The 56,492-nt window shown below is 60.8% G+C and carries 52 protein-coding genes and 5 tRNA genes; 10 read left to right on the forward strand and 47 right to left on the reverse strand.

What is annotated here, in order from left to right; all coding sequences use genetic code 11:
• The 40 genes from RBR25_RS09705 to RBR25_RS09900 form a co-directional block, all read right to left on the reverse strand.
• The coding region (locus RBR25_RS09705) for an uL14 family ribosomal protein (protein ID WP_432819400.1) at positions 1-95 on the reverse strand (95 nt) is incomplete at its 3' end.
• A 12-nt stretch (positions 96-107) separates the two neighbouring features.
• On the reverse strand, positions 108-374 hold the full coding sequence (rpsQ, locus tag RBR25_RS09710; RefSeq protein WP_432819357.1) for a 30S ribosomal protein S17: 267 nt from the start codon (positions 372-374) through the stop codon (positions 108-110).
• A gap of 20 nt (positions 375-394) precedes the next feature.
• Positions 395-583, reverse strand: coding sequence for a 50S ribosomal protein L29 (rpmC, locus tag RBR25_RS09715; RefSeq protein WP_432819358.1), 189 nt, complete (start codon positions 581-583; stop codon positions 395-397).
• Complete coding sequence (rplP, locus tag RBR25_RS09720) at positions 573-998, reverse strand: 50S ribosomal protein L16 (protein WP_432819359.1); 426 nt, start codon at positions 996-998, stop codon at positions 573-575. The genes rpmC and rplP overlap by 11 nt, the downstream gene beginning before the upstream one ends.
• 24 nt (positions 999-1,022) lie before the next feature.
• Positions 1,023-1,661 carry a 30S ribosomal protein S3 gene (rpsC, locus tag RBR25_RS09725; protein WP_432819360.1) on the reverse strand — a complete coding sequence of 213 codons (639 nt, stop codon included), beginning with the start codon at positions 1,659-1,661 and terminating at the stop codon, positions 1,023-1,025.
• A gap of 19 nt (positions 1,662-1,680) precedes the next feature.
• Positions 1,681-2,013, reverse strand: a complete 333-nt coding sequence (gene rplV / locus RBR25_RS09730; RefSeq protein ID WP_432819361.1) for a 50S ribosomal protein L22 — start codon at positions 2,011-2,013, stop codon at positions 1,681-1,683.
• Between the two features lie 23 nt (positions 2,014-2,036).
• Positions 2,037-2,315 (reverse strand): 30S ribosomal protein S19, encoded by a 279-nt coding sequence (gene rpsS / locus RBR25_RS09735; RefSeq protein WP_092054135.1) that lies wholly within the window; start codon positions 2,313-2,315, stop codon positions 2,037-2,039.
• Positions 2,316-2,342: 27 nt separating this feature from the next.
• The gene (gene rplB / locus RBR25_RS09740; protein ID WP_432819362.1) at positions 2,343-3,167 is read right to left on the reverse strand and encodes a 50S ribosomal protein L2; all 825 of its coding nucleotides are present in this window, start codon (positions 3,165-3,167) and stop codon (positions 2,343-2,345) included.
• A gap of 32 nt (positions 3,168-3,199) precedes the next feature.
• Positions 3,200-3,487, reverse strand: coding sequence for a 50S ribosomal protein L23 (locus tag RBR25_RS09745; protein ID WP_432819363.1), 288 nt, complete (start codon positions 3,485-3,487; stop codon positions 3,200-3,202).
• Positions 3,484-4,107, reverse strand: a complete 624-nt coding sequence (gene rplD, locus RBR25_RS09750; RefSeq protein ID WP_432819364.1) for a 50S ribosomal protein L4 — start codon at positions 4,105-4,107, stop codon at positions 3,484-3,486. The genes RBR25_RS09745 and rplD overlap by 4 nt, the downstream gene beginning before the upstream one ends.
• Positions 4,108-4,139: 32 nt before the next feature.
• Positions 4,140-4,775: a 50S ribosomal protein L3 gene (rplC, locus tag RBR25_RS09755; protein WP_432819365.1), complete on the reverse strand. Its 636-nt coding sequence runs from the start codon at positions 4,773-4,775 to the stop codon at positions 4,140-4,142.
• 29 nt (positions 4,776-4,804) lie between these two features.
• Positions 4,805-5,113 carry a 30S ribosomal protein S10 gene (gene rpsJ, locus RBR25_RS09760; RefSeq protein ID WP_092054148.1) on the reverse strand — a complete coding sequence of 103 codons (309 nt, stop codon included), beginning with the start codon at positions 5,111-5,113 and terminating at the stop codon, positions 4,805-4,807.
• Positions 5,114-5,126: 13 nt separating this feature from the next.
• Positions 5,127-6,317 (reverse strand): elongation factor Tu, encoded by a 1,191-nt coding sequence (gene tuf, locus RBR25_RS09765; RefSeq protein WP_432819366.1) that lies wholly within the window; start codon positions 6,315-6,317, stop codon positions 5,127-5,129.
• Between the two features lie 12 nt (positions 6,318-6,329).
• Complete coding sequence (fusA, locus tag RBR25_RS09770; RefSeq protein ID WP_432819367.1) at positions 6,330-8,408, reverse strand: elongation factor G; 2,079 nt, start codon at positions 8,406-8,408, stop codon at positions 6,330-6,332.
• A 33-nt stretch (positions 8,409-8,441) separates the two neighbouring features.
• Positions 8,442-8,912, reverse strand: a complete 471-nt coding sequence (rpsG, locus tag RBR25_RS09775; protein WP_432819368.1) for a 30S ribosomal protein S7 — start codon at positions 8,910-8,912, stop codon at positions 8,442-8,444.
• A gap of 22 nt (positions 8,913-8,934) precedes the next feature.
• The gene (rpsL, locus tag RBR25_RS09780; protein ID WP_432819369.1) at positions 8,935-9,306 is read right to left on the reverse strand and encodes a 30S ribosomal protein S12; all 372 of its coding nucleotides are present in this window, start codon (positions 9,304-9,306) and stop codon (positions 8,935-8,937) included.
• Between the two features lie 160 nt (positions 9,307-9,466).
• Positions 9,467-13,639, reverse strand: coding sequence for a DNA-directed RNA polymerase subunit beta' (rpoC, locus tag RBR25_RS09785; RefSeq protein WP_432819370.1), 4,173 nt, complete (start codon positions 13,637-13,639; stop codon positions 9,467-9,469).
• 102 nt (positions 13,640-13,741) lie between these two features.
• Positions 13,742-17,848, reverse strand: a complete 4,107-nt coding sequence (gene rpoB, locus RBR25_RS09790) for a DNA-directed RNA polymerase subunit beta (protein WP_432819371.1) — start codon at positions 17,846-17,848, stop codon at positions 13,742-13,744.
• 84 nt (positions 17,849-17,932) lie between these two features.
• The gene (gene rplL, locus RBR25_RS09795) at positions 17,933-18,316 is read right to left on the reverse strand and encodes a 50S ribosomal protein L7/L12 (RefSeq protein WP_432819372.1); all 384 of its coding nucleotides are present in this window, start codon (positions 18,314-18,316) and stop codon (positions 17,933-17,935) included.
• Between the two features lie 41 nt (positions 18,317-18,357).
• Positions 18,358-18,876, reverse strand: coding sequence for a 50S ribosomal protein L10 (gene rplJ / locus RBR25_RS09800; RefSeq protein ID WP_432819373.1), 519 nt, complete (start codon positions 18,874-18,876; stop codon positions 18,358-18,360).
• A 235-nt stretch (positions 18,877-19,111) separates the two neighbouring features.
• Positions 19,112-19,813, reverse strand: coding sequence for a 50S ribosomal protein L1 (rplA, locus tag RBR25_RS09805; protein WP_432819374.1), 702 nt, complete (start codon positions 19,811-19,813; stop codon positions 19,112-19,114).
• Positions 19,814-19,840: 27 nt separating this feature from the next.
• Complete coding sequence (gene rplK, locus RBR25_RS09810) at positions 19,841-20,263, reverse strand: 50S ribosomal protein L11 (RefSeq protein WP_092054175.1); 423 nt, start codon at positions 20,261-20,263, stop codon at positions 19,841-19,843.
• Between the two features lie 35 nt (positions 20,264-20,298).
• Positions 20,299-20,832 (reverse strand): transcription termination/antitermination protein NusG, encoded by a 534-nt coding sequence (gene nusG / locus RBR25_RS09815; protein ID WP_432819375.1) that lies wholly within the window; start codon positions 20,830-20,832, stop codon positions 20,299-20,301.
• A gap of 20 nt (positions 20,833-20,852) precedes the next feature.
• Entirely contained in the window at positions 20,853-21,038 is a 186-nt protein-coding gene (gene secE / locus RBR25_RS09820; RefSeq protein ID WP_432819376.1) for a preprotein translocase subunit SecE, read from the reverse strand.
• Between the two features lie 40 nt (positions 21,039-21,078).
• A tRNA-Trp gene (locus RBR25_RS09825) sits at positions 21,079-21,155 on the reverse strand.
• A gap of 38 nt (positions 21,156-21,193) precedes the next feature.
• A complete protein-coding gene (gene rpmG / locus RBR25_RS09830) occupies positions 21,194-21,343 on the reverse strand; it encodes a 50S ribosomal protein L33 (RefSeq protein ID WP_092054182.1) in 150 nt (49 codons plus the stop codon).
• Between the two features lie 54 nt (positions 21,344-21,397).
• Positions 21,398-22,588, reverse strand: coding sequence for an elongation factor Tu (gene tuf, locus RBR25_RS09835; protein WP_432819366.1), 1,191 nt, complete (start codon positions 22,586-22,588; stop codon positions 21,398-21,400).
• Between the two features lie 116 nt (positions 22,589-22,704).
• Positions 22,705-22,779, reverse strand: a tRNA-Thr gene (locus RBR25_RS09840).
• A 40-nt stretch (positions 22,780-22,819) separates the two neighbouring features.
• Positions 22,820-22,896, reverse strand: a tRNA-Gly gene (locus RBR25_RS09845).
• A 118-nt stretch (positions 22,897-23,014) separates the two neighbouring features.
• Positions 23,015-23,099: transfer RNA gene (locus RBR25_RS09850), tRNA-Tyr, on the reverse strand.
• Between the two features lie 46 nt (positions 23,100-23,145).
• Positions 23,146-23,221, reverse strand: a tRNA-Thr gene (locus tag RBR25_RS09855).
• 129 nt (positions 23,222-23,350) lie between these two features.
• Entirely contained in the window at positions 23,351-24,097 is a 747-nt protein-coding gene (gene rlmB / locus RBR25_RS09860) for a 23S rRNA (guanosine(2251)-2'-O)-methyltransferase RlmB (protein WP_432819377.1), read from the reverse strand.
• Positions 24,094-24,831, reverse strand: a complete 738-nt coding sequence (pyrF, locus tag RBR25_RS09865) for an orotidine-5'-phosphate decarboxylase (protein WP_432819378.1) — start codon at positions 24,829-24,831, stop codon at positions 24,094-24,096. Before pyrF ends, rlmB begins: the two co-directional genes overlap by 4 nt.
• Positions 24,828-26,057: a DUF4388 domain-containing protein gene (locus RBR25_RS09870; protein WP_432819379.1), complete on the reverse strand. Its 1,230-nt coding sequence runs from the start codon at positions 26,055-26,057 to the stop codon at positions 24,828-24,830. Before RBR25_RS09870 ends, pyrF begins: the two co-directional genes overlap by 4 nt.
• Positions 26,058-26,076: 19 nt before the next feature.
• Positions 26,077-27,792 (reverse strand): proline--tRNA ligase, encoded by a 1,716-nt coding sequence (locus RBR25_RS09875; RefSeq protein WP_432819380.1) that lies wholly within the window; start codon positions 27,790-27,792, stop codon positions 26,077-26,079.
• A 273-nt stretch (positions 27,793-28,065) separates the two neighbouring features.
• Positions 28,066-30,720 (reverse strand): DEAD/DEAH box helicase, encoded by a 2,655-nt coding sequence (locus RBR25_RS09880; RefSeq protein WP_432819381.1) that lies wholly within the window; start codon positions 30,718-30,720, stop codon positions 28,066-28,068.
• Between the two features lie 28 nt (positions 30,721-30,748).
• Entirely contained in the window at positions 30,749-32,008 is a 1,260-nt protein-coding gene (locus RBR25_RS09885; protein ID WP_432819382.1) for a TIGR02679 family protein, read from the reverse strand.
• 27 nt (positions 32,009-32,035) lie between these two features.
• Positions 32,036-36,199 (reverse strand): TIGR02680 family protein, encoded by a 4,164-nt coding sequence (locus RBR25_RS09890; protein WP_432819383.1) that lies wholly within the window; start codon positions 36,197-36,199, stop codon positions 32,036-32,038.
• A gap of 43 nt (positions 36,200-36,242) precedes the next feature.
• On the reverse strand, positions 36,243-37,493 hold the full coding sequence (locus RBR25_RS09895) for a TIGR02678 family protein (protein ID WP_432819384.1): 1,251 nt from the start codon (positions 37,491-37,493) through the stop codon (positions 36,243-36,245).
• Positions 37,490-39,046, reverse strand: a complete 1,557-nt coding sequence (locus RBR25_RS09900) for a TIGR02677 family protein (RefSeq protein WP_432819385.1) — start codon at positions 39,044-39,046, stop codon at positions 37,490-37,492. The genes RBR25_RS09895 and RBR25_RS09900 overlap by 4 nt, the downstream gene beginning before the upstream one ends.
• 246 nt (positions 39,047-39,292) lie before the next feature.
• Here RBR25_RS09900 and RBR25_RS09905 point away from each other — a divergent pair, with 246 nt between their 5' ends.
• From RBR25_RS09905 to RBR25_RS09915, 3 genes are all read left to right on the forward strand, one after another.
• Positions 39,293-40,783, forward strand: coding sequence for an AAA family ATPase (locus tag RBR25_RS09905; protein WP_432819386.1), 1,491 nt, complete (start codon positions 39,293-39,295; stop codon positions 40,781-40,783).
• A 31-nt stretch (positions 40,784-40,814) separates the two neighbouring features.
• On the forward strand, positions 40,815-41,003 hold the full coding sequence (locus tag RBR25_RS09910; RefSeq protein WP_432819387.1) for a DUF6726 family protein: 189 nt from the start codon (positions 40,815-40,817) through the stop codon (positions 41,001-41,003).
• Positions 41,004-41,086: 83 nt separating this feature from the next.
• Positions 41,087-42,079, forward strand: coding sequence for a zinc-dependent alcohol dehydrogenase family protein (locus RBR25_RS09915; protein WP_432819401.1), 993 nt, complete (start codon positions 41,087-41,089; stop codon positions 42,077-42,079).
• 60 nt (positions 42,080-42,139) lie between these two features.
• Here the strand turns inward: RBR25_RS09915 and RBR25_RS09920 are convergent, their stop codons facing one another.
• The 3 genes from RBR25_RS09920 to ispG all read right to left on the reverse strand — a co-directional run bounded on the left by RBR25_RS09920 (position 42,140) and on the right by ispG (position 45,765).
• A complete protein-coding gene (locus RBR25_RS09920; RefSeq protein WP_432819388.1) occupies positions 42,140-43,459 on the reverse strand; it encodes a CDP-alcohol phosphatidyltransferase family protein in 1,320 nt (439 codons plus the stop codon).
• A gap of 76 nt (positions 43,460-43,535) precedes the next feature.
• Positions 43,536-44,693 (reverse strand): tRNA-queuosine alpha-mannosyltransferase domain-containing protein, encoded by a 1,158-nt coding sequence (locus tag RBR25_RS09925; RefSeq protein WP_432819389.1) that lies wholly within the window; start codon positions 44,691-44,693, stop codon positions 43,536-43,538.
• Positions 44,694-44,706: 13 nt separating this feature from the next.
• On the reverse strand, positions 44,707-45,765 hold the full coding sequence (gene ispG / locus RBR25_RS09930; protein WP_432819390.1) for a flavodoxin-dependent (E)-4-hydroxy-3-methylbut-2-enyl-diphosphate synthase: 1,059 nt from the start codon (positions 45,763-45,765) through the stop codon (positions 44,707-44,709).
• Positions 45,766-45,920: 155 nt separating this feature from the next.
• Between ispG and RBR25_RS09935 the strand changes: the two genes are divergently transcribed.
• Together RBR25_RS09935 and RBR25_RS09940 are read left to right on the forward strand one after the other, a co-directional pair.
• Complete coding sequence (locus tag RBR25_RS09935) at positions 45,921-46,127, forward strand: AbrB/MazE/SpoVT family DNA-binding domain-containing protein (RefSeq protein WP_432819391.1); 207 nt, start codon at positions 45,921-45,923, stop codon at positions 46,125-46,127.
• Positions 46,124-46,360 carry a hypothetical protein gene (locus RBR25_RS09940; RefSeq protein ID WP_432819392.1) on the forward strand — a complete coding sequence of 79 codons (237 nt, stop codon included), beginning with the start codon at positions 46,124-46,126 and terminating at the stop codon, positions 46,358-46,360. The genes RBR25_RS09935 and RBR25_RS09940 overlap by 4 nt, the downstream gene beginning before the upstream one ends.
• A 211-nt stretch (positions 46,361-46,571) precedes the next feature.
• Here RBR25_RS09940 and RBR25_RS09945 read toward each other — a convergent pair whose 3' ends face one another.
• Positions 46,572-47,264, reverse strand: coding sequence for a superoxide dismutase (locus RBR25_RS09945; RefSeq protein WP_432819393.1), 693 nt, complete (start codon positions 47,262-47,264; stop codon positions 46,572-46,574).
• 198 nt (positions 47,265-47,462) lie between these two features.
• Here RBR25_RS09945 and rlmD point away from each other — a divergent pair, with 198 nt between their 5' ends.
• Positions 47,463-48,875 carry a 23S rRNA (uracil(1939)-C(5))-methyltransferase RlmD gene (gene rlmD, locus RBR25_RS09950; RefSeq protein ID WP_432819394.1) on the forward strand — a complete coding sequence of 471 codons (1,413 nt, stop codon included), beginning with the start codon at positions 47,463-47,465 and terminating at the stop codon, positions 48,873-48,875.
• A gap of 96 nt (positions 48,876-48,971) precedes the next feature.
• Here the strand turns inward: rlmD and RBR25_RS09955 are convergent, their stop codons facing one another.
• Complete coding sequence (locus RBR25_RS09955) at positions 48,972-49,184, reverse strand: hypothetical protein (protein WP_432819395.1); 213 nt, start codon at positions 49,182-49,184, stop codon at positions 48,972-48,974.
• A gap of 129 nt (positions 49,185-49,313) precedes the next feature.
• Between RBR25_RS09955 and yedF the strand changes: the two genes are divergently transcribed.
• From yedF to selD, 4 genes are all read left to right on the forward strand, one after another.
• A complete protein-coding gene (gene yedF / locus RBR25_RS09960; protein ID WP_432819396.1) occupies positions 49,314-49,895 on the forward strand; it encodes a sulfurtransferase-like selenium metabolism protein YedF in 582 nt (193 codons plus the stop codon).
• Between the two features lie 475 nt (positions 49,896-50,370).
• A complete protein-coding gene (locus RBR25_RS09965; protein ID WP_092054214.1) occupies positions 50,371-50,571 on the forward strand; it encodes a hypothetical protein in 201 nt (66 codons plus the stop codon).
• Between the two features lie 189 nt (positions 50,572-50,760).
• Complete coding sequence (selB, locus tag RBR25_RS09970) at positions 50,761-52,686, forward strand: selenocysteine-specific translation elongation factor (protein WP_432819397.1); 1,926 nt, start codon at positions 50,761-50,763, stop codon at positions 52,684-52,686.
• 1 nt (position 52,687) lies between these two features.
• Positions 52,688-53,728 (forward strand): selenide, water dikinase SelD, encoded by a 1,041-nt coding sequence (selD, locus tag RBR25_RS09975; RefSeq protein WP_432819398.1) that lies wholly within the window; start codon positions 52,688-52,690, stop codon positions 53,726-53,728.
• 123 nt (positions 53,729-53,851) lie between these two features.
• Here the strand turns inward: selD and RBR25_RS09980 are convergent, their stop codons facing one another.
• Both RBR25_RS09980 and RBR25_RS09985 read right to left on the reverse strand, forming a co-directional pair.
• Positions 53,852-54,772 carry a diguanylate cyclase gene (locus RBR25_RS09980; RefSeq protein ID WP_432819399.1) on the reverse strand — a complete coding sequence of 307 codons (921 nt, stop codon included), beginning with the start codon at positions 54,770-54,772 and terminating at the stop codon, positions 53,852-53,854.
• Positions 54,769-56,400: a PAS domain-containing sensor histidine kinase gene (locus tag RBR25_RS09985; RefSeq protein ID WP_432819402.1), complete on the reverse strand. Its 1,632-nt coding sequence runs from the start codon at positions 56,398-56,400 to the stop codon at positions 54,769-54,771. The genes RBR25_RS09980 and RBR25_RS09985 overlap by 4 nt, the downstream gene beginning before the upstream one ends.
• Positions 56,401-56,492 lie beyond the last annotated feature (92 nt).

Raw genomic sequence — 56,492 nt, forward strand, 5'->3', positions numbered from 1 at the left:
TATTTGCGTTTGGAGCCGCCGAGCACCTTGATGCAGCAGAGCTTCCGGGCGCCGGAATTGTCCGCGACATCAAGCATGGTCTGCATCTGGATCATGGCTTGTATCTCCTAAACGGTTACATGTTTTTCGAGGATTTCGCGGACTCTCCACCGCTTGTCGCGGGACAGCGGCCTGGTCTCCACGATAAGCACCTTGTCGCCGACGGCACAGTCGTTACGCTCGTCGTGTGCTTTGCAGGTAACCTTGCGCTTGATGTATTTCTTGTAAATAGGATGTTTTACCAGCTGATCGACCTTGACCACGACGGTCTTGTCCATCTTGTCGCTGACAACAACCCCAACCCGGGTCTTTCTGTTTCCACGTTCAGTCGTCATATCCGTCCTCGTACTCCCCATTATCCCTGTTTCTGCCGCAGCACGGTGTTAACCCGGGCAATATCCTTCTTGATCTGAGGAATCCGCGCGGTATTTTCCAGGTGTCCGGTATGCAACTGGAACCGCAGATTGAACAGCTCCTGGTTGAGTTCTTCCGATTTCTTACGCAGTTCCTCAAGGCTGAGGGCCACCATTTCACTAGCCTTCATTGACAATGTCCTCCCTCATCACGAACTTGGTCTTCATCGGGAGCTTATTGGCGGAAAGGCGGAAAGCTTCACGGGCCACATCCTCGGCAACCCCCTGCATCTCATAAAGCATCACTCCGGGCTTAACCACGGCCACCCAGCTGTCCGGGGAGCCCTTACCTTTACCCATACGGGTTTCGGCAGGCTTGCGGGTCAACGGCTTATCCGGAAAGACACGGATCCAGATCTTTCCGCCACGCTTGATATAACGGGTCATAGCCCGACGGGCAGCTTCAATCTGGCGAGACGACAACCAACCGCACTCAATGGCCTGCAGACCAAAGTCACCGAAATTCAATTCGGTACCACCCTTGGCGGCGCCTTTCATGCGCCCCTTGAATGTTTTTCTATGTTTAACCTTCTTGGGCATTAACATGGCTTGCTTACTCCTATTGCGATCTTATTGCTGTTCCCGCGCGAGAACCTCGCCCTTGAAGATAAGCACCTTGACACCGATGATGCCATAAGTGGTCTTCGCTTCGGCGAATCCATAATCGATATCGGCGCGAAGAGTATGCAGGGGAACACGCCCCTCGCGGTACCACTCGGTACGGCTCATCTCAGCGCCCCCCAGTCGTCCGCTACAGGTGATCTTGATCCCCTGCCCGCCGAACTTCAACGCCATGCTGACGCTTTTTTTCATCGCGCGACGAAAAGCGACCCGGCGCTCAAGTTGCAACGCCACGTTCTCCGCCACCAGCTGGGCATCGATTTCAGGTTTGCGAACTTCCTGAATATTGATGAAAACTTCCTTGTCGGTGAGTTTGGCCAGCTCTTTTTTGAGCGCCTCAACCTCGGAACCTTTTTTGCCGATGATGATACCGGGGCGAGCGGCGTAGATATTGATCTTCACCTTGTTCGCGGCGCGCTCCAGTTCGATCTTGGAAATACCGGCATGGTAGAGCCGCTTCTTAAGGTAATTCCGAAGCTTGACGTCTTCGTGAAGCAGCGCGGCGTAATCCGCCTCCGCATACCACCTGGATTCCCAGGTTTTGATCACTCCCAACCGAAATCCTACAGGATGTACTTTCTGGCCCAAACTATCACCTCCTTACAGTCTACTTTTCGTCGAGAATTACAGTAATGTGGCTCGTCGGCTTGCGGATCTTAGTGGCACGCCCCTGTGCCCGGGGCATGAAACGCTTGAGAACCGGACCTTGATCGACGCTGATATGCTTGATCATCAGACGGTCGACATCGGAAACACCCTTCTGTTCGGCATTAGCTACAGCCGAACTGACCAGTTTGCTGACGATGGCCGCGGCCTTTTGCGGAGAAAACTTGAGGATATTCAGGGCATCCTGAACACCTTTGCCGCGCACCATATCAACCACCAAGCGGGTTTTCTGAGGAGAAAGATGCGCGTAACTCAGTTTAGCTCTGGCTTCCATGAATGAAACTCCTATGCAGGATCTTATCTTTTCTTGCTTTTCTTGTCCGCGCCATGGCCGAAGTAAGTCCGGGTCGGGGCGAACTCGCCGAGTTTGTGGCCAACCATGTTTTCGGTCACGAAAACCGGGATGAACTTCTTGCCGTTATTCACGGCGAAGGTCAGGCCAACAAATTCAGGGACGATTGTGGAGCGCCGCGACCAGGTCTTGATGACCTTTTTATTGCTGGCGCCACCTTCAGCTTCAATTTTACGCAAAAGGCTTTCCTCGACGTACGGCCCCTTCTTGATTGATCTAGCCACTGCCTTCTCCTCTATCCCTAAGAAACGTTATTTCTTGCGCCGGCGAATGATGAACTTGTCGGTACGCTTGTTGGTCCGGGTCTTATAACCCTTGGTCGGAATACCCCAGGGGGTCACCGGATGACGGCCACCCGAGCTCTTGCCTTCGCCGCCACCATGGGGATGATCGACAGGGTTCATGGCGACGCCGCGGCTTTGCGGTCTCTTGCCCAGCCAGCGGTTGCGACCAGCCTTGCCGATCTGAATATTCTCATGTTCGAGGTTACCAACCTGACCAACCGTCGCGCAGCAATCCTGCAGCACCAGACGAACTTCACCGGAAGGCAGACGCAGCTGCGCGTATTTTCCTTCCTTGGCAGCGATCATTGCGTAGGTTCCGGCGCTGCGAGCGAGTTGGCCACCCTTGCCGACACGCAATTCAACATTGTGAACCCAGGTACCCAGGGGAATGGAACGAATGGTGAGGGCATTACCGGGCTTGATATCCGCCTGCTCACTCGCAACCAAGGTATCCCCAACAGAAATCCCGAGAGGTGCGATGATATAACGTTTCTCGCCGTCGGCATAGCTCAACAGGGCGATACGGGAGGAACGATTCGGATCGTATTCGATAGAAACGACCTTGGCCGGTATGTTCTTCTTGTCCCGCTTGAAGTCGATAATTCTGTACTTGCGCTTATGACCGCCCCCCGTGTGCCGCTTGGTGATTCGACCATAATTGTTGCGGCCACCGGAACGTTTCAGGGGCGCAACAAGGGACTTCTCGGGCGTAGAAGTCGTGATCTCCTCAAAAGAGGAAGAGGTCATGTTACGACGACCCGGCGAGGTCGGTTTAAACTTTTTGATCGCCATTATAGTTACTCCGTATCGCTTGATAACAAACCTTAGACACCGAAGAAGTCGATACTGCTTCCCTCTTCCAGGGTCACGTACGCCTTTTTCCAGTTCGACCGCTTGCCAAACTGCCGGCCAACGCGCTTGACCTTGCCAGCCACCAGTGAAGTATTGACGTTCTTCACCTTCACATCGAACGCTTTCTCAACGGCCTGCTTGATCTCGATCTTGTTGGCGCCAAGAGAAACTTCGAAAGCAACGACCTGTCCTACTTCCTTCTGCAGGCTGGTTTTCTCAGTAATCAACGGCTTCCTGATAATCTGATGCAGCGGTTTCATGACGCAAGCGCTCCTTCCAGCTGAGAAACGGCCCCTTCGGTGACGATCAGATGGGGGTACTTCATTACATCGTAGACATTCACCCCTTCGGCCCGAAGCACTTTGACGTTCGGGAGGTTCCGGGCGGAAAGTTCGAGATTTTTATTATCGCCGGAAACAACAACAAGAGCCTTGTCGAGTTCGAAACGCTTGAGAACCTCGGCAAAACTTTTCGTGCTGATCTTTTCCAGTTCGATGGTATTGAGCACCGTCAGTTTCTCTGCCTGAAAGCGGGCAGAAAGCGCACTGCGCAACGCCGCCTTCTTGACCTTGCGGTTGAGTTTGAAGGTGTAATCCCGGGGAGTGGGCCCAAAGGCCGCACCGCCACCCACATAGTGAGGGGCGCGGATACAGCCCTGGCGGGCATTGCCGGTACCCTTCTGCTTATACGGTTTTTTACCGCCGCCGGAAACCTCACTGCGGGTCTTGGTATCGGCTGTTCCTTGACGACGAGCCGCCAGTTGATAGCGAACCATATCGTGAATCAGGTAGCCGCGCACAACGTCGTTGAAGACCACGTCGGACAGTTCCCGCTGAGACACCTGATTTTTATGAATATCGTAGACAATAACGCTTGCCATGGTCTGTCTCCCACACCCTCACTTACATGAGGCTATTTTTTGGCTTTAATCCCTTTGCGAATCATGACCAGGCTGTTCTTGGCGCCGGGGATGGCCCCTTTCACGAGGATCAGATTCTTCTCAGGACGAACATCGACGATCTCGAGATTTTGCGTCGTAACCCGGACGTTGCCCATCTGACCGGCCATCTTTTTCCCCTTGAAAACCCGGGAAGGCCAGGCGCTGCAACCGATCGAGCCAGGGGCACGATGAAACTTCGAGCCATGACTGGAGCGTCCGCCGGCGAAATTCCAGCGCTTGATTACGCCCTGAAAGCCCTTGCCTTTGCTCGTTCCGGTCACGTCGACGATATCCCCGGCAGCGAAAACCTCACAATTGATCTCGTCACCAACGTTGAAATCGTCCACATTCTCAACCCGAAACTCGCGCAGATAAGCGAAGGCGCCCTTGCCGGCCTTTTTGAAATGGCCCATGGCAGGACGATTGACACGGTGCGCCGCGCGGGGGGCAAAACCCACCTGAAGAGCATTGTAACCATCGCTGGCCATGGTTTTCTTCTGCACGACCACGCAGGGGCCAGCCTCGACGACCGTCACCGGGACGCGCCGACCATCGATGGCGAAAATCTGGGACATCCCCAGCTTCTTACCCAAGATTCCCTGTATCATTGCATGTACCCTTACCTTTAATAAGTTGCCTAGAGCTTGATTTCCACGTCGACGCCGGCGGACAAGTCAAGCTTCATCAGGGCATCCACGGTCTGCTGTGTCGGCTCGAGAATATCGAGAAGGCGCTTGTGCGTACGCATTTCGAACTGCTCGCGGCTCTTCTTGTCGACATGGGGGCCACGCAGCACGCAGTATTTGTTGATAATGGTCGGCAACGGCACCGGTCCGGCGACCCGGGCGCCCGTGCGCTTAGCGGTATCGACGATCTCATTTACGGAAAGATCGAGCAGCTTATGGTCATAAGCCTTCAAACGGATTCTGATCTTTTGGCTCGGCATGTGTTTTATCCTCTTAAGCTATAATCTCGCTGACAACACCGGCGCCGACGGTACGGCCGCCTTCGCGAATGGCGAAACGGAGTTCCTTGTCCATGGCAATCGGAGTGATCAGCTCGACGGTCATGGCGATGTTGTCGCCAGGCATGACCATTTCTACGCCCTCGGGCAACTCCACGATCCCGGTCACGTCCGTCGTCCGGAAATAGAACTGGGGACGGTAGCCTTTGAAAAACGGGGTGTGACGCCCGCCTTCTTCCTTGGTCAGGATGTAGGCTTCGGCCTTGAACTTGGTGTGCGGGGTGATGCTTCCGGGCTTGGCCAAAACCTGGCCGCGCTCGATATCTTCGCGCTTGATCCCGCGCAACAGGATCCCGACGTTGTCGCCGGCCTGACCCTGATCGAGCAGCTTGCGGAACATCTCGACGCCGGTGACGACGCTTTTCTGGGTCGCCTTCATCCCGACGATCTCGACCTCTTCCTGGACCTTGATCACGCCCCGCTCGACCCGGCCAGTGGCGACGGTGCCGCGTCCGGAGATGGAGAAGACGTCTTCGACCGGCATCAGGAAGGGTTTGTCAATGGCACGCTCGGGCTCGGGGATGTAGCTGTCGACGGCGGCCATCAGCTCGAGAACCTTGTTCTTGCCGATTTCGTCGTCACGCCCTTCGAGGGCGGCCAAGGCGCTGCCGGCAATGATCGGGATGTCGTCGCCGGGGAAGTCGTAGGAGGAGAGCAGCTCGCGCAGCTCCAGCTCGACCAGTTCCATCAGCTCGGCGTCGTCGACCATGTCGGCCTTGTTGAGGAAAACGACCATGGCGGGCACCCCGACCTGACGGGCAAGCAGGATGTGCTCACGGGTCTGCGGCATGGGGCCGTCGGCGGCCGAACAGACCAGGATCGCGCCGTCCATCTGCGCCGCACCGGTGATCATGTTCTTGACGTAGTCGGCGTGGCCCGGGCAGTCAACATGGGCATAGTGACGCTTGGCGGTCTCGTATTCGACGTGGGAGGTGGCGATGGTGATGCCGCGCTCGCGCTCCTCGGGAGCGTTGTCGATCTGGTCGAAGCCCTTGAACTCGGCGCCGCCCTGCTCGGCCAGAACCTTGGTGATGGCGGCGGTCAGAGTGGTCTTGCCATGGTCGACGTGACCGATGGTCCCGATGTTGACATGGGGCTTGGTTCTTTCAAATTTGGCTTTGGACATGATGTCTCTCCTTTACCCCTTGGCCTTGGCGACAATTTCCTCGGAGATCGCTTTCGGCACCTGCTCGTAATGATCAAAGACCATGGTATATGTAGCGCGGCCCTGGGTGGCGCTACGCAAATCCGTTGCATAACCGAACATATTGGCCAGAGGAACATGAGAATTGATAACCTGGGCCCCGCCCCGGGATTCCATCCCCATGATCCGGCCACGACGGCTGTTCAGGTCGCCCATAACATCCCCCATATAATCCTCGGGAACGACGACTTCGACCTTCATGATCGGCTCAAGCAGGACCGGACCAGCCTTGGCGGCACCCTCCTTGAAACCCATGGAGCCGGCAATCTTGAACGCCATCTCTGAGGAGTCGACATCATGATAGGAACCGTCGAAACAGGACACCTTGACGTCGACGATGGGGAAGCCGGCGAGCACACCCAATTCCGAGGCTTCTTCGGCCCCCTTGCCGACAGCGGGAATGTATTCCTTGGGAATAACGCCACCCTTGATCTCGTCGACGAAGGTGAAACCGGCACCGGGCTCCTGCGGCTCGATGCGCAGCCAGCAGTCGCCGTACTGACCACGACCACCAGACTGACGAACGAACTTGCCTTGAACTTCGACCTTCTTGGTGATGGTTTCTCGATAGGCGACCTGAGGAGCGCCGACGTTGCACTCAACCTTGAATTCCCGCTTCATGCGATCAATGATGATCTCGAGATGCAACTCGCCCATCCCCGAAAGGATGGTCTGACCCGTTTCTTCATCGGTACGGCAACGCAAGGAAGGGTCTTCCTGCAGCAGCTTGCCAAGCGCCACGCCCATCTTCTCCTGGTCACCCTTAGTCTTGGGCTCAACGGCGATATGGATAACCGGCTCGGGAAACTCCATGGACTCAAGCAGACATACCGACTTCTCATCACAGAGAGTATCGCCGGTAGTGGTATATTTCAGACCAACGGCGGCAGCAATATCACCGGAGTAGACCTCCTTGATCTCCTCGCGCTTGTTCGCGTGCATCTTGAGAAGACGACCGAAACGTTCCTTCTTCCCCTTGGTGGCGTTCACCACCGAAGCACCCGACTCGGCTACCCCGGAATAGACCCGAAAAAAAGTCAGCTGGCCGACAAAGGGGTCGGTCATGATCTTGAACGCCAAGGCGGAGAAAGGACCATTATCGTCGGCCGGACGGGTAATTTCTTCCTGACTGGAGGGATCTAGTCCCTTGATCGGAGGAACGTCGGTAGGAGCGGGCATATAATCGACCACCGCGTCCAGCAGATTCTGCACCCCCTTGTTCTTGAAAGCGCTGCCACAAAGAACGGGATTGATATGCAACTGCATGGTCGCACGGCGAATGCCGGCCTTGATCTCGGCAACAGTCAATTCCTCGCCGCCCAGATATTTCTCCATCAAGGCATCATCGTGGGAGCAGACCTCCTCCAGCATGGCCTCGCGAGCGGCGGCGACATCGTCGACCATTTCGGCAGGGATCTCGATTTCTTCGAAGCTCTGCCCCTGAGTCTCGTCACGCCAGACCAGAGCACGCATCTCGACCAGGTCAACGAGCCCCTTGAAATAATCTTCTTTACCAATGGGAAGCTGAAGCGGCACCGGGTTGGCGCCAAGGCGGTCCCGCATCATCTGCACACCCCGACCGAAGTCGGCGCCGATGCGGTCCATTTTATTGATGAAGGCAATACGGGGAACCCCATACTTGTCGGCCTGGCGCCATACCGTCTCGGACTGGGGCTCAACACCCCCGACCGAACAGAACACCGCCACCGCGCCGTCAAGAACACGCAAAGAACGCTCCACCTCGATAGTGAAGTCGACGTGCCCCGGGGTATCGATGATATTGACTCGGTGATCTTTCCAAAAACAGGTAGTCGCCGCGGAAGTAATTGTAATTCCACGCTCTTGCTCTTGGGCCATCCAGTCCATGGTGGCTGCGCCGTCATGAACCTCACCGAGCTTGTGAGAAATTCCGGTGTAAAACAGAATGCGTTCGGTCGTCGTCGTCTTACCGGCATCGATATGGGCCATGATGCCGATATTACGGGTTTTGGAAAGGGGTACTAAACGTGCCACAACTATCTTGCCTCCACAGGGGACTCTTTATGTTTACCAGCGGTAGTGAGCGAAAGCCTTGTTGGCTTCGGCCATCCGATGGGTATCTTCCTTCTTCTTCACCGAAGCGCCGCGATTGTTAGCCGCGTCGAGAAACTCGCCGGCCAGACGCTCCTGCATAGTTTTCTCGCCACGAGCGCCGGCATAGCCGGAGATCCAGCGAATCGCCAAGGCATTGCGACGATCGGCACGAACTTCGACCGGAACCTGATAGGTCGAGCCGCCCACCCGACGGGACTTCACTTCCAGCACCGGACGAACATTGTCGATCGCCTTCTTGAACACCTCCAGAGGATCTTCCCCGGACCGACTGGCAACGATATCAAAAGCCCCATAAACGATCCGCTCCGCCGTGCTTTTCTTGCCATCCTGCATGATGCAGTTCATGAACTTGGCAACCAGCCGGTCGTGATATTTGGGATCGGGAAGGATGACCCGCTTGGCAACTTCTCTTCTTCTCGGCATAACGTCCTCTCAGTGCTTTGCTTTATTTAGGCCGCTTGGCCCCATACTTGGAACGACTCTGCATCCGTCCCTTGACCCCGGCCAGATCGAGCGTGCCGCGAACGATATGATAACGCACACCCGGCAAGTCCTTGACACGGCCGCCGCGGATCAGCACCACGGAGTGCTCTTGGAGGTTGTGTCCGACGCCGGGGATATAGGAAGTCACGACGATTCCATTGGTCAGGCGCACACGGGCAACCTTACGCAACGCCGAGTTAGGCTTTTTGGGGGTCGTCGTATAGACACGCGTACACACGCCACGCTTCTGAGGGTTCCCCTTCAGCGCCGGCGACGCGGACTTTCTTTCCTTTTTTTCACGTCCCTTGCGGATCAACTGATTGATAGTCGGCATCTACTTACTCCCGAAATCGCATATTCTGTCGTTAAAAGAGCGTTTACAGCGGATTTTCCCATGAGGGGAAAAACCCGCAGACCTTATCAATCCGCCCGGCCGATGTCAAGGCTTTTTATTTTTTTTTCAGCCTTTCCGGCCGGGCGGTATTTGTGTGCGGTTATTTTTCGGATTTTGCCGGTTCTTCCACCAACTCTTCGTCATCGTCAATGACTTCTTCCTGGTAGGTTTCCACCACCTCGACCGGTTCCTCAATGAAGAGCTTGGCGCTGCGGTATTTGGAAACACCGGTTCCCGCCGGAATCAGACGGCCCATAATGACGTTCTCCTTGAGCCCGCGCAGGAAGTCGATCTTCCCTTCGATAGCCGCCTGGGTCAAAACCTTGGTGGTTTCCTGGAAAGAAGCCGCCGAGATGAAGGACTCGGTGGAGAGGGAGGCTTTGGTGATACCAAGCATCAGCGGTTCGCCGATGGCGGGATTTTTACCCTCGGCCAGCACCCGTTGGTTTTCTTCCTCGAACTCCCAGCGCTCCACCTGATCGTCGAGCAGGAAACGGGTATCCCCGACCTCCTTGATACGCACGCGGCGCAACATCTGGCGAACAATGGTCTCGATGTGCTTGTCGTTGATCTTGACGCCCTGCAGGCGGTAAACCTCCTGGACTTCATCAACCAGATATTTGGACAGTTCCTTCTCCCCAAGAACCCGAAGGATGTCGTGGGGGTTACTGGAGCCGTCCATGAGTGCCTCACCGGCACGCACGTGATCCCCTTCGTGGACGCTGATATGCTTGCCCTTGGCGATGAGGTATTCCTTCGGCTCGCCGACCTCCGGGGTGACGACAACCTTACGCTTGCCCTTGGAGTCCTTGCCGAAAGAAACCTCCCCGTCGATCTCAGAAATAACGGCAAACTCCTTCGGTTTACGGGCTTCAAAGAGTTCGGCGACACGCGGCAGACCACCGGTAATGTCCTTGGTTTTGGTCGTTTCCCGGGGAATCTTGGCAATAATGTCACCGGCGGTGACGATATCATCCTCGGCGACCACGATGTTCGCCCCGACCGGCAGCATATAGCGGGCGGCGGCGCCGTTGGGCAGTTTGGCGGTTTTGCCTTCCTCATCCTTCAGGGTGATGCGCGGCCGCTTATCCGCCCCCTTGGTCTCGATGATGACCTTCCGAGTCAGACCGGTAACGTCGTCGAGCTGTTCCTCCATGGTGACGTTTTCGAGGATATCACCGAACCGGACCCGGCCGCCGATTTCGGTGAGAATCGGCATGGTGTAGGGATCCCACTCGGCAAGCAGCGATCCCGCCTTGACTTCCCCTTCGGGAGCAACGCGCAAGCGGGCGCCATAGACCACACCGTAACGTTCGCGTTCACGGCCGGTCTCATCGACCACGGCAATCTCGCCGTTCCGATTCATGACGACGTGATACCCGGATTTATCGACGACGGTGTTCAAGTTGATGTAGCGCAACAGACCATCGAAGCGGGCTTCAAGGGAGGTCTGCTCGGCGCGCCGGGAAGCGGTACCGCCGATGTGGAAGGTACGCATGGTCAGCTGGGTGCCCGGCTCTCCGATGGACTGGGCGGCAATGACACCGACCGCCTCGCCGAGGTTGACCATGTGCCCTCGAGCCAGGTCGCGACCGTAGCAGGCGGCGCAGATCCCCCGTCGGCTCTGACAGGTGAGAACCGAGCGGATGCGCAGTTTTTCAATCCCGGCATTCTCAATTTTTTCCACCAAGGTCTCGTCGATCTCTTGGTTGGCTTCGACTAGGACTTCGGAGGTCACCGGATCGAGAACGTCCTCCAGCGCGGTACGCCCGAGAATCCGGTCGCCAAGATGCTCGATGACCTCCCCTCCCTCAGTGAGGGAGGAGACGAGAATGCCGTCAAAGGTGCCGCAATCCTGCTCGGTGATGATGGCATCCTGAGCCACGTCGACCAGGCGCCGGGTGAGATAACCGGAGTTGGCGGTCTTCAGAGCGGTGTCGGCCAGACCTTTGCGGGCGCCGTGGGTCGAAATGAAGTACTGGAGCACCGTCAACCCCTCGCGGAAGTTGGCGGTAATCGGCGTCTCGATAATTTCGCCGGAAGGCTTGGCCATCAGACCGCGCATCCCGGCCAACTGGCGGATCTGCTGGGCACTGCCGCGGGCCCCCGAATCGGCCATCATGTGGATGGCGTTGAAGGAGGGAACCTTGACCTGCTCTCCGGTTTCTTCATTGGTGAGCAGGTCGACGGAGAGGTTGCCAAGCATGGTCTGAGCGATATCCTCGGTACACTTTGCCCAAATATCGATGACCTTATTGTAACGCTCGCCGTCCGTGATCAGACCTTCCGTATATTGCTGCTGGATCTCCCGTACCTCATCGACGGCAGCATCGATGTACTTCTGCTTGGTGGTCGGAATGACCATGTCGTCGAGGCAGATGGAGACCCCGGCGAGGGTCGAGAAACGGTAGCCGGTCTCCTTCAGGCGATCAGCGAGGATGACCGTCTCCTTGTTGCCGGCAAGGCGGAAAGCGACGTCGATCAACTCGGCAACCTGTTTTTTACCCATGACCCGGTTGATGGAGGAGAAGGGGATGACGTCGGGGACGATCTCCCTCAGCAACACCCGACCGACCGTGGTTTCAACCAGCGTCGGAGCCCCTCCCCGCTCGACCGTCATGCGTGCCTTGATCTTGGCCTGGAGGTCAGCTTCTCCGGCATCATAGGCGATGCGCACCTCTTCCGGAGAGGCGAAGATCTTGTTCTCCCCCTTGACGAAAGCGCGATCGCGGGTCATGTAGTAAAGCCCTAGGACCATGTCCTGGGAGGGAACGATGATCGGCTTGCCGTTGGCTGGGGAGAGGATGTTGTTGGTCGACATCATCAACACCCGCGCCTCGATCTGGCTTTCGATGGAGAGGGGCAGATGCACCGCCATCTGGTCGCCGTCGAAGTCGGCGTTGAAGGCGGTACAGACCAAGGGGTGGAGCTGAATCGCCTTGCCCTCGATAAGCACCGGTTCAAAGGCCTGGATGCCGAGGCGATGCAAGGTCGGCGCACGGTTGAGCATCACCGGATGCTCCTTGATAACTTCCTCGAGCACGTCCCAGACCTCGGGCTTCTCCTTCTCCACCATCTTCTTGGCGCTCTTGATGGTAGTGCAGTAGCCCCGCTCCTCCAGCTTGTTGTAGATAAAGGGTTTGAAGAGTTCGAGAGCCATTTTCTTCGGTAGGCCGCACTGATGCAGCTTAAGCTCGGGACCAACGACAATGACTGAACGCCCCGAGTAATCGACACGCTTACCGAGCAGGTTCTGCCGGAAGCGGCCACCCTTGCCCTTGAGCATGTCGGAAAGGGACTTCAGGGGGCGTTTGTTGGGGCCGGTGATGGCCCGTCCGCGACGACCGTTGTCGAAGAGGGCGTCCACCGACTCCTGCAGCATGCGCTTTTCATTGCGAATGATGACTTCCGGTGCGCGCAGTTCCATCAGCCGCTTGAGTCGATTGTTGCGGTTGATGACCCGGCGATAGAGATCATTCAGATCCGAGGTGGCGAAACGACCGCCATCCAAGGGCACCAGCGGGCGCAGCTCGGGAGGAAGCACCGGGATGGTTTCGAGGATCATCCACTCGGGACGGTTACCACTCTGTTTGAAGGCCTCGACGACCTTGAGCCGCTTGGAGACCTTCTTGCGCTTGGCCTCGCTGGTGGCGTCTCGCATTTCGTTGCGCAACTGCTCGGAAAGCTCGTCGAGGTTGATGGCTTCGAGCAGATCGCGGATCGCCTCGGCGCCCATGCCGGCGGTGAACTGGCCGGCAAACCCGTCCATGGCTTCGCGATACTTCTCCTCGCTGAGAATCTGTCCGTTCTCCAACGGGGAATCCCCCTTGTCGAGGACGATGTAAGCCTCGAAATAGAGGATGCGCTCGACCTCTTTCAAGGTCAGGTCGAGCAGGGTCGAAATCCGCGAGGGGAGGGATTTGAGAAACCAGATATGCGCCACCGGGCAGGCCAAGTCAATGTGACCGAGACGCTCGCGTCGCACCTTGCTCGGAATGACCTCGACCCCGCACTTCTCGCAGACGATGCCGCGATGCTTCATGCGCTTGTATTTGCCGCAGTTACACTCGTAGTCCTTGGTCGGCCCGAAAATCTTGGCGCAGAACAGGCCGTCCCGTTCTGGCTTGAACGTCCGATAGTTGATCGTCTCCGGCTTCTTGACTTCGCCAAAGGAGCGTTCGCGGATCTTCTCCGGCGACGCCAGGGAGAGCCGGATCGCGTTGAAGTTGAGGGGATCCTTCGGCCGCTCGAATAGACTGAAGATATCTTCCAAAACGCATCCTCCTTGTGGGATGGTGGTTGGTTTAAGCTGAACTGCACCCGACACAATCACCGGTCCCCGCACCACGCGGCCGGGGACCGGAAAATACCGGGGTTAATCCTCTTCTTCCAGAAGCTCCACGTCCAGACAGAGCGACTGGAGTTCCTTGACCAGCACGTTGAAGGACTCGGGCAGGCCGGCTTCCAAGGTGTGTTTGCCCTTGACGATCGCCTCGTACATACGCGTGCGACCGGCAACGTCGTCCGACTTGACGGTAAGGAATTCCTGGAGGGCGTGAGCCGCGCCGTAGGCTTCCAGAGCCCAGACCTCCATCTCGCCGAGACGCTGACCGCCGAACTGGGCCTTGCCCCCCAGCGGTTGCTGGGTGACCAGGCTGTAGGGGCCGATGCTGCGGGCATGAATCTTGTCGTCGACCAGGTGATGCAGTTTGAGCATATACATGATGCCGACGGTGACCTTCTCCTTGAAGGGCACGCCGGTCTTGCCGCTATAAAGGGTCATCTGGCCGCTGGTGGGGAACCCGGCGCGGGCCATCTCGTTCGTCATCTTCTCCTCCGGTACCCCTTCGAAAACCGGAGAAGCCATGGGCACCCCATGGGAAAGGCGCTTGGCTAAGGCCAGAGTGTCCTCATCACAGAGGCCATCGATGAAGCCGTCCAACTCGGGATCGCCGTAGATGTCCTTGACCTTGGCCTTAATCGCGGCGGGATTAAACTGCTTGTCCAGAATCTCCTGGATCTGCAAGCCGAGACCACGGGCCGCCAGGCCGAGGTGGGTTTCAAGAATCTGACCGACGTTCATACGGGAGGGAACGCCCAGGGGATTGAGCACAATTTCCACCGGCGTACCATCAGCCATGTAGGGCATGTCCTCCACCGGCAGGATACGGGAAAGGACACCTTTGTTACCGTGGCGGCCAGCCATCTTGTCCCCGACCTGAAGCTTGCGCTTGATGGCGACGTAGACCTTAACCATCTTGATCACCCCCGGGGGCAGGTCGTCGCCGCGCTTAAGCTTTTCAATCTTGTCGGAGAAAACTCCCTTGATCAGCTCCTCGCGATCGGCCAGGCGGACGAAGAGATTGGCGACCTTCTCCTCGGCGTCGCCTTCCCCGGCCAGGGAGATCTCCCGCCACTGGCGGAAGGGAACCTTGGCGAGGAGTTCGGCGGTAATCTTCTTGCCCTTGGCGAGCAGAACCTGACCGGCATCGTCGCTGATCTCCACCGCCGAGGTCTGACCGACCAGCAGATTCTTCAGCTTACCCCTGGCGGAATCGCGAATGATGGCGATCTCGTCATTCTGGTCTTTGAGCAGTTTGTCGATCTCGGTCTTTTCAATGAACTCGGTGCGGCTGTCCTTGTCCGCCCCCTTGCGGGAAAAGACCCGGGCGCCGATAACCACACCCTCAACTCCCGGGGGAACCCGCAACGAGGTGTCACGAACATCACCGGCCTTCTCGCCGAAGATGGCGCGCAACAGCTTTTCCTCGGGGGAAAGCTGGGTTTCCCCTTTCGGGGTGATCTTGCCAACCAGGATATCTCCGGGCTTGACTTCAGCGCCGATGCGGATAATGCCGCTTTCGTCAAGATCGGCCAGGGCGTCCTCGCCGAGGTTGGGAATATCGTCGGTGATCTCTTCCTTGCCAAGCTTGGTGTCCCGGGCGACGCACTCGAACTCCTCGATATGGATCGAGGTGTAGCGGTCTTCCTTGACCAGCTTCTCGGAAATCAGAATCGAGTCCTCGAAGTTGTAGCCTTCCCAGGGCATGAAGGCGACCAGCACGTTCTGGCCGAGGGCCAGTTCGCCCCACTGGGTGGAAGGGCCGTCGGCGATCATTTCACCGCGCTTGACCTTGTCCCCGATCTTGACGATCGGCTTCTGGTTGAGACACGTATTCTGGTTGGAACGGGCAAACTTGATCAAGGTGTAGATATCCACGCCGGTGCCGGACTCGTCCACCTCATCCTCGTCGATCTTGACGACGATGCGGGCGGCGTCAACACTTTCCACCACGCCGTTGTGGCGGGCGACGACCGCCGCGCCCGAGTCGTGAGCGACGATGCGTTCCATGCCGGTACCGACCAGAGGGGCATCGGCGCGAAGCAGAGGCACGGCCTGGCGCTGCATGTTCGAACCCATCAGCGCCCGGTTGGCGTCGTCATTTTCGAGGAAGGGAATGAGCGCTGCCGCGACCGAGACCAGCTGCTTGGGCGAGACGTCCATCAGCTCAATATCTTCTCGGATCATGAGCATGAACTCGCCGTTCTTGCGGGCGTTGACCATCTCGTTGACGAAGGTGCCGTCCTCGTTGAGCGGCGCGTTGGCCTGGGCAATGGCGTGACCTTCCTCTTCGAGTGCGGAGAAATATTTGATCTCCTTGGTCACCACTCCATCCTTGACGAGACGATAGGGCGTTTCCACAAAACCGTGCTCGTTGATCCGCGCATAGGTCGACAGCGATGCGATCAGACCGATGTTCGGGCCCTCCGGCGTCTCGATCGGGCAGACCCGGCCATAGTGGGTGGGATGCACATCGCGGACCTCGAAACCGGCCCGCTCCCGGGTCAAACCACCGGGGCCCAGAGCGGAAAGACGACGCTTGTGGGTAATCTCCGACAGGGGATTGGTCTGATCCATGAACTGGGAGAGCTGGCTCGATCCGAAGAACTCCTTGACCACGGCGGAAACCGGCTTGGAGTTGATCAGGTCGTGGGGCATCAGGCTGTCCACTTCCTGCAGGCTCATGCGTTCCTTGATCGCCCGTTCCATGCGAACCAGGCCGACCCGGTACTGATTCTCCAACAGTTCGCCGACCGCTCGCACCCGGCGGTTACCAAGGTGGTCGATATCGTCGATGGCGCCCTTGCCGTTGCGCAGGTCAATAAGGTAACGCACCACTTCGAGGATGTCCTCGTTGGTCAGCGTGGTGTGCTCCAAGGGCGTTTCAAGACCCAGTTTGTAGTTGAGTTTGAGGCGGCCAACGGCGGAGAGATCGTAACGCTCGGCATTAAAAAAGAGGCTTTCAAAGAGCGCCTTGGCACTGCGCACCGTCGGCGGATCGCCGGGGCGCAACCGCCGGTAGATCTCGATCATCGCCTCTTCGGCGGTAGCGATCTTGTCCTGGAGCAAGGTCTCGCGCAGATAGGGACCGACATAAAGGTTATCGATGAAGAGGACCTTGAATTCGCCGATGCCGAGTTCGCGGAGCTTCTCCAGACGCTCGACGGTGATTTCCTCGTTGCATTCAATGACCACTTCGCCGGTATTGATGTCGACGATATCGGTCGAGGTGATCTTGCCGACGACATCTTCCTGAGTGACCTGAATGAACTCGATCTGCTTTTCGGTAATCTTCCTGACCGCCGCCTTGGTGAATTTGCGGTTGGCCTTGACAAGCACTTCGCCGTCGGGAGCAACCACATCGAAAGGCGCCCGCTGGCCGAGGAGCAGGGCCGGGTTGGCGCGCTTCTTGAAATTTTCGCCGTCAAGGATGATCTCCTCGACATCGTAGAAGTAGTTGAGCAGTTCCTCGGCGCTGTAACCAAGGGCCTTGAGGAGCACCGTGGCCGGCAATTTGCGTCGCCGATCGATGCGCACGTAGAGGATATCTTTATGATCAAAGTCGAAGTCGAGCCAGGATCCTCGGTAGGGAATGACCCGCGCGCTGTAGAGGATCTTGCCGCTCGAATGCGTCTTTCCTTTGTCATGGTCGAAAAAAACGCCCGGCGAACGGTGCAACTGGCTGACGATGACCCGTTCCGTCCCGTTGATAATGAAAGTGCCGTTTTCCGTCATGAGCGGGATTTCGCCGAAATAGACTTCCTGCTCCTTGATGTCGCGGATCGACTGGACCCCGGAATCCTTGTCCACGTCCCAAGAAACCAGGCGAACCCGGACCTTGACCGGTGAAGCGAAGGTCATGCCGCGCTGATGACACTCGTCGACATCATACTTGGGAACACCCAACGCGTAGGAGACATACTCGAGGGAACAGGTCTCGCTGAAATCACGAATGGGGAAAACCGAGCGGAACACGGCCTCAAGGCCGATGTTCTGCCGCGCCGAAGGAGGCAACTCCGCCTGAAGAAAACGCTTATAGGAATTTTTCTGGATATCGATCAGGTTGGGAATATCGATAATCCGCTGAACTTCAGCGAAATGTTTCCTCAGAAGCTGGTTATTCGCGATCGAATAAGCCATGGAATCTCCTTTAGGTAACGAAAGTAGAATAGCCAAGGCCGCGCGGGGCGACCTTGGCTAAGGGTGAAACTATCGTGCCGTCGCTTACTTGAGCTCCACAGTGGCGCCGGATTCTTCAAGCTGCTTCTTGAGTTCCTCGGCTTCAGCCTTGGAAACGCCTTCCTTGACGGTCTTCGGAGCACCGTCGACGAGGTCCTTGGCTTCCTTGAGGCCCAGGCCGGTAGCAGCGCGAACGACCTTGATGACGTTGATCTTCTTGTCGCCGGCGCTGGTGAGCACTACGTCAAACTCGTCCTTTTCCTCGACGGCGGGAGCAGCCGCACCGCCAGCGGGAGCCGCGGCAACGGCAACGGGAGCGGCGGCGGAGACGCCGAATTTTTCTTCCAGTTCCTTGACCAGTTCGGCCAGTTCCAGAACGGTCATTTTTTCGATAAACTCAATAACTTGCTCTTTGGTGATATCAGCCATGGACGGTCTCCTTCATACGGTATAGATAGAAAAAACTTGGTTTAAGCAGCTTTTTTGTCCTGGATCGCGGCCAGAACCTGGACCAGGGAGCGGGGAATCGCGGCCAGCACACCGACAAAATTGCTCGCCGGAGCATTGAGCGAACCCAGCATTTTCGCCAGCAACACTTCACGACTCGGCAGTTCGGCCAGAGCCTTGATCTCATCAACGCTCAGAAGCTTACCGTCAAGAGCGCCAGCTTTCAGTTCGAACTTGGGATTGGCTTTAGCGAATTCGGTGAGTACCTTAGCCGGGGCAACCGGGTCGCCTACGGCAATGGCAATCGCGGTGGGGCCTGCCAGATGGTCGTTCAAGCATTCCGCGCCGGTTCCCTTGGCAGCGAGCTTGAGCAGGGTATTCTTGGCAACCTGGTAGTCGACACCGGCGCCGCGCAGTTCACCCCGCAGCTTATTGACCTGCTCCACGTTCAATCCGCGATAATCCGCGAGGAACGAGGCCTTGGCGGAAGCCAGCTTTTGCGCCAATTCGGCGACAACCTGTTCTTTACCTGACTTGTTCAACGTCTCTCCTCCTTTCTGTTTGATCTGGGGATGCGGTCATCCCGAGCCCCTGTCAGAGGTGTAATGAAGAGACGGAAACTACCGTCGCCCCCTACGAACAGCCTCGGCAGGCGGAAAATTCCATTAAATCCTCGGCGAGGATGCCTGCTGTCTTTGACTAGGAGCGGTACTTGATACGAAGTACAACGGCCCGCGATAACGCGAGCCGCTTACCGGGCGGCCGAACGGCCAACCTTTATTTGATCAGCGCCTGCAGAGCCGGAACGTCGATAATGACACCCGGACCCATGGTGCTGGAAATACACACCTTCTTGAGGTAGGAACCCTTCGCGGTCGAAGGCTTGGCTTTAACCAGAGCATCCACCAGAGAAAGAATATTCTCCTGAAGTTTCTGCGGATCAAAGGAGACCTTGCCCACCGGAGCGTGAACAATACCGGCCTTTTCCACCCGGTATTCAATCTTGCCCGACTTTGCCTCGTTGACGGCGCGACCGATATCGAAAGTAACGGTACCGACCTTGGGGTTGGGCATCAGCCCGCGGGGTCCGAGAAGACGGCCGATCTTACCGACGGTGCCCATCATATCGGGAGTGGCGATGGCGGTATCGAATTCAAACCAGCCGCCCTGGATCTTGGCGACCAGGTCATCGGCACCGACATGATCAGCCCCGGCAGCGCTGGCTTCCTGAGCCTTCTCGCCCTTGGCGAACACCAGAACACGAACGGTTTTTCCCAGCCCATTGGGGAGGACCACGGCGCCCCGCACCATCTGGTCCGCCTTGCGGGGATCAACGCCAAGACGCACGGAGACGTCGACCGTCTCGTCGAACTTGGCATAGGCAGAATCCTTGACCAGCGCGATCGCCTCGTCGATAGGATAAGCCGTGCGCCGATCGATTTTCGCCTTGGCTGCTTTGTGCTGTTTCCCTGTTTGCATCTTTGTATACTCCAGACTCTGCCGTGATTAGACGATTTCCAAACCCATGCTGCGCGCGGTGCCCTCGATGGTCTTGACCGCAGCCTCCACATCGAAAGCATTCAGGTCGGGCATCTTGAGCTTGGCGATCTCCAGAACCTGATCCCTAGTCACCTTGCCCACCTTGTTCTTGTTGGGCACGCCGGAACCTTTGGGAATCTTGGCGGCCTTCATCAAGAGGACGGCCGCCGGCGGAGTCTTGGTGATGAAGGTGAAGGAACGATCGGCATAAACCGTGATGACCACGGGAATGATCATTCCTTCTTCACTTTGGGTCCGCGCATTGAAAGCCTTGCAGAATTCCATGATATTGACCCCGTGCTGACCGAGCGCGGGACCAACCGGCGGCGAAGGATTGGCCTTGCCGGCGGGAATCTGCAGCTTTATTTGTCCAATAACCTTCTTGGCCATGAGCTACTCCTTAAATTTTATGTCCAAGACCAGATTTAACTGGTCTTCTCAACCTGGATAAATTCAAGCTCCACAGGAGTCACCCGGCCAAAGATACTGACCATGACCTTGAGCTTGGCCTTGTCCGGCTTAACGTCTTCCACCACTCCAGTGAAATTCAGGAACGGACCATCGACCACCCGAACCGTTTCGCCGACCTCAAACTCCACTTTAGGTTTGGGTCGTTCGGCCCCCTCTTCCATACGAGTCGTGATTTTAGCCACTTCCTCATCGGGAATCGCAGGCGGTGCCGTTCCGCCACCAACAAAACCGGTCACCTTGGGAGTGTCCTTAACCACATGCCAGGTTTCGTTGTCCAACTCCATCCGAACCAGAATATAACCTGGGAAAAACTTGCGGGACGATGTCCGCCGCTCACCGTTCTTGAGTTCAACAACGGTCTCGGAGGGAATCAGGATTTCGCCGAACTTCTCTTCGACACCGTACAACCGCACCCGCTCTTCGAGATTGAGCTTTACCTTGTTTTCAAAACCTGAATAGGTATGGACTCCATACCAGCGCATTGCCATAGTGACTACCTAGCCTCCCCTCAGCCCAGCAGAGTGCGGATCGACGCCGACAAGGCGGTGTCCACCAGCCACAGGAAGACCGCTACAACCATTACGAGAACAATGACGACCAGGGTTGATGCATAGGTATCCTTCCTGGTCGGCCAGGTTACCTTTGCCAGCTCGCCCTTGACATTGGCGAGAAACTCCGTCGTTTTCCCGATCACTATCTAAACCCCTTTGGGAGGATTATTCTCAGATTTTAAATGGCAGGCCAGGAGGGACTCGAACCCCCAACACCCGGTTTTGGAGACCGGTGCTCTAGCCATTAGAGCTACTGGCCTGCATGCGAAAATCCTTAACGCCGGCGCGTCGCGCCAGCCTACTTGGTTTCCCGGTGCGGCGTGTGCTTCCTGCAAAACCGGCAGTACTTACTGAACTCCAGCTTATCGGGAGTGTTTTTCTTGTTCTTGGTCGTAGTGTAATTACGTTGCTTGCACTCGGTGCAAGCCAGGGTAACGATATCCCGCATGTCAATTCCTCATTCCCCCTCCCCGCGGGGAGGGGGAAGTATCTAAGTTGGAAATTAAGCGATGATCTCGCTGACAACACCGGCGCCGACGGTACGGCCGCCTTCGCGAATGGCGAAACGGAGTTCCTTGTCCATGGCAATCGGAGTGATTAGCTCGACGGTCATGGCGATGTTGTCGCCAGGCATGACCATTTCTACGCCCTCGGGCAACTCCACGATCCCGGTCACGTCCGTCGTCCGGAAATAGAACTGGGGACGGTAGCCTTTGAAAAACGGGGTGTGACGCCCGCCTTCTTCCTTGGTCAGGATGTAGGCTTCGGCCTTGAACTTGGTGTGCGGGGTGATGCTTCCGGGCTTGGCCAAAACCTGGCCGCGCTCGATATCTTCGCGCTTGATCCCGCGCAACAGGATCCCGACGTTGTCGCCGGCCTGACCCTGATCGAGCAGCTTGCGGAACATCTCGACGCCGGTGACGACGCTTTTCTGGGTCGCCTTCATCCCGACGATCTCGACCTCTTCCTGGACCTTGATCACGCCCCGCTCGACCCGGCCAGTGGCGACGGTGCCGCGTCCGGAGATGGAGAAGACGTCTTCGACCGGCATCAGGAAGGGTTTGTCAATGGCACGCTCGGGCTCGGGGATGTAGCTGTCGACGGCGGCCATCAGCTCGAGAACCTTGTTCTTGCCGATTTCGTCGTCACGCCCTTCGAGGGCGGCCAAGGCGCTGCCGGCAATGATCGGGATGTCGTCGCCGGGGAAGTCGTAGGAGGAGAGCAGCTCGCGCAGCTCCAGCTCGACCAGTTCCATCAGCTCGGCGTCGTCGACCATGTCGGCCTTGTTGAGGAAAACGACCATGGCGGGCACCCCGACCTGACGGGCAAGCAGGATGTGCTCACGGGTCTGCGGCATGGGGCCGTCGGCGGCCGAACAGACCAGGATCGCGCCGTCCATCTGCGCCGCACCGGTGATCATGTTCTTGACGTAGTCGGCGTGGCCCGGGCAGTCAACATGGGCATAGTGACGCTTGGCGGTCTCGTATTCGACGTGGGAGGTGGCGATGGTGATGCCGCGCTCGCGCTCCTCGGGAGCGTTGTCGATCTGGTCGAAGCCCTTGAACTCGGCGCCGCCCTGCTCGGCCAGAACCTTGGTGATGGCGGCGGTCAGAGTGGTCTTGCCATGGTCGACGTGACCGATGGTCCCGATGTTGACATGGGGCTTGGTTCTTTCAAATTTGGCTTTGGACATTACATCAACCTCCCTTTTTGTGAATTCCTAGCGCTTGAGGCGCGGCCGCCAGAAACAGATCTTTACCGGGGCCTAGTTGTCTGGATACAAACAGAAAAACTCCACAACGGAGCAGATGGAGCCCACAATCGGATTTGAACCGATGACCTCTCCCTTACCAAGGGAGTGCTCTACCTCTGAGCTATGTGGGCCTGAACCAACCGCCGCCGTCCATGGAGAGACAGGCTTAAATGGAGCGGGAAACGGGACTCGAACCCGCGACCCTCAGCTTGGAAGGCTGATGCTCTAGCCAACTGAGCTACTCCCGCCCAAAACCTGACTGCCTATGTACAGCTCTGTGGGCTCACCACCGGCGCCGGTCCCAGTTCAATCGGCCAAGCCTCCTGGGTACCGCGACTCCGGGGGATGTCCCGGCAAGTAAATAAATGGTGGAGGGGGGAGGATTCGAACCTCCGAAGTCGTCGACGGCAGATTTACAGTCTGCTCCCTTTGGCCGCTCGGGAACCCCTCCAGGGGAACACTTCTGAATTGTCCGGGGCAAAGCCCCTCTTGCTCAATGGAGCTGGCGACAGGAATTGAACCCGCAACCTGCTGATTACAAGTCAGCTGCTCTACCTATTGAGCTACGCCAGCACAGGGGCGCATTTTTACAACAGCGAAAAACAAAATGCAAGCCCTTTTTTATCTTTTTTCAGCGGCTGACGAAGCCGGATTTATAGTTGATCCGATCGGATTTGTCAACCGCTAAATGCAAACCAAACCCTACAGGGCCGTCAAGCGACGGCGGACCACCTCAAAAAGAGCGACCCCCGCCGCCACCGAGGCATTCAGGGAGGAAAGAGCGCCGCGCATGGGGATACTCAGCAGACCGTCGCAATGGCGGCGCACATTGGGGCGCAGGCCGCTCCCCTCCCCCCCCAGCACCAGCGCCAAGTCACCGGCCAGTTCGGCGCTGAACAGCGGCTGGGCACCCTCTTCGCCGGCCAGCCCGAATACCCAGCATCCCGACGCTTTCAGCTCTTCGAGGGTACGAGCGATATTAGTGACCTGGCAGAGAGGCAAATGAGCCAGGGCTCCGGCCGCCGCCCGGTCGACCACCGGTGTGATGGAGCAGGCCCGGTCCCTGGCGGTGATGACCCCATGGCAACCGGCAGCCTCGGCGCTGCGCAACACGGCACCGAAGTTGTGGGGGTCGGTCAGCCCATCGAGGACAAGGAAAAAGGCCTTTTCCCCAGAATCCCGCCAGCGGTTGAGAAGATCTTCCAGTTCGACGTAGGCGAAGGGTTCGATGCTCAGCACCAGACCCTGGTGATGGCCGTGTCCGGCCATCCGATCGAGATCCTTGCGCTCTCGGCGCCGCACCGGCACTTGGCGGCGCCCGGCCTCGGCCAGCACCTCATCGATCCGAGGGGAACGGGCATCGCGGGCGACAAAAAGCTCCAAGGGCTTGCGCCGCTCCCCGGCCAGAGCTTCACGTACCGGATTCACCCCATAGACAACGTCGTTCATGAACGGCCGCGCAACGCCTCTTCGATCTCGGCGAGAATGAGTTCAGCGGCCTCCACCGGATCGGCGGCTGCCGAGATCGGCCGGCCGATCACCAGATAGTCGGCGCCGGCGGTGATCGCGTCACCGGGCGTGGTCACCCGCTTCTGATCGTCCAGCGAGGCGAATGCCGGACGGACCCCAGGAGTGACGATGACGAACTCCGGTCCGCAAGCCGCGCGGATCAAGCCGACCTCCTGGGGGGAGGCGACCACCCCGTCCATCCCCGCCGCCTTCGCCAGATGCGCCAAGCGCGGCACCATCTCACGCACCGGCCGGTCAATCCCCACCGCCCGCAGGGTTTCTTCAGTGGAGGAGGTAAGGATCGTCACCGCCAGCAGCAGCGGACGTTCGGCCTCCCCCCGGGGGCAGAAGGCATCGGCCTTGGCTACCGTTTCGCGCATCATCTCCGGCCCGCCCAGGGCGTGGACATTGAACATCCGCACTCCGAGGCGGCAGGCCTCGACCCCGGCCATGGCCGCGGTATTGGAAATATCGTGATATTTGAGGTCGAGGAAGACCTCGCCCCCCTCCCCGCGGATCATGCGCACGACATCCGGCCCACAGCGGGTGAAGAGCTGCTTGCCGACCTTGAAAACCCCAACCTTGTCATGAAGCAGCTTGACCCATTTTTCCGCCTCCTCGAAACAATCCACGTCGAGGGCGAAAATCAGCCGCTTTTTTGCCTCACTCCTCATTCTTTCCTCCCGATAAATGATTTGACCCGTTGCGTGACCTCGCGCACCCGTTGGATCAATTCTCCCGACTCGGCTTCCGGCAGTTCCCGCCGCGCAACGCCGCAGGCCATATAGATCAGTTCGCTCAGGGCCTCGGCCAGCAACCGCTGCTTATCCCCTTCTTCAAGACCGGCAAGATTGGCGAGAATGCGTCCGCCGTCGACGGCGCCATCGTCACACAATGAGACATCCCGGAAGACGAAGGAAAAGGGCTGCGGCAAATCGCCCATAAAGGCGCGAACTTCGCCGAGAAAAGCGGGATACCTGGTCAGAACCCGACGACTGATGGCGGTCAGGGCGCCGTTGAAGATACTCAGCAAATCGCCGAGATCCCCGTCCAGAGGGAGGGCCGGGGGTTCCTCCATGACGATCAGGCCCTTTTCGATGAGTTGATAAAGCAAACGCAGACCCTCGAACTCTCCGCCGCCGGCCTTGCGCAGCAGTTCCCGCACCGGATAACGCCCCTGGGCGATCAATTCCAGCATCCGTTCGGCAGCCGGCGGCAGACCGGCCAGGGTCTTGCCGGTTCTGACCGGCAGGTTCCGGTCGGAGCCGATGCGGCGTATGAAGAGTGCCCGCTCGTCAAAACGCCGCAGCCCTTCCATGATCAGATTCTGGGTGCTCATGGAAAGGCGCACCCGCTCATCGAACTCGGGAGGGCGAGCGACGAAAAAAAAACTCCCCCGATGCAGGGAGAAGAGACTGTAGACGATGGATTCGGCCCGGTAGCGAACCGCCTGCCAGAGATCCTTGGCCGCCACCAGCCCCTTATCGACGAGCAACTGCCCCGTCGGCGGCGCATCCCCCGCCAGGACCCGCGCCCGATGCAGAGCGGAACGGTCGAGCTTGCCGAGAGCGCAAAGCAGCTCCTCCAGCTGTTCCTCGGGCAGGGAACTGGAAGCGGCGACGATCTCCCCCTGCAGAAAAGAGAGCTCCTTAACCCCGGCGGGGGAATAGAAAGTCAGCACCCCGGTCTTGCGGAACATGTTGAAGAAGGAGAGCAGATCGGCGATGGAGAGATCCCCCAGTTCGCCGGCCAGAACCAGGGACTCTCCCTCGCGGCGGCTGGTCAAAAAGAGATGCCGGGGGGAAAACGAGGAAAGCTCCAGGGTCCGCTGCCCCAATTCTCTGACCACGGGATGGGGCAGACTCAAGCGGCCGCCGCTGTCGATGATCATCTTCGCCATGAAGCCTCGCGTATCCGCTTCAGCCCGCCAGGGCGTCGCGCACCCGTTTCGCCACCGCCTCGGCGACCTTTACCAAGGGAATCATCTCCCGGGCGCCGCTCCGCCGCTCCTGAACTTCGAGCGCCCCGTCCTTGAGCCCCCGGGCGCCAACCGTCACCCGTAGCGGAATGCCGAGCAGGTCGGCATCCTTGAATTTGCTGCCGGGGCGCTCGTCGCGATCGTCGAGCAAAACCTCGATCCCCAACCCCAGCAGATCGGCATAGAGCTTTTCGGCGGCCGCGCTGACCTCGGCATCATTGGGATTGACCATGGTGACGATAACTTGGAAGGGGGCGATAGGCATCGGGAAGATGATGCCGTTTTCATCGTTGTTCTGCTCGATGGCTGCCGCCACCGTGCGCCCCACGCCAATGCCGTAGCAGCCCATGAAGGTCACCTGTTCCTGCCCCTGGGCATCGAGAAAGGTGGCGCCGAGCGCCTGCGAATATTTGGTGCCGAGCTTGAAAACGTGGCCGACTTCAATCCCCCGCCAGACTTCGAGTTTTCCGGCGCAGCGCGGGCAGAGATCGCCGGCCACCGCCTCACGCAGATCGGCAAAGGCTTCGACGGTAAAATCCCGGCCCCAGGCAACACCGGTGTAATGGGCATCGACCTCATTGGCCCCTGTCACGGCATCGGTCATAGCACGCACCTCGAAGTCGGCGAGAATCCGCCCTTTAAGCCCCATCGGCCCGGCGAAACCGCTCGGCGCCCCGGTCACGCGGCGCACCGTTTCCTCATCGGCCAGTTCCACCTCGTTGCAGCCGAGCAGGCGGCAGAGCTTGATGTCGTTCAGCTCGCGGTCGCCGCGCAGCAGCACCGTCACCGTCTCACCGCCGTCGGTACGCAGGATCAGGGTCTTGATCAGCCGCACCGGCTCCACCTTGAGAAACGCGGCAACTTCCTCGATCGTTCGCTGTCCCGGCGTCGCCACTTTGGTCAACGCCTCGGTCGGCGCCAGCGCCACGACACCGGCATCACGCAGTTCCGCCTTCTCGACGTTGGCGGCATATTCGCAGCTGTCGCAAGAGACGATAGCGTCCTCCCCGGAATCGGCCAGCACCATGAATTCGTGGGAGGAACTACCGCCGATGTTGCCGGTGTCGGCCTCGACAGCACGGAAACGCAAACCGCAACGCTCGAAGATGCGCCGGTAGGCCTGATACATCTTGTCGTAGGCGACGTCGGCCCCGGCCTCGTCCACGTCGAAGGAGTAAGCATCCTTCATGATGAACTCACGGCCGCGCATGAGACCGAAACGGGGACGGATCTCGTCGCGGAACTTGGACTGGATCTGATAGAGATTGAGCGGCAGTTGCCGGTAGGAGCGAACCTCGCGACGAACGATGTCGGTGACGACCTCCTCGTGCGTCGGTCCGAGGCAGAAATCGGCGTCCTTGCGATCCTTGAGGCGCAAAAGCTCCTTGCCGTACTGCTCCCAGCGGGTCGATTCCTGCCAGAGCTCGGCGGGAACCACCATCGGCATCAGCAGCTCGATCGCCCCGGCCCGGTTCATTTCCTCGCGGACGATCTGCTCAACCTTGCGGATCGAGCGCAAGCCTAGGGGCAGATAGTTGTAGATACCGGCGGCAAGTTTGCGGATCATGCCCGCCCGCATCATCAGCTGATGGCTGACCACCTCGGCATCGGCCGGGGTCTCTTTCAGGGTATTGAGGAGATATTGGGAATAGCGCATGGACGGCACCTCGATCCGGTCAACGGAAGCTTAAACAGCACGAAAAAAACTGGCGGGAACGCCGAGAGAGGGTGAAAACTAGCGTATTTTCACGGCGATTGCAAGCGCAATGAAGGACGGTCGGTCCCCGGCGCTGGGCGCTTTTGAGCCGCCGGAGCGGTTCGATTTCGCCCCTTTTAAGAAATTGATCCCGGAGCGGCGAGCAGAAAGAATTTCCGGATTCGCCCTAACATTCCCATCCTTCCCGAGGGCAGATGAGCAAAGGGAAAAACATCATCCGCCGACCCCCGGCAACCTGAACTTCATCGTCACCTCCCCGGTTGCGGGATCGACCGAAATCGCCCCCGCTTCGGCCTGCAGGGCCTGCCCCGTCGCCATCTGCATTAGGCTGGAGAGAAACGTCATCCCCTGATTCATGACCTGGGCCAACTGCTCCGGCGAAGCGCCACGAGAGCTTTGCCCGGCAATCGTTCTCGGTTCGGCGGCCACAGTCGCGGCGGCCGGTTGGATCACCGGCCTTTCCGTTTCGACCGGTTCCGCGCAGGGATCGCCAGAAGCGGCGGCTAATTCCGCCACGGTTTCTTCCTCGACGTCTGTTGGAAGGGGGTGAACGAACTGATCCACGGCCGCTTCCAGTTGTTCCAGAAACTGGGGACGCCCCCGGTCGGCGAAATCGACGTTGTCGAGAGTACTCCCGGGGCTCAGCACCCCCTCGAAAAGATCCTGCTTGAGCAGCAACCCCTCGGCAATGCGGCTTTCGATGGAGTCACGGGCGATCAGGTTGATGACCGTCAACTGGTCGCTCCGCTGACCGAGACGGTCGATGCGACCGATGCGCTGATTCTTCTTGGCCGGGTTCCAGGGAAGCTCGAAGTTGATCACCGTATCGGCGACCTGCAGGTTGAGACCGGCACCGCCGGCTTCGGTGGAAAGGAAGACCCGACATTTCGGATTCTCCTCGAACTCGCGGATCAACGCCGCCCGTTTGGGCACCGGTACCTTGCCGGAGAGCTCCACATAGCCAAGATTGTTCTCACGCAGCATGCGGCCGATGAGCTGGTTCATCCGCACCCACTCGGAAAAGATCACGATCTTGCGCGGCGAGCGCCTCAGGTCGAGTTGATCGAGAAGGATGTGGCGCAACTGGTCGAGCTTGGGGGAATAATGGATTTCCTCCTCCGGCTCGACCAGAAAGGTCGAATCGCAAACCATGCGCATCTTCGCCAGCAGCAGCTGCAACTTCTGCAGGTCGAAGGGAGTCATGAACTTCTTGCGCAGGATCTGAGCCACGCCGTTGGCATAACTCGCATGATGGTCGATCTGGCGCGGATGCAGCGCCACCGGGACATCGTGGTGGATGATATGGGGAAGCTGGCGGATAACATCCTTCTTCTCCCGGCGGATCAGAATCGGCTGCAGACGCTCCTTCAGGCTTTGCAGGTTGTAATAACCGGTTATCTTGTTCTTCTGCCGGGGGTCGAAGCAGCAGTGCTGATAGGAAAATTCCCAGAGCGGAGAGAGCAGCTTCGGGTCGAGAAAATCGACGATGGAGTAGAGATCGACCAAGCGGTTCTCGATCGGTGTACCGGTGATGACCAGAGCATGTTTTCTGGGGATCTGCTTGACCACGCCGGCGGTCTGGGTTTCGTAATTCTTGATCCGCTGGGCCTCGTCGAGAATGATGAAATCGGGAGCGTATTTCTGCAGCAGCGGCAGATCGCGCAACGTCGCCTCGTAGTTGCAGATCAGGAAATAGGCGTCGGACTCCCGGTAGAGCGCGGCCCGCTCCTCCGGCGCGCCCTGCACCACTACCGCCTTCTCTCCGCAGAACCGCTCGATTTCCTTTTGCCACTGATCCTTGAGCGAGGCGGGGCAGACGATCAAGGTGCGCGCGAACCCGAACAGATCCTTTTTCAGCACCGCCGTGGCAATGGCCTGCAGGGTTTTGCCCAGGCCCATCTCATCGGCAATGATCGCCCCCTTGCGATAGAGAGCGAACTCGATTCCCTCCTTCTGGTAGGGGAAGAGATCGGCCCTGACTAGGGCATAATCGGGCCGGTGTTTTTCCCGGATCTCCGCCAGCAGGCGTGCCTCGAAAAACTCCTCCATCGCCTCTAACACCTCGGGCCGGATGAGGATCTCCTTCAGTTCCCGGGCAGCTTCGATAAAAGCGAGAAAATCCGGCGTTTTGTCGCCGGCAAGAGTCCGGTCGGCGGCAAAAAACTCAGCGATCAGCGGCGCCGCGGCGGCGGGCAGTTCATGGGGATAAAACCAGGCGATCCGATTCTCCCGGTGGGGATCGAGAAAGATTTCGACAAAGGGATATTCCTGCCCGGCGACCGGCGGTCCACCGCCCTTCTTGAAGCGGTCGAAAGCATGCATCAGATGCTTGCAGGTACCCAGCTTGTTGGTGCGGTAGTCGGGACAGGAGCAGTATCCCTGCTCCGACTCGATGTCGCGAAAGGTCAGTTTATAGAGACGCGCTTTCTCGGTGAGCAGTTCGTGCTCGCCGTAGGGGTTGTCGGCGAAGTCGATGCGGTATTCGGCCTGCTCCGCCTTCTCCCGCCGTTCGTCGAGCACCCGTTTGATCATCCCTTCGCGGGTATAGGTCTGACCCGAACCCGCTTCGGGTAGCTCCTCCCGCGCCAGAAAATCGGTGAGTTCCAAGAGCCCGGCCACGGTGTGATGACACTCGGCCTCGGCGGCGCGACAGTTGCACCGGGTGACGACGCCGTCGGCAGTCAGCTCGACGACCAGGTCGAAATCCTTGAACTCATCGTCGATGGCGATATGAAAATGATCCCGGGCGCAGGTCAGCATTTGGCAGTGGCCGTTGACGTAAAGGGCATGGGCCTTGCGCAGAACCAGAGGCGTGACGGCGGGATGAGCCTTAACGGCGGCGAGGTGGCTCTTGATCAGATCAAGCATGCAGGACTCCGGAAAAAAGGCAAAATGTTCAAGGTTCGGGAACGTCGCCCCGCTTGAGATCCGCCAGCAGCAGATCGAGCAAATGTTCCTCTTCGACGGCTTTGCCGGCGGCGTTCATCGCCGCGGCCAGCGCCGGCTCCCAGCTGGCAGCAACGGGATTGCCGATCAGCAATTTGCCGGAGCGGCCGACGCTCCCCAGATAGGTGGCGCAATCGAACCGCCAGGGGCGCACCGGCAGATGCTCCATGAGGCCGTTGGCGATGGTCAGTCCGGCCCAGTCGAAATCGCCATGATAGACAAGCCCGGCACCGGCGGCAACCAGTTGACGCAGCAACATCATGACGGCCGCGTTGCGTTGGCCGTTGCAGCAAACCAGCGGCGGGCAGGCTGTTCCCAGTTCCTCGGCAGCCTCGAAGACCACGCTGGGGTTTTCGCAGACGAACACGGTCTTGCCCGCGCCGGCGAAGACCGGGGGCTCGCGCAGCAGCTGCCGCAGGGTCAACCAGACCGGCTCGGCGCTCGCGGCGAACAGGGCGAGGGCGCGGCCAGTGGTCCCTTCGCCGAGAACCGGCAGGTTCAACACCAGCACCGTGTTGGAAAGGCCACCGCCCACCAGCACCCCGGCGGCCGCCCAGGTTTCCCGAACCCCCTCCGGCGTCCGCTCCTCGGACAGCTGCCCACCGGTGAGGATGCCCCGCAGTACCAAAGTCGCCACCGGTCGACCCGGATCGAGACCGTGGGCATCGCCGAGAGTGGCGGCGGCCAGGCACCCGAGGGAAATTCCCCGGGCGGGAAGTTCGCGCAGAATCGCCGTCGCCTGCCGCAACAACTCCGCCCCCCGCAGGGGATCGCCCCCGGCCAGGCGCTTGAGCAGGCCGTCTTGCCGCAACCGCGCCAGCCACTCCGCCGCCCCCGGGTCGGCGAGGGTTTCGCCCGCTTCGCGAAAAACGGCCTGCCAGGCGGCCAAGGATTCCTCCCGCTCGGCCCGCCGATCACGCAGGGGACCACGCAGGATGGCCACGGCGCTGCGCAGATCGGGCGCCGCGCCGGATTGCCGCAGCACCTGTTCCAGGTCCGGCAGGGGAATCCGGAGAGAGCGCCCCCGGCCGACGGGACGACCGAGGAGGGTTTCCACCGCCCGGCGTTCCTCCTCCGCAACCCCGGCCAGCAGGATCGCCGTCCCCGTTTCGCCACCCAGCTCAAAGTGCCGCTGCAGGCGATCGAGAAGCCGCTCCAACTCGGGACGGCCGAGAAGTCGCCGCAATTTTTCGCTATCGCCGGATCCCATTGATCCCCCTCCGCGAAAAACCGTCCATCAGAACAGACTCCCCGTCCCGCTCACATTCGAATCGGAAGTTTCGGCGGCGGGAGCCTGCATGGGAGGTAGCAGGTCGGCGGCGCGCTCGCGGCGACGGCCGTCCCACTGCCAGCGAGAAAGATGGACCGCATCGATCCCCTCCCGCCGGGTAAGCTGCAGAATGGAGAGGCCCGGCACCTCGGGATAGCAGCCCCATTCGCGCTCGCTGGTCATGATAAAGTCGAGATCGAACTGGGTCAGCAGACCCATGCACTTGGCCCGTGAGTCGTCGTCGACCCCGGCGAAGGCTTCATCGAGGAGGACCAGGCGGGGCGCGGACGGCGCGGCGCTGCCGTAGTGGGCGGAGGCGGCGGCGAAGAGAGGGATGGTAACCGCCAGAACCCGCTCCCCTCCCGAGGCCGGTCCGCTCGCCGAGCGCCACTGGCCGTCCTGCCAGCGCTCGACGGTGAAACGGTGCCAGCGCCGGTAATCGAGGGCGCGCTCCAGGTGCGCGAGCAGAGTGCCCCCCTCGTCGGCGAGCCGGATCCGGTTGATGTGCTCCTGCAGGAAACGCCCGACCGCCTCTCGGTCCTCGGGCGACCAGGCGTCCACCACCTGCCGCAGCAGTCTCTTGCGGGCCTCGGCCAGACCGACGGGGGCATCGAGGGATTCACCGTCGGCCAGGGGTTTCCACTGGAAGCGCAGCTTCATGCCGGTGCTGGTGGGGCGAGCTTCCAGCTCGGCGTTCATCCGTCCCAACTGCTCCATGGCATCGCGGATGAGGGTATGCAGGTGGCTGGCGACTTCGCTGATGAGGTGGTTTTCCAGCAGCTCCCGCTCCCGTTCATTGAGCAACCGCCGTCGTTCCTCCAACTCGCTCCCGAGTCCTTCGGCGAGAGCATCGGGGGCTAAACGCCGCCCCTGGAAAACGATGGTGACGACGAACCCCTGGTCGGTCAACTCCCCCGCCGCCTCATGCCCATAGCGGGAGAGGGTGCCCTGCAACCGGGACAACTGTTCCTGGATGCCGCGCTGAAAACGGCTCCAAGCCGCCTCGTCGTCCTCGACTTCCTCCAGCAGCTGCTCCACGCGCCGGGCCAGGCGCAGGGCCGGATCGATCGACCAGTCCCCTTCCCGCCCGGGGAGTTCCAGTTCCGGCACGGCGGCGGCGAGCAGCCCGGCCTCGGCAAAGGCCTGGAAATGGCGCACCGCCACCCGGCGCTCGCCGTCGAGCCGCTCCAACACGGCGGTCAGCGTCTGCACCTGACTGGAGAACTCGCCCACTCGCACTGAAATCTCCTTCTCTTCCGCACGTGCCTTTTTTTCTTCCTGGCGGAGGATCTGGCCGCGAGCGGCGTTGGCGGCGAGCCGCCGCTCCAGTTCGGCCACCGACTCTCCCACTGTGGAACGCAGCGTTTCCAGGCGCACCTCGGCATCGCGGGCGGCCGTTTCGCTTTCCCGCACCCGCTGCATCGTCTCCTCTTCGCGCTCCCGGGCCAAGATCAGCTCTCGCCGGGCGGCATGCCCCTGGGCCAAGCTGCGCCGGTGGGAACGAAGTTCCGGCCAGAATCCTTTTAGCTGCTCGCGGTAATCCTGAAGAGCGGCGGCGACCCGGCTCAGTTCCTCCTCGTCGGTGGGCAGTTGCAGATCGGCGGCGGCCCGGTTGCGATTTGCCGCGACTTCATCCGCTTCCTCCCGACGGCGGTCCCGTTCCTTTTCGGCCTGGGTCAGCCGCTCCTGCTGGTCCGCCAGTTGCTTCCCGATCCAGACCAAACGCTGATGGGCCTCGCGCAGGGCGGTATCCACAGGCAGGGAACGGTGCTCCCGCTCCAGCCGTTGCCATCTTTCCTCGACACATTCCTGCCGCCGTTCCGCCTCGGCCAGCTCATTCCGGAAGACGGCGGCCTGGCAGGTCAGTTCTTCCAGACGCCGCCGACGGGCGGCTTCCCGCGCACCGGCACCAACATACTCCGCCTTCTCCTTGCGCCAGCATCCCTGCAGCGGCCCAAGGCGCCACTGCCCGTCCGCCGCGATCCAGCAGGGATGATCCCCCGGCCCCCAACCGATTCCGGCGAGGATGGCGGAAACGGTCTCGGTATGAACCAGGGCGGCGCGGGGATCATCGCGGTCCACGGCGGGCAGAAGGACCTCGACCAGGGAGGGGGAAACCGGCGCGGCCGCCGTCAGGACCGCATCGAGCAGATCAGGCCCCAGGACCTTCCCCTCGGGGGTGATCCAGGCATCAAGCAGGCCGGAAGACTCCAGGGCAGCCTCGATGCCAGCGCGGGCTTCCGGGGCAAGCTCAGGAGAAAAATCGACCAGTTGCCACAAAGCGGCACCGGGGCGGTCGAGCCGCCCCAGCCCATCGCGGGCGGGCCAGAGGGGCGGTCGGGTCGTTTCTCCCCCTTCGAGGCGACGGATTTCGACCTCAACCTCCCGCAGCGCCGATTCCACCTCCTCCATCTCCGCTTGGGCCTTCTGCCGAGCTTCGGCGAGACGGTTGGCGGAATTGCGGAAGGCGCTTTCGACGGCAGAGAAGGCCGGGTTACTCCCGGCAAGGGTCCGGGTCCACTCCCGCAGTTCGGCCCCCACCGCTTCCTCCTCGTCCAGGCGCAACTCCCGCAAGTCAGCCAAGTACCGGAAGAACTCGCCGACCAAAGACTCCCCGGTTGTTCGCACATCAAAGTCGGCGGCAGCCTGCTCATCCCGCAGCCGCTCCCCCTCGGCGGCAATCGTCGCAAAAATGCGCTGAGCTTCGGCGAGCTTATCCCGCACCCGGTGCAGTTCCCGATGAAGGGTTTCCAGGTGCTCGATCCCCTCCCGTCGGCGACGGCAAAGATCCTCCGCCCGGCACCGGGCCTCGGCCAAGGGGGCGGCGTCATCCTCCGCATCCGGCGGGCCGTCGGGCAGAACCAGGGGGGCGACCAGGGCATCGTGCGCGGTACGGAAGCCGACGGCGGCGGCGAGGCGTTGCAAACAGGCGGCAGTTTCGTCGACTTCCCGGCGACCGGAGGCGATCTTTTCCTCCAGTTCTTCCAGCCGGGAAACCGCCCGGTCGGACAGTTCCCCGTCATGCCGGGCGGCCCGTCGAGCCTCGTCGGCCATTTCCGCCTTCTCAGCGGCCAGGCTTTCCGCCTGGCGCAGCGCTTCGGCGGAGCGCATCTCGGGGCTGTCCCGCAGGATGCGTTCCTCGACCTGGACGGCGGCGAGCCCCCGCTCGACCCCTTCGATCCCGGCTTCCAGTTCTCCGCGCCGCTTCTCGGCTTCCCGCAGACTCTCCCGAGCCGTGTTCAGTTCACCGCCGGTCTTTTCAAAACGGCTCTGCCCTTGGCGCACGTCCCGGGCCTTGCGCCGGGCAAGGATACGGGCATAACCGCGATAGTGGCGGCGGAATTCGTCCACCGCCCGACCGGCCTCGGCCAGCCCGGCCAACTCCTGCCGTTCGTCCTCCAGGTTGCGGAAAGCCTCGGCCACATCGGTCAACACGGTGCGGTCGAAGGGGGGCAGGGCCTCGGTCAGCGCCGCCGAGAGCGCCTTTTCATTGGGACGTTTGGAGAGCTGGGGCTGACGCAGCTGAATCAGCAGATCGACCAGCGCCCGGTAACGCTCCTCACCGAGTTGAAAAAGTTTTTCATCGACGGCGCGGCGGTAGCGTCCGGAGTTTTCGAACACCGCATGATCGCCGAGAACTTCCTCCAATCGTTCCCGATTGAGGGCAAATCCCCCTTCCCCCACCAGATAGAAATCGGTCCCCAACCGCAGGGGGGTGGTAAAAAACCAGGTCGTCGGCGCTCCCCGTCCGGCTACCGCCCGGAGGCCGCAGCCGATGGTGAAATACTCGGCTCCGCCGTCCTCGGTCAGGCGGCCGAATTCGAGCCAGGTATACCCGAGCCGCTCCGGATAGCGGCCGCCGAGCAGCAGGTTCCATTCCATGCGCTTGCCGGGGTCGCCGTCGGGTTCGACCCGGGCGGGAGAGGTCTGGCCGTCGAAAAGAAAGGGGAGACAGAGGGCGAGAACCTTCGATTTTCCGGTACCGTTGTTGCCGCGCAGCAACAGACGTCCGTCCCGGAAACGGAACTCCTCCTGGTCATAGAAGAACAGGTCGGTGAGTCCGGCCCGCAAGGGCTGCCAGCGTTTTCGGGAAGGACGGGGAAGATGAAGCGGGATGTCGGTAGTCTGCATGTATGACGCCTTGCGTTGAATGTTCCCGTAGCCAAGTCGGTGATTACAAATCGAGGGTTTCCTCTATCGGCAGCAGCGTTTCGCCCATGGCGTAGCGGCCGATGGCAGGCAACGGCCGGATTCCGGCGCCCGTCGCCTCCGCCAGGCGCAGAGCCACCAGACGTTCCAGAGCCTGGCGGCATAATTCCCGCTCGGCTCCGGGCTCGCGGGCAGCCTTTTTCCAGAAACGGCCGTAGCGAACCATCCACCCCTTGACGGCCTCTTCAAGGTCGCGCACGGGGACGGTTTCGCCCTTGGCGAGGACACCGGCCCGCTCGGCGAGCCAGGTAACGGTCAGCAACGCAAGGTGCCCGTCGGTCCCCTCCGACGGCAGACGGCAGTCGGTCAGTTCCCCGGCGTCATCGACCAGGGCGATCCCCTCGGCCCGCACCTCGGCAAGCAATCCGGTGGCCTCGCGGATACGGGCGGCAATCGCGGCGCGCTGGCTGGTCAGATAGGCGCGCTCCGTCTCTTCCAGCTCATCCCAGTAAACCACCGGGTCGTCGAGCAGACGGCCGGTCAACCGCCGACGGAGAGCCCGGTTCCGTCCTTCGACGGTATCGGGGACGAAGGTTTCCGTCAGCGCGGCGATACGCCCGGCGGTCGTCCCGGGATCGCCGACCAGGTTGACCATGGACGACCCCTTCACCGTTACCGGCAAGGCGGAGAGGATGCGGCGGTTGACGTCGTAGAGGGCATCCCCCGCGGCATCGATAAAGGCATCTTCGTCCCCCGCCACCCGGATGAGTACCCCCAGCGCCAGCAGATGCCGGACCACCGCCACCAGATCCCGGCGTTCCTCCCGGTTGTCGAGGGCAAAGCGGATCCCCGCCGCGAGCAAAGCCGGTTCGGCGGCGGCCGTCACGACCTGCTCGCCCAAGCGTCCCAGGGCGGTCTGCGCCTCCCCCTTTTCCAGCACCGCCAAAGCCAGGCAGAGGAGACAGTAACGGCGGCGACTGAACGGAGGATCGGCGGCGGGATAGTCGGCGCCGGCCGGACGGGTACCGTCGTCGTGGCAGGCGACGCGCTTGTGCAGGCGGGCGAAATCTCCTTCGACCTGCAAACTCCATCCCGTCTCCGCCACCAGCCATTGACGGAGGGCCTCGGCGTGGCGTCGCACCAAGGGAAAGGCGGGATGACGGGCGGGTAACAGGGGGCGCGCCAGCAGCGCGCGCAGGGCTCGGCGTCGCTCTTCGGCCCGACTGCGGTCGAGGGCGTTGGCGAGCAGGGTCGCGGAAGCAGGCCGTCCGTTCACGGGGCGACCTCCCCGAGGGCTTGCGGCGGTTCGTCATCGTCGAGAGCAGTAATACAGAGGAGGTGATCCCGACCGCCGAAAACCCCGTCGGGCGTTTCGATCCGCGCCCGCGTTTCCGGCCCCAGGGGGGTCAGGGAAATACGCAGGCTGCCGTCCCCGGAAAGGGTGACGACGTCTCCTTCCGGGTCGACGGAAGCGGCCAGAGCGTCCCCCAACAGCTGCAGGAAAAGGGCGAAAGGAGCAGGATCAAGGCAACCGACGGCGCTCAGCCGTAGCGGCGCGCCGGTGGCAAGCAGACGCCGGGCGGCGCGGATCTGGGCATTCTCCTCGGCCAATTGCCGGGAAAGCAGCTCCCGCTCCCGGTCGCGGCGCTGAACCTTCGGCGGCTGCCCTTTCTTGCGGTAACTGCCGGTAGCGCGCAAGCGAGCGTTGATGATCAGCGGGGGCGCCTCCAGCCAGGAGGTCGCCGGGGAAACGGGCTCGGCCTCCCGCGCCGCCAGGGTCTCCTCGTCTATCGTCAGGTGTCGGGCGGGGGTCAGACCGAACGCAGCCCGCCACAACCGGTGGGCGGCGGCCTCGGTTTCGGCTTCGGCAAACCAGCGGGCCAGAGTACGAAAATCGGCAGCCCGGTCACTGCGCCCCAAACGCTGCTCGTTGAGGCGCCGCGCCGCGTCGAGCAGTTCGGGAATGGCCCGCCGGGCGCGATTGCGCAGCAGCTCCGCTTGGGAGGGATGGTGACGGCCGCCGATGAACCAGGCCGTCAACCCCTCCCAACGGGCACGCCATTGCTCCAGATGCCGCGCGGTTGCCGGCGCCTCCCCTTCTCCCCCCTCCTCCAAGGCGTCCCGGGCTTCGCGGGCCGCCACCAAGCGCAACAGGCGCTCAATGCCGGAAGACTCCCCGGCATCGGTACCAATCTCCCTAAGCAACCGGGCAATGTCGGCCGATGCGGTAACCAGTTCGCCGATGAACCGCTGCAGATAGTCGACAAGCCTTTCCTTGTAGGCGAGAAACGCCTCGCGGTCGGCGCCGCGCAATTCCAAGGTCCGGCCCAGTCCCGCCATGAAGGCCTGGGCGTTTTCCGCCAGATCGGCAAAGACCCGGCTCAGATCGCGCAACAAAAAATGCGCCCGAGCCGGATCGGGCTCCGCCTCCCGCAAAAGGACCTGCAAAGTCCGCAACTGGTGGCGGATGTCCGCCAGGGCCACCGCCTGCAGAACCCCGCGTCGACCAAGAGCCTCATCATAGGCAGCTAGGGCGATCTCGGCGGCCTCCCCCTCCTTGGTGAGCTGGTAGAGAAAGCGAGCCCGATAGAAATCCTCCACCGTGCTGACCCGTCCGGTGTCGGGTTCGGCCCTCAGATTCCCCCAATCGACCAGCTGCTGCAAAGCGCGCTCGACCTCTTCCCGCGCGATGGCGGGCAGCCGCTCATGCACATCCTCGGGGCGCAGATGGACGAGAAAACGCTCCTTGGCGGCAACGAAAACCCGCATCAGCTCCCGGTAGAGCGTTGATTTTTCCGCATTGACGTAGGCAAACGGGGTCAAGGGCATGAAGCAGGACACCAAAGCGAAGAGATTATCGGGGCAAGAGGAACGGACTTACGGAAATTGAGAGGGCATCGCCCCCAACGGCATCAGGACTGTAATGGGAAGATGTCTCCCAAGTCAACCGGCTTGTGGCCGCTTGGAAAGCGTCAACAAAAGGATTCCGGCCGGCATGGACAAATCTTAACGGATGATTTAACGTGAAAGACAAAATCATTGCGCCTTCTCATCGTTTGCCGGAAGGATTCGACCATGGAAGAGCTTCTGTCCCTGACCAACTTCAGTCGGCAGGTAGCGGCGGGAACACCGTTGATCTACATCACCACCGACAATGAAAGCCGTACTGAGGCTCTCATCGCCCACGCCGCCCTCTACGCCATCAAGGGAATGCCCGGCCCGCTGGTCTGGAACTGCACCGTCGGCTTTCTTGGCCATGACGGCACCCGCGAGCCCCTGGCGGGGCTGCGCTGGGCGGTGGAACAAGAGGGGCCGGGGATCTTCATCTTCAAGGATCTTGACTGGTTCTGGCACGACAATCCTTTCATTCAACGCACCCTCAAGGATTTCGCAGCGGTGCGCCGCCCTCCCGGCAAGACCCTGATCTTCATGGGTGGCCGTCCCGACATCCCGCCGGCCTTGCGCGAGGAATTTCTGATCCTCGATCACGGACTGCCCGACCGTAAAGAGATCCAGGCCTTTCTCGAAAAGAACCGGGGCAAGGACCCCTTCATCGACCAACTACTGGCCGACGACGAGACGGTGTCACGGCTCGTCGTCGCCGCCCAGGGGCTCGATCTGCTCAATCTCGACCGCGCCCTGCGCCTGGCTCGGGTCAGCAAAGAGGGCGGGCCGGACGAAGTGGTCGCCGCCCTCTTCCGCACCAAGAAGCAGCTGTTGCGCAAAAGCGGCATCATGGAATTCGTCGAGAACGACGTCACCGCCGATCAGCTCGGCGGCATGGAAAACCTCAAGGGCTGGATGGAAAAACGCGAAAAAGCCTTCGGCGCTGTGGGACTCTCTTCGGGCAAGAACCTCCCCCGGGGGGTGCTGGTCATGGGCATCAGCGGTTGCGGCAAGAGCCTCTTTGTCAAGGCGATCGCCGCCCGCTGGCGTTTGCCCTTGGTGCGTCTCGACATGGCGACGGTCTACGAAGGCACCTTCGGTTCGCCGGAAAGCAGCCTGCGCAAGGCCTGCAAGACCGCCGAAGCGCTCTCTCCCTGTGTGCTCTGGATCGACGAGATGGAGGCGGGCATCTCCAATCAGGGCTTCAAGTCCGAAGGGGGCGCGGCCTCCCGGGTGCTCGGCTATTTTCTCACCTGGATGCAGGAAAAACGCCACCCCGTCTTCGTCGCCGCCACCGCCAACGCCATCGAGATGCTCCCCGCCGAGGTGCTGCGCAAAGGGCGCTTCGATGAAATCTTCTACGTCGCCCTGCCGGGGCTCTCGGAGCGGGAAGAGATCGTCCGCATCCACCTGCGCAAGCGTGCTTTCCCCATCGAGCATTTCGATTTGGGCATGCTCGCCCACGCCGCCAAGGGGTTTTCCGGCGCCGAGATCGAACAGGCCGTGGCCAGCGCCGGTTTCGAGTCCTTGGCCCAGAACCGCGCCATGACCCAGCAGGACGTCATGGAAGCGATCAGCCGTACCGTTCCCCTATCGGTCACCATGGCCGAACAGATCAAAAAAATCGAAGCCTGGGCCTTCAAGCGGGCGGTTCCGGCCAGTGCCGGAGCCCTGCGCTGAGCCCCCCATCCCTCTCTCAAGGAAAACTGCAATGAACTGGATCAAACTCTTCGCCGTTCTGCTTCTCGCCGGCCAGCTCAGCGGCTGTTTCCTCACCAAGGTCGTCAGCGTGCCGATGCGCGCCGTCGGCGCGGTGATCTCGATCATTCCGGTCGCCGGCAATACCGCCCATGACGCCATCGACGGCGCCGCCGACGCCGTCGATGAGGTGCCCCTCTAGTCATCGCCACCCGCCGCGCCCGCCCCTTACGGCGGGCGCGACCTTTTCCGGAAAAGGAGAAGGCTATGTCCTTACCCAAGACCATGCGCGCCATGGTCCTCGAAGCGGGAGAGCGCCGTCTGCAACCGCGCACCCTCCCCCTGCCCCGGCCCCTCGCCGGACAAGTCCTGATCAAAATCCACGCCTGCGGCGTTTGCCGCACCGACCTGCACATCGTCGACGGGGAGCTGACCGAACCGAAGCTCCCGCTGATCCCCGGCCACGAAATCGTCGGCACGGTGGTGGGTATCGGCCCGGGGGACAGCCCCTTCCAACTCGGCGACCGGGTCGGCGTCCCCTGGCTCGGGCACACCTGCGGCCACTGCCGCTATTGCCGCAGGGGCCAGGAGAATCTCTGCGAGGAGGCAAAATTCACCGGCTACACCCTCGACGGCGGCTTCGCCGAATACACCGTCGCCGACACCCGCTACACCTTCCCCCTTCCCGGCGGATTTTCCGACGTCCATGCTGCGCCCCTGCTCTGCGCCGGACTGATCGGCTACCGCACCTACCGCCTTGCCGGCGACAACATCGAACACCTGGGCATCTACGGCTTCGGCGCCGCCGCCCACCTGGTCGCGCAGATCGCCGTCTATCGCGGGCAAAAGATCTACGCCTTCACCCGGCCCGGCGATATGGAAGCGCAGGCTTTCGCCCGTCGCCTCGGCGCGGTCTGGGCCGGAGCTTCAGACGAGAGGCCCCCCGTCCCTCTCGACGCCGCCCTGATCTTCGCCCCGGCCGGGGAACTGATCCCCGCCGCCCTGCGCGCCGTGGACAAAGGGGGGCATGTCGTCTCCGGCGGCATCCACATGAGCGACATCCCCACCTTCCCCTACCACATTCTCTGGGAAGAACGGAAGGTCAGCTCGGTGGCCAATCTCACCCGCCGCGACGGCGAGGAACTGCTCGCCCTCGCCGGGGAAATCCCGCTGCACACCGAGGTCGTCCCCTTCCCCCTAGAAGCGGCCAACGAGGCCCTCGACCGGCTCCGGGCCGGGCGCATCGAAGGGGCGGCGGTGCTGGTCATGGCGGATTGAACAAGGATGGAACCCTGACGAAAAAGCCCCGGTTCGTGCCGGGGCTTTGTTTTTGGCGGGCTATTTGTCCGAAGGCTTGGCCTTCTCTTTCCAGAAGAGGGGGGAGACGAGATAGGTCAGAGCCGCGACCAGAGAGATCAGCAGGGGCGCCGTATATTCGTCGCGGCGGAAGCCGAGGGCAAGCATGAACAGGAAAAGACCGAGAACCAGCACGCGAACGATTTTGGGAATTTTCGGGAGAATGGTGCGTCCGAAATGGGCATAGGGAACGCGGGAGACCATCAGTGCCGAGGTCGCCAGCACAAGGATACCGTTGACCAGCGGGCTGGGGATGAAGACACAGGCGGTCCCGGCCAGCAACGCCCCGGCCGGAGACGGCATGCCGGAAAAAGTACCGACGCCGCCCAGCACGCCCTCTTTGCGTTTCTCCACGACAAAGCGCACGAGCCGGTAGATTACCGCCGCCAGATAGAGTCCGCCGATCACCAGTCCCAGGGTGAGGGAGGGGAAAGACAGGGCAACCACCAACCCGACGGTGAGACCGAAGCTGGTGCCGTCGGCAACGTCGTCGAAGACCTCTCCCCGGGGAGTCGAGCCCCAGCGCTCCGCTGCCCGCCCGTCGAAGAGATCGAGAAACTGGCCGAGAAAGACCAACCCCAGGGCATAGACGGGGGGATGTCCGGCGAGCAGCACATAGCAGCCGGCCAGACCGCAGACCAGATTCATGATGCTGAGAATGTTGGCGTACCAGTAGTTGGGAATGAGTTTGAAGGCGGTGGAACAGAACGCCAGGGCAGCACAGATTGCCGTCAGGGGGTAGATCGCCCGGCCGAGCAGAGGCAGGGGGCCGTAGATCCACTCGAAACCGACGACGATAAGAAGCACCACTACCAGAAAGGTCTTGGCTTTGCCGAAGAGATTGGCCGCCTTGACCTTACAGAAGCGCCGCGATACCTGGCCGACGACGTCGAAGACCAGAAACAGCCCCACCAGCAGCGGGTCAAGCCAGCCGGTCCAGGCCATATAGATGAGCATGGGGGAATACATGAGCTTGTCCGAGAAGGGATCGATGGTCTCCCCCTCTTCGGTATGCAGATCGCAGCGACGAGCGATCTCGCCGTCGGTGATGTCGCTGATCATCCAGAAGGTGAAAAAGAGGAAGCAGAGCCGGGGAAAACCCAGGTGCAGGAGCAGCACGGAAATGAAGCCCATGGGATAACGGGCGCGGCTGATGGCGTTGGGGTGCAGCCAACCGTGGCGACGGACCCAGGCCACCTGTTCGGGGGTGCGCAGATAACGGAGGACCAGAAAGCGTTCAATACCGAGCATCAAAAGGACGGGAAGAATGATCTCCCACCACATGGCCATGTACGAAGTCATAGAATTGAGTGCCTGCGAAAAGAGGGGGATTGAAGTCGCCGGAGGTGAAACGGCCGCGACCGGACGCCGTTTCTGATTAGCCCAGCCCCGCGTCGCTGTCAACCGCAAAAGTCCCGCCCCGTGCCAGGGCGGCGAGAAGTTCGTCGTAAACCGGCGCCAGGGTTTCCCAGCCATAGCGGAGCACCAGCGACCGCGTCGGTGTTCGCCGGATGTTTTCCCTGTCTCGGCACAACTCCGCCAGCCGCCGCACCAATTCCGCAAAGTCGTCGTAGAAAAACATCCCGTGCCGGTTAGCGGGCAGATGCTCCGGATAGGCCAGGCGTTTTGGCAGCAGCGGCCAGGTATTGCAATAAACAGCCTGGACCACGCTCGCGCCGAAGAAATCGTGGATCGAGGTCACCGGCAGGATATCGGCCCGCCGCAGCCAGGCGGCGTAGTCGGCGAAATTTTCGACAAAGCCCCAGTGGACAATGCGTTGGGCCAACCGCTCACGAACCTCGGCGAAGATCGGCGGCGCGTCGCGGAAGGATTCGCCCAGCACCGCCAAATTAAAATCGACGCCCATCTCCTCCAGCCGATAGAGGGCGCGAAAGAATTCCTCGGGATTCTTGTCGTACTCCCAACGATGATTCCACAAAAGCAGCGGGGGCCCGACTCGCGGCGACGCCGGGCCGTCCAGGGCGCGCAGATCGAGCCCCAGGGGCAGGGTCCGGCTCTTTCCGGCAATGGCGGAAACGCTCTCCGGTTCGCGATGGTCGGGAAAGGCGGCGAGAAAACCGGGCAGCACGTCGAGAAAGACGCGGCGGTGATAGTCGGAATTGAAAAGGACGGCGTCGGCGGCCAGGGCGCCCGCGTAATTGATGAACCCGTAATGGACATCCCGTTGCCGCGCGGGATCGCCGTCGCCGGGGGACCAGGGGTAGGTGAGCTGATTTTCGTGAAAGTAGAGGGCGATGGGCGTTCGCGCCGTCGCCTTCCGGGTCAGGGCGAGAAAGGTGGTGAGATCGAGCATGTCCGTGACCAGGAGCAGATCGGACCGCAGGTTCTCAACAAGAAACTGCCGGGCCAAGGTCACGGCGCCGCCGTGCATACGCCACTTCCAGTGCCGCCCCTCCATCCCGAGAATCCGCACCCGGTGGCGGCTGTGGGCCGCGTACTCCCTGGCCCAGGCGGCGTGGGAGCCGGTCAGATAGGGCTCCAGCAGAACAATCTCCAGCGCCTCATCATTCATCATTCATCATTCTTGCTCACTCCTCCTCCGCGATCCGCCGCGCTTCCGCAATCAACGCCTCGGCCAGCTCAGCTTCAGGCACCTTGCGCACCACCTCGCCGTGGCGGAAGAGCAACCCCTGCCCCTTGCCGCCGGCGATGCCGACGTCGGCCTCCCGAGCCTCGCCGGGACCGTTGACGACGCAGCCCATGACCGCCACGGTGAGTTTTTTCGGCAGATCGTGGAGCCGCCGCTCGACCTCCTCGGCGATGGGGATCAAATCGATCTGGCAACGGCCGCAGGTCGGGCAGCTGACAAAAACCGGGCCACGCTCCCGCAACCCCAGGGATTTAAGGATTTCCCAGCCGACCCGCACCTCCTCCACCGGATCGCCGGTCAGCGACACCCGCAAGGTATCGCCGATTCCGTCGTAGAGCAGAATCCCGAGACCGACAGCGCTCTTGATCGTCCCGCTCCAAGTGGTTCCGGCTTCGGTGATGCCGATGTGCAGGGGATAGTCGCAGCACGCCGCCAGTTGCCGGTAGGCTTCGACGGTGCGGCGAATATCCGAAGCCTTGAGGCTGATCTTGATCCGGTCGAAACCGAGATCCTCCAGAATCCGCACATGGCCGAGAGCGCTTTCCACCATTGCCTCGGCGGTGGGATGGCCGTATTTCTCCAGCAGTTCCTTCTCCAGCGAGCCGCCGTTGACGCCGATGCGGATCGGCACCGCGCGCTCGGCGCAGGCCCTGACCACTTCCTGCACCTTCCAGCGCTCGCCGATGTTGCCGGGGTTGATGCGCAGCCCATCGGCCCCGGCGGCAAGGGCGGTCAGGGCCAACTGGTAGTCGAAATGGATGTCGGCAATGAGCGGAATCGAGCATTGGGCGCGAATCGCCCGCAGCGCCTCGGCCGCCTCCCGGTCGGGGACGGCGCAGCGCACGATCTCGCAACCGGCTTCCGCCAGAGCACGGATCTGCGCCAGAGTGGCAACGATATCGCGGGTGTCGGTATTGCACATCGACTGCACGGACACCGGTGCGCCGCCACCGACGGCAACCGAGCCGACCTGAATCCGGCGGGTTTTATGGGCCATGGAAGGACTCCTTGAGGATGGGGGAAACCGAGGTGAGGAGTTTACCGAGGGGATGGCGGACAAGTCAAGCTTCCGGCGATTTCCGGAGCGATCCTTGTCGGAGGGCATCGATGATGCTAGCATCGAACAAAACTCCTATCGATAAGGATAAGCCGATGGAAACCGTGACTATTTCGCCAAAATTCCAGGTTGTTATTCCCAAAACCTTGCGCGAGAGCCTGGGGCTGACCGCCGGACAGAAGGTGCAGATGATCGCTTACGGCAACCGCCTGGAACTGATCCCCAAACAGCCCATTAAGAAAATGCGCGGTTTTCTCAAGGGCATCGACACCCGCTTCGAGCGCGAGGAAGACCGGCTATGAATCTGGTCGACTCCTGCGGTTGGCTGGCCTATTTCGCTGATTCGCCCACCGCCGACATTTTCGCCCAACCACTTGGCAACACAGAGGAACTGCTGGTGCCGTCTATCGCGCTCTATGGGGTGTTCAAAATAACGTCGCATTCGCCGCGCCTTCGGCACAGAAAGCAATTCACCAACGCCGGCGAAATACTTGCCGCTCCGGCGCGGTTGCGCAACCATCGCCGACATCCATGATAAGTAAAGTCTAGGGGAAAACGGAGATTTCCCTTAACCCTGCGGACTCTCTCCGGGGTATTGACTGAACTCACGAACTCCGTCTGCTATGCCTGGCGGCGGACCGTCCGCTTCGGGGGCAAGCACTCTTAACAAAAACAACCGCTTTCGGGATTCGAACCCGAAAGCGGCTGTTTTTGTTTTTGCGCATCGTTGGGATGGAACTTGATTTCTAGCGTAGCGCCTCGGCAAAGCGGCGGTTGACTTCGTTCCAGTTCACCACTTGCCACCACTGGTCGAGATAGGCCGGCCGGCGGTTCTGGTAGCTGAGGTAATAGGCGTGTTCCCAGACGTCGACGGCAAGGATCGGGGTGCCTTTGACCTCGGTGACATCCATGAGGGGGTTGTCCTGGTTGGCGGTGGAGGTGACGGCGAGTTTCTTGTCGGCCGTGACGATCAGCCAGGCCCAGCCCGAACCGAAACGGGTTGCCCCGGCTTGGTTGAACCGCTTTTTCAGTTCATCGAGGGAACCGAAGGTCTGGTTGATCGCCGCGCTCAGCTCCGCCGAGGGGGAACCGCCGGTTCCGGCGGGGGCCATGATCTTCCAGAAGAAATCGTGATTGTAGTGGCCGCCGCCGTTGTTGCGTACCGCCGGGTTGAAGGTGGAGATTTTCGCCATCATGCTTTCCAGGCTCATCCCTGCCAGTTCGGGAAAGGTCTTGACCTGGGCATTGAGGTTATTGACATAGCCCTGATGATGCAGGCCGTGGTGGATCTCCATGGTCAGTTTGTCGATGTAGGGCTCCAAGGCATCGCCGGCGTAGGGCAACGCCGGCAGCGTGAAGGGCTGCGCCAGGGCGGCGCCGGTCGTCACGACAAAGGTCCAGAAGAGCACCAGCGCGAGAAGGGCAAGGGATTTTTTCATGTTCAGCCTCCGTGATGGGATGGGGTCGTTGGCTTCGCTTGCCCCATAATTGGACCAAAAAAGTCAGAAAATGCAAGGAAGAGCTCAACAAAAGGGACGCCGTGCTGAAAAACGCTCTTGCGAACAAATTGACAGCACCCGGGACACAAGGTAAGGTGCCTCATCCTTTTCATCCCCGATCCGACAGGTACGACATAAATGGCCAAACCACCGGTAAAACCCGTAAAAAGTCAGAAAACGAAGCGCCGCGCCCCGGCGCCCTCCATTGAACTGGATATCAACCGCCTCGACGACGAGGGAATGGGCATTGGCTACTACCAGACCAAGGAAGTTCTCATCGCCGGCGCTCTGCCCGGCGAAAAGGTGACTTTCGCCATCGAGTACGAAGGGCAGCGGCGCATCATCGGCCGGTTGCGTAAGGTGCTGCGCCGGAGCGTCGACCGGGGCGTGCCCGTCTGCAAACGCGCCGAGGACTGCCAAGGCTGTTCCCTCATCGCCATGAACTACCCGGCGCAATTGCGTTTCAAGGAGGCCAAGGTGCGCCGTTATCTGGGCAACCGCGCGCCTCTCGCCGAGGTGCCGGTGCTGCCCATCTGGGAAGCCGGGCAACGTCTCGGCTACCGCACCAACGCCAAACTGGTGATGGCCAAGGAACGGGGCGAGGTGAAGATCGGCCTCTATCGCCGGGGCAGCCACACGGTGGTGGATATCTCCGACTGTCCCCTGCATCATCCCCTGATCAACCGCATCGTCGCCGTGGTCAAGGAAGAGATCGCGCGCCAGGATATCTACCTCTACAACCCGCGCAGCAAGCGGGGGCTGTTGCGCTACCTGACCATCAAGGTCGCCCCGGCGGTGAACCGGGCGATGGTCACCTTCGTCTGCACCGAGCGCAACTTCCGGGAACTCACCCATCTCGGCAAGTGGCTGATGAAGAAAGTGCCGGAAGTCGTCTCGGTGCAACAGAACATCAACAGCGCCGAAGGGAATGTGATTTTCGGGCGAGAAACGTTGAAAATGCTGGGGGTTCCCGATCTCATCGATCAGGTGGGGGAAATCCGCCTGCGCATCGCGCCGACTTCCTTCTTCCAGGTGCATAACGAACAGGCGGCACGCATCTATGCCCAGGTGCGCCAATGGGCCGGACTGAACCCCGGGGAGACCGCCGTCGATCTCTACTGCGGCATCGGCGGCATCGCCCTCAACCTGGCCCGGGACGCCGGGCGGGTGATCGGCATCGAGGTCAGTGAAGAGGCGGTACGCAACGCCCGCGAGAACGCCCGCATGAACGAGCGCAACAACTGCACATTCATCGCCGGCGATGCCGCCGAACTGATCCACGACTTGGCGGGGGACGTGCCGCCAGGAAGCGTCGCGGTGCTCAATCCACCCCGGGGCGGTTGCGCCGAGGAGGTCTTGACCGAGCTGACGGGCCTGGCGCCGCGAACGATCATCTACGTCTCCTGTAATCCCGAGACCCTGGCCCGGGATCTGGAGCTGCTGCACCGCCTCAGCTACGGGACCGAAGCGGTACAGCCGGTGGACATGTTCCCCCAGACCCCACATGTGGAATCGATCGCCCGTCTGTCGCCACTGCCGAAAAGACGCTGATGGCGTCGTAAAAACTCGTCAACTGCTGCGTTGCCGCTTTTTGCTGAGCCATCCACAGTGATGTTTTTTTGCGAAAGCAGCAAAGGCTGAACGGCTTTAGGGGTTTTCCAGTTCCGCCAGACGTTCCCGGGCCTGGGCGGCATAGGGGGAATCGGGATATTTCTGCAGGATTTCCCCGTAAAGCTGCCGGGCATGCTCGGCATTGTACTGGCGCTCTTCGAGTTGGGCGGTGTCGTAAAGATCTTTCGCCCGGTCGCCGCAGGCGCAGAGCAGAAGCGCCAGGCACCCGGCCAGAAACAGTTTTTTCATGACAAGCCTCCGTGGTGGCGGTTAACGATCGCGACCGGCACCGCCGGTCTCCGCCACCATGCCGCGCCACGGAACGCTTGTCAAAATGATTTCGGATTTCAAGCCAAGGAAGAAGGAGGTTTCCCGCCGATGAAAACCCTTGATTGCCGCTTGCGGAAATGCCCCGGCCCGGTCATCGAGACCCGCAAACAACTGCTGGCCGAACCGGATACGCCTCTGACCGTGCTGGTCGGCGACGACACCGCCCGGCAGAATGTCTCACGCCTCGCTCTGAGCCTCGGTTGTCAGGTCCAGGCCACCGCCGACGAAAGCGGCTTTGCCTTGGAAATCACCCCCGGCGCCGCGCCGACCACGGAAGCCACCGCCCCGGCCCTGGGAAAAACCGTCGTTTATGTGGCCGCCGACGTCATGGGTGCGGGGGACGACGAACTGGGACACATCTTGATGAAAAACTTCATCTTCACCCTGGCTGAACTGGAAACGCCGCCCGACGCCATCCTCTTCGTCAACAGCGGGGTCAGACTGACCACCGAGGGTTCCGACGTCATCGAACCCCTGGAAAAACTCGCCTGCAACGGCGCCGATATCGCCTCCTGCGGGCTCTGCCTGGATTTTTTTGAACTGAAAGACAAGCTCAAAGTCGGCCGTCCGACCAACATGCTCGATACCGTCGAACAGCTGACCCGCGCCGGCCGCGTCATCCGCCCCTGATCCGCCCCGCCTCCCCCATGCCGCCGGAAAGAAACATTCCGGCGGCATTTTCACAAACACCTCTTCAATCTTCAAAACACCCTCCAAAAAACAGCCTTCAACCTCTCATTCAAGATAGTCCGACACGCTTCCTCTCAGCAGTATCTTTCAAATCTATTTGATTTATAAGAAAATTCTTTCTTGCAAAATAATAAAACGCTGTATCATTATTATCAGGTACGCGGCATCGCGGTTTCGAGTCGGGCATTTCACCGCCTACCCCGGGATGGATCAAAATTGATCAGCGATGGTGCATTTTGACTCACAAATAGACCAAGAGGGCGGAAGAACAAGTATTCACTGCGCGCGAAGACCGGACTTTTCCTGGCTTCGTGCTCAGCAAGGAATCTGGCCCGCATCTTGCTTATATACATAAGTAGCACGGTTGGACATCATCACAAAAATCCATCATCTTCAATAAAGAAAGGCTCAACCCATGCGCGTCGACTTTCCTCTGGAACAGATTTTCGGCCGACCTCCCCGCGAGGTCGAACAACTCTTTCGCTCCCAAGGGATCGATCCGGAACTGCCCTACAGCTCCAAAATCACCTTCGCCGGGGTAACCATCGAGCAGGATGTACCCCGCGACCAGCGGCCATCCCGCTTCTTCATCCCCATTCCGGCCCGCACCTACTGATGCGCCCCACGGGAAGTCCCGTCGATGACGGGACTTCCCGTGCTCTCCGCGACGCCTTTCTTGTGCTTTTCTCCCCGCCATGCTATTTTCCCCCAACTGATCCATCGTATTATCTCTATCTATCAAGCTGAAGACCTGGCTCCGGAAACCGGGTTTACTAAGGCGGAAACCTTCGCAGGATCTCTACGCATGTCCCAAGAACGACACATCATCATCGGCACCGCCGGTCACGTCGATCACGGCAAGACCGCTCTGATCCGCGCCCTGACCGGCCAGGAAACGGACCGCCTCAAGGAGGAACAGGAACGGGGCATCTCCATCGACCTCGGTTTCGCAGCCTTCCGGCTTCCCGGGGGACAGGTGGCGGGGGTGGTGGATGTTCCCGGCCATGAGCGTTTTATCCACAACATGCTAGCCGGCATCGGCGGCATCGACCTGGTGCTGCTGGTGGTGGACGTCAACGAGGGGGTCATGCCCCAGACCCGCGAGCATTTGCAGATTCTTCAACTGCTCGACATCCGCCAGGGGATTCTGGTTCTGACCAAGTGCGATCTGGCCGAGCCGGACTGGATCGACATCGTCGAGGAGGAGATCCGCGAGGAGGTCGCCGCGACCTTCCTCAAAAACGCACCCTGCCTGCGGGTTTCGGCCGTGACCGGCGAGGGGATGCCGGAACTGACGGCGGCCATCGCCGCGGCGGTAAAACATCTGCCGCCCAAAGACGCCGATGGCCCCTTGCGTCTGCCCGTCGATCGTCACTTCAGCGTCGCCGGTTTCGGCACGGTCGTAACCGGCACCCTCCTCTCCGGCACGGTGCGGCCGGGGGACGCGGTTGAGGTCGTTCCGCCGGGGCTGACCGTGCGCGTGCGGGAAATCCAGGTCCACGGTCACAAGCTGAGCGAGGCGCGAGCCGGACAACGGGTCGCTCTCAACCTGGCCGGACTCGACCGCGACCAGTTGCAGCGCGGGGCGGTGGTCGGCGCACCAGGCATCTTCGAACAGACCGAGCGCCTCGACGCCCGCCTGACCCTACTCTCCTCGGCCCCCCGCCCGCTCAAGTTCCGCGACCCGGTCCATTTTTATCTCGGTACCGCCCGGGTCATCGGCATCGTCGCCCTGCTCGACCGCGACCAGCTGGAACCGGGGGAGAGCGCGCTGGTGCAGATCCATCTCGACCGGCCTCTGGTCGCCCACCGCCAGGACCGCTTCATCATCCGTTCTTATTCGCCGATGACCACCATCGGCGGCGGCCTGGTCATCGACCCGGCGCCAATAAAACACAAGCGCTTCCGCGACGAGGTAATGGGCGCTCTGAAGGCGCTGGAGTCGGGTGAGATGGCCTTTCTTCTGCAGAAACTCGGGGAGCAGGTCTGCCCCCGGGTCAAGGATCTGGAGCTTGCTTCGGGCCTCGGCCGCGAACGTATCGAACAGCATCTGGCAACGCTCAGGGACGAAGGCCGAGCTGCGCGCCTCGGGGACCAGTGGCTGACGGTGGAGACCCTGCGCGCTTGGCGGCGCCGGCTCACCGAGGCGACCCGCCACTACCACGAGGCGTTCCCCCTGCAGCCCGGCATCCCCCACGCCACCCTCAAGGGGGCGCTTCCGGCTAAACTCGCGCCTAAGGGTTACGAGCAGTTGCTGGCTGAAACCCTGGCCGCCGGCGAGCTGGTCCAGCAGCAGGAATGGCTGCGCTTGCCGGACTTCGCGCCGATACCAACGGCGTCCCAGCAAAAGATCATCGATTTGCTTGAAGCGACCTATCGCAGCGAAGGCTTGCAGGCCAAGAACCGCAACGCCATGCTCGAACAGCTGCGTCTCGACCCGAACACGGCCGAAGACTGTTTCACCCTGCTCTTCGCCGACGGCCGTTTGGTCAAGCTCAACGAGGAAACTTTTCTCCATCGGGACTGCTACAATCAGGCCCTGACCCAACTCATCGCCCACTTTGCCGGTCACGAAACCCTGACCATGGCCGAGTTCCGCGATCTCATCGGCAGCGCCCGCAAGCAGACCCAGGCGCTACTCGAATACTTTGACCGTCTCAAGTACACTCTGCGCAAGGAAGACCTGCGAGTCGCCTGGCAACTCCCGAAACCCCCGGAAACACGAGGATAAGATGACCGATCAGCCGATCCGGCTTACCGCCCTCTCCAAAACCAGCGGCTGAGCCGCCAAGCTGGCCCCCGGGCCACTGGCGCAGGTTCTGCGCCAACTGCCGGTTTTCGAGGATGAAAATCTCCTTTCCAACGCAATCCCCTACGCCGACGCCGGGGTTTATCGTCTCGGGACGGAGTGCGCCCTGGTCCAGTCGATCGATTACTTCACCCCCATCGTCGATGACCCCGCCACCTTCGGCCGTATTGCTGCGGCCAACGCCCTGTCGGACATCTACGCCATGGGCGCCCGGCCGCTGACGGTGCTGAATCTCATCGGCTTCCCCCGCTGCCTGCCGCAGGCGATACTGGTGGACATTCTGCGCGGCGGCGCCGAGAAGGTGCGGGAAGCCGGGGCGGTGATCGTCGGCGGGCATACGGTGGAAGATGACGAACCCAAATTCGGCATGGCGGTCACCGGGCTGGTCGATCCGACACGGCTGGTCTCGACCCTCAACGCCCGGCCCGGCGACGCCCTGATTCTGACCAAGCCCCTGGGCACCGGCATTCTCGCCACCGCCCTTAAAGGAGAAGTGCTGACGGCGACCGATATCGCCGACGCCGTTGCCGGCATGCAGCAACTGAACAAGACGGCGGGCGAAATCATGCTCGAAGTCGGCATCCACGCCTGCACCGACGTCACCGGCTTCGGTCTGCTCGGTCACGCCCTGGAACTGGCCGAAGCGAGCCGCGTCCGTGTCGAAATCGAAGCAGCCGCCCTGCAGGTCTATCCCCACGCGCTTGAGATGGCCGCTATCGGTCTGGTTCCCGAGGGGAGCTACAATAACCGTCAGTATTACCTGCCCCGGGTCGTCAACGGCGCCGACCTCCCGCCGGAAATCCTCGACATTCTCGCCGATCCCCAAACCTCCGGCGGCCTGCTCATCGCCGTTTCTCCAGAGAAGACCACTGAGTTGCAAAGGCGACTGCGCGCCGCCGGTTGCGGCGATTACCGCATCGGCACCATCCGCGAGGGGCACACGGGCACCTTGAAGGTGACCTGACCGCCGCAACCCGCCATTTCATCAAGCAACAAAAAAGGGCCGACATGGCCCTTTTTTGTTACCATTGCACTGTCTCGGTTCCCCCCCTCGGTTCCCCCTTGTCAGGGGGGGGAAAGGCCAGGACTAGTCGAGCGGCGCGGCCTCGCAGCGGTTGCGCCCGTTGGCCTTGGCCCGATAGAGGGCCGCGTCGACGGCCCCGATGGCATCCTCCAGACTCATCCCGGGAAGATAGGCACCGACCCCGAAACTGAGGGTCACGGAAATTCCCCGCCCTTCCCACGGAGTAACCAACTCGGCCACCGCCAAACGCAGCTTTTCCGCCACCAGCAGCGCCACCTCTCGATCGGTATTGGCAAGAAGCAGCAAAAACTCTTCTCCCCCCCAACGACCACAGACATCTTCGGCGCGAACCGATCCCGCCAGGATTTCCGCCACCCTTTTCAGCACCCGATCGCCCGCCAGGTGGCCGAAATTATCGTTCACAGCCTTGAAATGATCGACATCGGCGAGCAGCAGAGAAAAGACGCCGCCATGCCGCTCAACCCGCGCCCCCTCGGCCTTGAAACGGCTCATCAATTCACGGCGGTTGGCCAGGCCCGTGAGGGGATCGGTCTGGGCGGCGCTCTGCAGATCATCCTCCAGGCGCAGGCGGCATGCGCATTCCAGCAGGGTTTGTTGCAGATGCAAACCGTCCACCGGCTTGGTGACATACTTGTCGACGCCGATATTGATCGATTTTTTGAGGTAATCGACCTGCTCGAAAGCGGTCAGCAGGATGATCGGGATCTTCCGGTCGAGGGTGCGGATCTCTCGGGCCATCTCCAGCCCGTCCCGTACGGGCATGAGAATGTCGGTAAGGATCATGTGCGGGGCCTGATCGTGATAGATCGCCAGTCCCTCCTCGCCGTCGCAGGCAACCAGCAGCTTGCCGACCAGCCGCGAAAGAAAACGGACGAACTGGATACGTACCTCCTCCTCGTCTTCCACGTAGAGAAGGGTGAGTCCTTTCAAAAAGGCCTGGTCCTTTGCGTCGATATGGGTCATAGCTGCTCCGCAAGCGGCAGGGCGACGGAGAATTCGCATCCGTCGTTGACATTACGGACAGAGATGGTGCCGTTCATATTGCGTTCGATGATTGTCTTCGACATATAGAGACCGATCCCGGTTCCCATGCTCTTGGTGGAGAAATAGGGATCGAAAATCTTGTCCATAATTCCATCCGGCACGCCGCCGCCATTGTCCCGCACCCGCACCACGCCCTGCCCGCCCTCGGCGGCCAGGATAATGAGCACCTGCCCCGAGCCCTTACGGGTATGCAGGATGGCGTCCTTGGCGTTGCCGAGAAGATTAAGCAGCACCTGGGAGTACTCGTTGGGAAAACCTTTAAGGAGGCAGTCCCCTTCCGCCTCGGCGGCGATGACGACCTCGTTGGCCTTGAAGGCCGTCTCCACCAGGGCCACCGCCTGCCGGATCTGCTGGAGCGCGGAGAAAGTCGTCATCGTCTTGTCGGGGCTGAAAAAGTCACGGAAGTCGTTGATGGTGGTGGACATCTTCTGGATCAGGCGATGGGCGACGGCGGCCGATTCTTCCAGATAGTCGTCGCTCAGATCTCCGTCCCGCCAGGCGAATTGCAGATTAGTGATGAGCATGGCCAGAGCGTTCAAGGGCTGCCGCCACTGGTGGGCGATGTTGCCGATCATTTCGCCCATGGCCGCTTGCCGTCCTTGGCTGATGAGAACCTGATCCTTCCGCCGCAGGTCGGCGACCGACTTTTCCACCTGATCGCAAAGCGAGCGGTTGAGCATCTCCAGCTCTTCCTGCTTCTCGTTGAGTTCCGCCTGGGCCATAATCCGCTGGTTGATCTCCTGCTTGAGCAGGGCGCTTTTAGTCTGAAGCTCCTCCTCGATCATCTTACGCCGGGTGATGTCGGCGTGGGTCCCGGCGGCGCGCAGCGGCTTGCCGTCGGCATCGCGCACGACGATCTTGCCCCGGTCGAGAATCCATTTCCAATCCCCGGATTTGGTTCGCACCCGATACTCGACCTCGATGAAAGGGCTGCGCCCCTCCAGGTGAGCCTGAATCTTCTCCATGACCTCGGGCATATCCTCGGGATGCACGAGCCGCTCCCAGGAATCGCCGTACGGTTCGAGTTCTTCACGACGATAGCCGAGCATCGCCGCCCAATGGCTGCTGAAGTCGACCTGGTCGTGGACCAGATCCCAGTCCCAGAAGGCGTCCTGAGCGCCGTCCAGCACCAGGTTCAGCCGTTCCTCGCTCGCCGCCTTGTCCCGCTCGCTCGCCTCGGCGGCCTCCTTCGCCCGGCGCAATTCACGCTCGGCCAGGATGCGCTCACTGATATCCGTGGACATGCCGCAGACCCCGTTGACCTGCCCGTCGGCGTCGTAGGTGGGGAATTTCAGGGTGATGAAGTGGCGCGGCCCCTGCTCACCGTCGCGGGTTTCCTCCCGCACCAGCAAGCGATCGCCGTTTAAGACCGCCAAATCGTATTCCCGAAAACGGCGGGCAACCTCCTCGGGAAAGATCTCGTCATCAATCCGCCCGAGAATGGCCTTCCGCGACTGTCCCGTCAGCTCTTCCCAGGCGCGGTTGACGATCCGGTAGCGCAGTTCGCGATCCTTGATGCCACCGCAAAAAGAGAAGATCCGACAAATAGTTTAAATCATTAGATTATTTGCAATTTTTTTCTTGCGCCGGGACGTAATCTATGGTATATTCCTCAACAATTCCAATGCCTTGCGAGGGA

Source organism: Trichloromonas sp. (assembly GCF_034006665.1).
Lineage (GTDB): Bacteria > Desulfobacterota > Desulfuromonadia > Desulfuromonadales > Trichloromonadaceae > Trichloromonas.

Coding starts and splice junctions, on each gene's coding strand:
- rplL (WP_432819372.1), bottom strand. CDS start 18,316: ATGGCTGATATCACCAAAGAGCAAGTTATTGAGTTTATCGAAAAAATG.
- RBR25_RS09900 (WP_432819385.1), bottom strand. CDS start 39,046: ATGCCCTTGACCCCGTTTGCCTACGTCAATGCGGAAAAATCAACGCTC.
- RBR25_RS09955 (WP_432819395.1), bottom strand. CDS start 49,184: ATGAAAAAACTGTTTCTGGCCGGGTGCCTGGCGCTTCTGCTCTGCGCC.
- RBR25_RS09925 (WP_432819389.1), bottom strand. CDS start 44,693: ATGATGAATGATGAGGCGCTGGAGATTGTTCTGCTGGAGCCCTATCTG.
- RBR25_RS09920 (WP_432819388.1), bottom strand. CDS start 43,459: ATGACTTCGTACATGGCCATGTGGTGGGAGATCATTCTTCCCGTCCTT.
- rplB (WP_432819362.1), bottom strand. CDS start 3,167: ATGGCGATCAAAAAGTTTAAACCGACCTCGCCGGGTCGTCGTAACATG.
- RBR25_RS09935 (WP_432819391.1), top strand. CDS start 45,921: ATGGAAACCGTGACTATTTCGCCAAAATTCCAGGTTGTTATTCCCAAA.
- rpsL (WP_432819369.1), bottom strand. CDS start 9,306: ATGCCGACTATCAATCAGTTGATCCGCAAGGGACGTGAAAAAAAGGAA.
- rplA (WP_432819374.1), bottom strand. CDS start 19,813: ATGCAAACAGGGAAACAGCACAAAGCAGCCAAGGCGAAAATCGATCGG.
- RBR25_RS09890 (WP_432819383.1), bottom strand. CDS start 36,199: ATGCAGACTACCGACATCCCGCTTCATCTTCCCCGTCCTTCCCGAAAA.
- RBR25_RS09875 (WP_432819380.1), bottom strand. CDS start 27,792: ATGCGCTATTCCCAATATCTCCTCAATACCCTGAAAGAGACCCCGGCC.
- rpmC (WP_432819358.1), bottom strand. CDS start 583: ATGAAGGCTAGTGAAATGGTGGCCCTCAGCCTTGAGGAACTGCGTAAG.
- rplC (WP_432819365.1), bottom strand. CDS start 4,775: ATGATACAGGGAATCTTGGGTAAGAAGCTGGGGATGTCCCAGATTTTC.
- rplP (WP_432819359.1), bottom strand. CDS start 998: ATGTTAATGCCCAAGAAGGTTAAACATAGAAAAACATTCAAGGGGCGC.
- rlmD (WP_432819394.1), top strand. CDS start 47,463: ATGGCCAAACCACCGGTAAAACCCGTAAAAAGTCAGAAAACGAAGCGC.
- ispG (WP_432819390.1), bottom strand. CDS start 45,765: ATGGCCCATAAAACCCGCCGGATTCAGGTCGGCTCGGTTGCCGTCGGT.
- RBR25_RS09915 (WP_432819401.1), top strand. CDS start 41,087: ATGCGCGCCATGGTCCTCGAAGCGGGAGAGCGCCGTCTGCAACCGCGC.
- yedF (WP_432819396.1), top strand. CDS start 49,314: ATGAAAACCCTTGATTGCCGCTTGCGGAAATGCCCCGGCCCGGTCATC.
- RBR25_RS09945 (WP_432819393.1), bottom strand. CDS start 47,264: ATGAAAAAATCCCTTGCCCTTCTCGCGCTGGTGCTCTTCTGGACCTTT.
- pyrF (WP_432819378.1), bottom strand. CDS start 24,831: ATGAGGAGTGAGGCAAAAAAGCGGCTGATTTTCGCCCTCGACGTGGAT.
- RBR25_RS09940 (WP_432819392.1), top strand. CDS start 46,124: ATGAATCTGGTCGACTCCTGCGGTTGGCTGGCCTATTTCGCTGATTCG.
- RBR25_RS09745 (WP_432819363.1), bottom strand. CDS start 3,487: ATGAAACCGCTGCATCAGATTATCAGGAAGCCGTTGATTACTGAGAAA.
- rplD (WP_432819364.1), bottom strand. CDS start 4,107: ATGGCAAGCGTTATTGTCTACGATATTCATAAAAATCAGGTGTCTCAG.
- RBR25_RS09910 (WP_432819387.1), top strand. CDS start 40,815: ATGAACTGGATCAAACTCTTCGCCGTTCTGCTTCTCGCCGGCCAGCTC.
- RBR25_RS09880 (WP_432819381.1), bottom strand. CDS start 30,720: ATGCTTGATCTGATCAAGAGCCACCTCGCCGCCGTTAAGGCTCATCCC.
- rplV (WP_432819361.1), bottom strand. CDS start 2,013: ATGGAAGCCAGAGCTAAACTGAGTTACGCGCATCTTTCTCCTCAGAAA.
- nusG (WP_432819375.1), bottom strand. CDS start 20,832: ATGGCAATGCGCTGGTATGGAGTCCATACCTATTCAGGTTTTGAAAAC.
- rlmB (WP_432819377.1), bottom strand. CDS start 24,097: ATGAACGACGTTGTCTATGGGGTGAATCCGGTACGTGAAGCTCTGGCC.
- RBR25_RS09980 (WP_432819399.1), bottom strand. CDS start 54,772: ATGACCCATATCGACGCAAAGGACCAGGCCTTTTTGAAAGGACTCACC.
- RBR25_RS09965 (WP_092054214.1), top strand. CDS start 50,371: ATGCGCGTCGACTTTCCTCTGGAACAGATTTTCGGCCGACCTCCCCGC.
- rpsJ (WP_092054148.1), bottom strand. CDS start 5,113: ATGCCGAGCCAAAAGATCAGAATCCGTTTGAAGGCTTATGACCATAAG.
- RBR25_RS09905 (WP_432819386.1), top strand. CDS start 39,293: ATGGAAGAGCTTCTGTCCCTGACCAACTTCAGTCGGCAGGTAGCGGCG.
- RBR25_RS09885 (WP_432819382.1), bottom strand. CDS start 32,008: ATGGGATCCGGCGATAGCGAAAAATTGCGGCGACTTCTCGGCCGTCCC.
- rpsQ (WP_432819357.1), bottom strand. CDS start 374: ATGACGACTGAACGTGGAAACAGAAAGACCCGGGTTGGGGTTGTTGTC.
- rpsG (WP_432819368.1), bottom strand. CDS start 8,912: ATGCCGAGAAGAAGAGAAGTTGCCAAGCGGGTCATCCTTCCCGATCCC.
- RBR25_RS09870 (WP_432819379.1), bottom strand. CDS start 26,057: ATGGCGAAGATGATCATCGACAGCGGCGGCCGCTTGAGTCTGCCCCAT.
- rpmG (WP_092054182.1), bottom strand. CDS start 21,343: ATGCGGGATATCGTTACCCTGGCTTGCACCGAGTGCAAGCAACGTAAT.
- tuf (WP_432819366.1), bottom strand. CDS start 6,317: ATGTCCAAAGCCAAATTTGAAAGAACCAAGCCCCATGTCAACATCGGG.
- tuf (WP_432819366.1), bottom strand. CDS start 22,588: ATGTCCAAAGCCAAATTTGAAAGAACCAAGCCCCATGTCAACATCGGG.
- rplK (WP_092054175.1), bottom strand. CDS start 20,263: ATGGCCAAGAAGGTTATTGGACAAATAAAGCTGCAGATTCCCGCCGGC.
- selB (WP_432819397.1), top strand. CDS start 50,761: ATGTCCCAAGAACGACACATCATCATCGGCACCGCCGGTCACGTCGAT.
- rpoB (WP_432819371.1), bottom strand. CDS start 17,848: ATGGCTTATTCGATCGCGAATAACCAGCTTCTGAGGAAACATTTCGCT.